37 protein-coding genes and 1 tRNA gene (1 of these 38 running past the window's edge) are annotated in these 40,863 nt (G+C 53.5%); 17 read left to right on the top strand and 21 right to left on the bottom strand.

Features of this window, described 5'->3' with window-relative positions; all coding sequences use genetic code 11:
- The first annotated feature begins 911 nt into the window (after positions 1–911).
- On the top strand, positions 912–1,751 hold the full coding sequence (locus I9187_RS17445; RefSeq protein WP_171181970.1) for an SDR family oxidoreductase: 840 nt from the start codon (positions 912–914) through the stop codon (positions 1,749–1,751).
- Positions 1,752–2,137: 386 nt separating this feature from the next.
- On the opposite strand, the gene I9187_RS17440 is transcribed toward I9187_RS17445, so the two are convergent.
- From I9187_RS17440 to I9187_RS17430, 3 genes are read right to left on the bottom strand one after another with little or no spacing between them, the layout of a single operon-like run.
- Positions 2,138–3,262 (bottom strand): ABC transporter permease, encoded by a 1,125-nt coding sequence (locus I9187_RS17440; protein WP_171181972.1) that lies wholly within the window; start codon positions 3,260–3,262, stop codon positions 2,138–2,140.
- A complete protein-coding gene (gene rbbA, locus I9187_RS17435) occupies positions 3,263–5,962 on the bottom strand; it encodes a ribosome-associated ATPase/putative transporter RbbA (protein ID WP_171181974.1) in 2,700 nt (899 codons plus the stop codon).
- The gene (locus I9187_RS17430) at positions 5,959–6,954 is read right to left on the bottom strand and encodes an HlyD family efflux transporter periplasmic adaptor subunit (RefSeq protein WP_171181977.1); all 996 of its coding nucleotides are present in this window, start codon (positions 6,952–6,954) and stop codon (positions 5,959–5,961) included. Before I9187_RS17430 ends, rbbA begins: the two co-directional genes overlap by 4 nt.
- A gap of 270 nt (positions 6,955–7,224) precedes the next feature.
- On the opposite strand from I9187_RS17430, the gene I9187_RS17425 reads away from it, so the two are divergent.
- Entirely contained in the window at positions 7,225–8,871 is a 1,647-nt protein-coding gene (locus tag I9187_RS17425; RefSeq protein ID WP_209940278.1) for an alkaline phosphatase family protein, read from the top strand.
- 210 nt (positions 8,872–9,081) lie between these two features.
- On the opposite strand, the gene I9187_RS17420 is transcribed toward I9187_RS17425, so the two are convergent.
- From I9187_RS17420 to I9187_RS17390, 7 genes are all read right to left on the bottom strand, one after another.
- Positions 9,082–9,498 carry a cytochrome c gene (locus I9187_RS17420; protein ID WP_171181979.1) on the bottom strand — a complete coding sequence of 139 codons (417 nt, stop codon included), beginning with the start codon at positions 9,496–9,498 and terminating at the stop codon, positions 9,082–9,084.
- 418 nt (positions 9,499–9,916) lie between these two features.
- Complete coding sequence (locus I9187_RS17415; protein WP_171239062.1) at positions 9,917–10,255, bottom strand: cytochrome c; 339 nt, start codon at positions 10,253–10,255, stop codon at positions 9,917–9,919.
- An 860-nt stretch (positions 10,256–11,115) separates the two neighbouring features.
- Entirely contained in the window at positions 11,116–11,535 is a 420-nt protein-coding gene (locus tag I9187_RS17410; protein ID WP_209940277.1) for a hypothetical protein, read from the bottom strand.
- Positions 11,536–12,029: 494 nt separating this feature from the next.
- Positions 12,030–12,935: a sterol desaturase family protein gene (locus I9187_RS17405; protein WP_209940276.1), complete on the bottom strand. Its 906-nt coding sequence runs from the start codon at positions 12,933–12,935 to the stop codon at positions 12,030–12,032.
- A 228-nt stretch (positions 12,936–13,163) separates the two neighbouring features.
- Positions 13,164–13,934 (bottom strand): VOC family protein, encoded by a 771-nt coding sequence (locus I9187_RS17400; RefSeq protein WP_237217125.1) that lies wholly within the window; start codon positions 13,932–13,934, stop codon positions 13,164–13,166.
- Positions 13,935–13,938: 4 nt separating this feature from the next.
- Entirely contained in the window at positions 13,939–15,021 is a 1,083-nt protein-coding gene (gene rsgA / locus I9187_RS17395) for a ribosome small subunit-dependent GTPase A (RefSeq protein WP_171181864.1), read from the bottom strand.
- Between the two features lie 390 nt (positions 15,022–15,411).
- Positions 15,412–16,047 (bottom strand): cation diffusion facilitator family transporter, encoded by a 636-nt coding sequence (locus I9187_RS17390; RefSeq protein ID WP_170459099.1) that lies wholly within the window; start codon positions 16,045–16,047, stop codon positions 15,412–15,414.
- Positions 16,048–16,119: 72 nt separating this feature from the next.
- Here I9187_RS17390 and I9187_RS17385 point away from each other — a divergent pair, with 72 nt between their 5' ends.
- From I9187_RS17385 to I9187_RS17375, 3 genes are all read left to right on the top strand, one after another.
- A complete protein-coding gene (locus I9187_RS17385; RefSeq protein ID WP_170459097.1) occupies positions 16,120–16,536 on the top strand; it encodes a helix-turn-helix domain-containing protein in 417 nt (138 codons plus the stop codon).
- A gap of 226 nt (positions 16,537–16,762) precedes the next feature.
- Positions 16,763–17,539, top strand: coding sequence for a fumarylacetoacetate hydrolase family protein (locus I9187_RS17380; RefSeq protein ID WP_170791928.1), 777 nt, complete (start codon positions 16,763–16,765; stop codon positions 17,537–17,539).
- Positions 17,540–17,647: 108 nt separating this feature from the next.
- The gene (locus I9187_RS17375) at positions 17,648–19,120 is read left to right on the top strand and encodes a DUF2779 domain-containing protein (protein ID WP_170585298.1); all 1,473 of its coding nucleotides are present in this window, start codon (positions 17,648–17,650) and stop codon (positions 19,118–19,120) included.
- An 85-nt stretch (positions 19,121–19,205) separates the two neighbouring features.
- On the opposite strand, the gene I9187_RS17370 is transcribed toward I9187_RS17375, so the two are convergent.
- Positions 19,206–20,183 (bottom strand): adenylate/guanylate cyclase domain-containing protein, encoded by a 978-nt coding sequence (locus tag I9187_RS17370; RefSeq protein WP_348540132.1) that lies wholly within the window; start codon positions 20,181–20,183, stop codon positions 19,206–19,208.
- Between the two features lie 462 nt (positions 20,184–20,645).
- On the opposite strand from I9187_RS17370, the gene I9187_RS17365 reads away from it, so the two are divergent.
- The 9 genes from I9187_RS17365 to I9187_RS17320 all read left to right on the top strand — a co-directional run bounded on the left by I9187_RS17365 (position 20,646) and on the right by I9187_RS17320 (position 24,848).
- Positions 20,646–20,739: transfer RNA gene (locus I9187_RS17365), tRNA-OTHER, on the top strand.
- Positions 20,740–20,758: 19 nt separating this feature from the next.
- Positions 20,759–21,265, top strand: a complete 507-nt coding sequence (locus I9187_RS17360) for a hypothetical protein (protein ID WP_170679187.1) — start codon at positions 20,759–20,761, stop codon at positions 21,263–21,265.
- On the top strand, positions 21,265–21,444 hold the full coding sequence (locus tag I9187_RS17355; protein WP_170428335.1) for a hypothetical protein: 180 nt from the start codon (positions 21,265–21,267) through the stop codon (positions 21,442–21,444). The genes I9187_RS17360 and I9187_RS17355 overlap by 1 nt, the downstream gene beginning before the upstream one ends.
- Positions 21,445–21,447: 3 nt before the next feature.
- The gene (locus I9187_RS17350) at positions 21,448–22,506 is read left to right on the top strand and encodes a hypothetical protein (RefSeq protein WP_170679183.1); all 1,059 of its coding nucleotides are present in this window, start codon (positions 21,448–21,450) and stop codon (positions 22,504–22,506) included.
- Positions 22,499–22,663, top strand: coding sequence for a hypothetical protein (locus I9187_RS17345; protein ID WP_170334772.1), 165 nt, complete (start codon positions 22,499–22,501; stop codon positions 22,661–22,663). Before I9187_RS17350 ends, I9187_RS17345 begins: the two co-directional genes overlap by 8 nt.
- On the top strand, positions 22,656–22,808 hold the full coding sequence (locus I9187_RS17340) for a hypothetical protein (protein WP_209940275.1): 153 nt from the start codon (positions 22,656–22,658) through the stop codon (positions 22,806–22,808). The genes I9187_RS17345 and I9187_RS17340 overlap by 8 nt, the downstream gene beginning before the upstream one ends.
- The gene (locus I9187_RS17335) at positions 22,808–23,122 is read left to right on the top strand and encodes a hypothetical protein (RefSeq protein ID WP_170679181.1); all 315 of its coding nucleotides are present in this window, start codon (positions 22,808–22,810) and stop codon (positions 23,120–23,122) included. Before I9187_RS17340 ends, I9187_RS17335 begins: the two co-directional genes overlap by 1 nt.
- Positions 23,061–23,816: a hypothetical protein gene (locus I9187_RS17330; protein WP_209940274.1), complete on the top strand. Its 756-nt coding sequence runs from the start codon at positions 23,061–23,063 to the stop codon at positions 23,814–23,816. Before I9187_RS17335 ends, I9187_RS17330 begins: the two co-directional genes overlap by 62 nt.
- A 327-nt stretch (positions 23,817–24,143) precedes the next feature.
- On the top strand, positions 24,144–24,848 hold the full coding sequence (locus tag I9187_RS17320) for an SDR family NAD(P)-dependent oxidoreductase (RefSeq protein WP_171239060.1): 705 nt from the start codon (positions 24,144–24,146) through the stop codon (positions 24,846–24,848).
- Between the two features lie 474 nt (positions 24,849–25,322).
- Here the strand turns inward: I9187_RS17320 and I9187_RS17315 are convergent, their stop codons facing one another.
- Both I9187_RS17315 and I9187_RS17310 read right to left on the bottom strand, forming a co-directional pair.
- Positions 25,323–26,135, bottom strand: a complete 813-nt coding sequence (locus tag I9187_RS17315) for a hypothetical protein (protein ID WP_170486092.1) — start codon at positions 26,133–26,135, stop codon at positions 25,323–25,325.
- A gap of 164 nt (positions 26,136–26,299) precedes the next feature.
- Positions 26,300–28,141 carry an adenylate/guanylate cyclase domain-containing protein gene (locus I9187_RS17310; protein WP_170486093.1) on the bottom strand — a complete coding sequence of 614 codons (1,842 nt, stop codon included), beginning with the start codon at positions 28,139–28,141 and terminating at the stop codon, positions 26,300–26,302.
- A gap of 212 nt (positions 28,142–28,353) precedes the next feature.
- Here I9187_RS17310 and I9187_RS17305 point away from each other — a divergent pair, with 212 nt between their 5' ends.
- Both I9187_RS17305 and I9187_RS17300 read left to right on the top strand, forming a co-directional pair.
- Positions 28,354–29,208 carry a polyhydroxybutyrate depolymerase gene (locus I9187_RS17305; RefSeq protein ID WP_170486094.1) on the top strand — a complete coding sequence of 285 codons (855 nt, stop codon included), beginning with the start codon at positions 28,354–28,356 and terminating at the stop codon, positions 29,206–29,208.
- 86 nt (positions 29,209–29,294) lie between these two features.
- Positions 29,295–30,116, top strand: coding sequence for a methyltransferase domain-containing protein (locus I9187_RS17300; protein WP_170486095.1), 822 nt, complete (start codon positions 29,295–29,297; stop codon positions 30,114–30,116).
- A gap of 351 nt (positions 30,117–30,467) precedes the next feature.
- On the opposite strand, the gene I9187_RS17295 is transcribed toward I9187_RS17300, so the two are convergent.
- The 3 genes from I9187_RS17295 to I9187_RS17285 all read right to left on the bottom strand — a co-directional run bounded on the left by I9187_RS17295 (position 30,468) and on the right by I9187_RS17285 (position 35,214).
- Positions 30,468–31,358, bottom strand: a complete 891-nt coding sequence (locus I9187_RS17295; protein WP_280923328.1) for a LysR family transcriptional regulator — start codon at positions 31,356–31,358, stop codon at positions 30,468–30,470.
- A 751-nt stretch (positions 31,359–32,109) separates the two neighbouring features.
- On the bottom strand, positions 32,110–34,527 hold the full coding sequence (gene gyrB / locus I9187_RS17290) for a DNA topoisomerase (ATP-hydrolyzing) subunit B (RefSeq protein ID WP_171181218.1): 2,418 nt from the start codon (positions 34,525–34,527) through the stop codon (positions 32,110–32,112).
- 114 nt (positions 34,528–34,641) lie between these two features.
- Positions 34,642–35,214, bottom strand: coding sequence for a TetR/AcrR family transcriptional regulator (locus I9187_RS17285; protein ID WP_171181215.1), 573 nt, complete (start codon positions 35,212–35,214; stop codon positions 34,642–34,644).
- Between the two features lie 100 nt (positions 35,215–35,314).
- Here I9187_RS17285 and I9187_RS17280 point away from each other — a divergent pair, with 100 nt between their 5' ends.
- Complete coding sequence (locus I9187_RS17280) at positions 35,315–35,881, top strand: carboxymuconolactone decarboxylase family protein (protein ID WP_171181213.1); 567 nt, start codon at positions 35,315–35,317, stop codon at positions 35,879–35,881.
- Here I9187_RS17280 and recF read toward each other — a convergent pair.
- The 5 genes from recF to I9187_RS17255 form a co-directional block, all read right to left on the bottom strand.
- Positions 35,878–36,975, bottom strand: a complete 1,098-nt coding sequence (gene recF / locus I9187_RS17275) for a DNA replication/repair protein RecF (RefSeq protein WP_171181210.1) — start codon at positions 36,973–36,975, stop codon at positions 35,878–35,880. The genes I9187_RS17280 and recF overlap by 4 nt on opposite strands.
- 59 nt (positions 36,976–37,034) lie before the next feature.
- A complete protein-coding gene (gene dnaN / locus I9187_RS17270) occupies positions 37,035–38,156 on the bottom strand; it encodes a DNA polymerase III subunit beta (RefSeq protein WP_171181209.1) in 1,122 nt (373 codons plus the stop codon).
- A gap of 225 nt (positions 38,157–38,381) precedes the next feature.
- Positions 38,382–39,767 (bottom strand): chromosomal replication initiator protein DnaA, encoded by a 1,386-nt coding sequence (gene dnaA / locus I9187_RS17265; protein WP_171181206.1) that lies wholly within the window; start codon positions 39,765–39,767, stop codon positions 38,382–38,384.
- A 556-nt stretch (positions 39,768–40,323) separates the two neighbouring features.
- Complete coding sequence (rpsT, locus tag I9187_RS17260) at positions 40,324–40,587, bottom strand: 30S ribosomal protein S20 (protein ID WP_039541017.1); 264 nt, start codon at positions 40,585–40,587, stop codon at positions 40,324–40,326.
- Positions 40,588–40,815: 228 nt separating this feature from the next.
- Positions 40,816–40,863, bottom strand: partial view of an enoyl-CoA hydratase gene (locus I9187_RS17255; protein WP_171181203.1) — the 3' portion only. It continues 729 nt past the right edge of the window; 48 of the gene's 777 nt are visible here — the last part of the coding sequence; its start codon lies off the right edge, out of view; the stop codon is at positions 40,816–40,818.

Here is a 40,863-nt window from a genome sequence, read left to right as displayed (position 1 = left end):
TGGCGCTCGTCTGCTGGTGATTGGGAGTAAACTGTAATTGGGCACCGCAGATAAGTCATTGGAGCTGTTTTGTTCGATGGGCTTTCTTTAGCACGCAATCTTATGGGCAAATCATGCACTCCGACTCGAAAGCACTCTGGCTTCTGTCGTTAGGTGCTCTCAAAACTGAGCCAAAGCCAGTGCCTTACAGCTATAAGTATATATAAGCTCGCATGTCTCAATACTTGATTGCAGAAATTTTCCAAAGGTTGTCCGCAATGAACCTGAAACGACGTCCTTCTTAAGACACCAGGGAACTAAAAAGGCGGTATGGTTTTGATGAAACTCCATACACACAGCCTCAACCCGCAATGTTAGGTTCTAGTCGTCCCAATAATCCTCTTCTTGCCGCCGCCGTTCTTCCGCGCAAGAGGAACAAAATCCAGTAGCATCCAGATAATCTGTTTTTCTGTCATCATCCACAAACGATGTAGGGACGCGCGTAACGCTGCATTCCTATCATTGATTTTATTCAGAAAATCTGGGTGTCGTCGCCCATAAGTTTGCACGATTCGCCCAAAAGTTTGCACGGTTCACTATACGCGCTCAATTGTCGATTGACTTAGCGTAGCTCGATCAACTTGAACGCACCAAAACTCAATCAAAAGTGCATTCTAGTTGGCAAAACTCAACCCAAACCACGCTTGGGCAGCAAAAACTCCAAAATGAAGTGGACAAGAGTGGCATGGCAGACCCCGTCATTCCGATAAGCTTACAAGCAGAAAAGGCGACCTAGGCGCTATTCACCGCCTACGGTTTGGAAGGTATTATCAAGCTGAAGACTAACGTTGCCGACGCCGCCTAATATCACCAGGCCGGTCTGGATTTTCCGGACCTTTCGATCCAACACGGGCTTAGGAGGAGCTTAGCCGATGACACACCCCGCATTTACCTCAGACTCTGTGGCCGTGATTACCGGGGGTGCTTCCGGCATTGGCCTCGCCACCGCAGTGAAGTTCGCGCAAATGGGAATGCGCATTGTTATTGTTGATCGAGACACCGAGAAACTGGCGGCCGCGGCAAACATAGTGTCTGCCGCTGGCGCGGCCGATGTAATGACGTCTGAGACAGATGTCCGTGATCGTGCGCAGTTAGAGGCGTTGGAGCGGATGGTGGCAGACCGCTACGGAGGGACAGATATTCTGATGAACAATGCCGGTGTCGGAGGCAATTCATCGACAGTTGGCGACGCCGCTGCTTGGGACAATATGCTGGGTGTAAACCTATGGGGTCCGATCCACGGCACCCAGGTCTTCGCGCCAAACATGATCGCTCGTGGCAGACCAGGCGCAATCATCAATACAGGGTCCAAACAAGGCATCACGACACCGCCAGGTAACCCGGCTTACAATGTCTCCAAGGCGGCTCTCAAAGCCTTTACCGAGGCACTGTCCCACGAGCTCAGAACGGGCCCAGGTCATCAGATTACCGCGCATCTTCTGGTCCCAGGATTCGTCTATACCGGCATGATCTCCGCGCCCGAGAAGCCTGCCTCCGCCTGGACCGCTGAGCAGGCGGTCGACTTCTTTGTTGAAAGCGTGAACCGAGGGGATTTCTACATCCTTTGCCCCGACAATGACGTTTCACGCGATATCGATGAGAAACGCATTGCTTGGAGCGTGGGAGACATCATCGAAAATCGCCCACCTCTCAGCCGATGGCATCCAGACTATAAGAAAGCGTTCGCGGACTTCATGGCGAAGCCTGGCTGATCATCGCCATAGCCCAACAATCACGACAAGTTAGCGATTGAAGAATGCCGCCAGCTTTACAGTTGCCGACAGCCTGTCGCCTGTCACCATAATTGAACCTCATTAACAGTCTCATCTGGCCTGTCCAATTCTATTGTGTGTACCCGTTGTGGCGTAAAAAAACTTCGGTTCAGAAACGGGCGGAGAATTTTGTCGCTTGAACGCCTTGGACTTGCCCATTTGATTCAGAAGGTTTCGACACTTTCAGTGCAAACCTTTGAGTTTGCGACTATGGCCTTTCAAAACCTCGATTGCATCGCAATCCAGCCGTCGGCCCACATAATGCCGATATGACTAGAGACATTGAAGCTAGCGCTCCAATCTGTCACAGCCAACAAGTTGGATTGCTAGCTGATCTGCGCAAGAGAACGCCGAAAAAGCCGTAGGCTCATTAGTAACAAAGCAATTCCCAACAACGTCATCCAAACGAATTCCGGCCAGACAGTCTCAATACCAGCGCCTTTGAAAACAATAGCCTGACTTGCTGACATGTAATGGCGTGACGGCAGAACCAAAGTACCTGCCTGCAACCACGCCGGCTGACCTTCAATTGGGGTTTCGCCACCTGACAGCATTAGCATTGGCAGCACAATCAACATGACCAGAAGCGCGAACTGCGCCATAGAGCGTGCAATGGTTGCCAGAAACACCCCAAGCGCCGTCGCAGTAAAAAGAAACAACGCCGTGCCAACCAAAAACAACATCTTGGATCCAGCGATACTAATACCCAAAGAACCCTGCATCACAAATGTTAGTGAAAGACCAGCCGCTACCAAAACCACTGCTGCATTCGCCCAAATTTTAGCAATAGCTATGTCAAATGGGGCAAGCGGCATGGCAAGGAGATGTTCAATAGTCCCGTGCTCTCGCTCTCTAATCATTGCCGCTCCGGTCAATATAGTTGTGAGCCACATGATCTGGCCGATCAAAGCAACGATACCAGCAAAACGTACAGTATCTCTATTTGGGTTGAAGGCGCTTCTAAGGATGACACTGATTGAGGGAGCATCCACTAGATCGATACCAATTGCATAGCGATGTATTTCAGCGCTCAAGATACTGGTGATGTAGTTTGCACCAATACCGGCCTGTTCCATAGCGGTTGCGTCAATAAGAACTTGAATCTCCGGACTGCGCCCTGCGCGCAGATCCTTTTCGAATCCGGGGGGCACAGCCACAACGAAAATAAAGCGCCCAGCATCCATGTACGCTGGTCCTTTTCCGGGTTCGATTAGGACGACCGGTTGGAACTCTGGTGGGAAAAACGCTGTGGCAAGTGATCGAGAAAGAGGCGAGTCGTCTTCATCCGCAAACGCTATCGAGGCGTTGTTTACAGAACTTGCCACTCCCGTTGCTTCCATGATCGGGGCCAGCGTGAACGACCAGACCAACAATGCCATCATCACCCAATCACGGCGCAGGCTCATCACTTCTTTCAAGCCTAGCCAGAATATGCAGTAGAAGCGCTGCATTCACTTCTCCTGCGCCCGAAGACATAGGGCTGCGATCAGTGTCAGAACTGGTCCGAAGCAGGCGAGGGCCAGAATGTCTGGCGCAAGGGCCTCCCACCCCAAACCTTTAGTGAAGGCTCCAACGTTTAGGTGTAGGAAATATGAGGAAGGCCAAAGAGAGCCAACCACTTGTGCGCCTCCTTCAAGCGTTGAAACAGGTTGCAACAGACCTGAGAACTGGATTGTTGGGACAACTGAGGCGATGGCAGTTGCAAACGTGGCGGCCACCTGACTGGATGTCATTGTGGCGATCAACAACCCGTAGGATGTTGTTGCCCAAACGTAAAGAAGGGCGCCAACAGCCAAAGGGAAAGGGTTTCCTTTTAACGGTACCCCGAAAAGAAAAACTGTCATTCCGGCCAAAAGCAGAAAATTTGCGTAGGCGATCAAAATGTATGGAATTTGTTTGCCGACTAGAAATTCAAGCCGCGTGGTTGGTGTCACGTAGAAATTGACAACTGACCCCAGCTCTCGTTCCCTTGCTACGCTTACAGCAGTCAAAACAGCTGGCAACATAATCAGTAAGATAGCAGGCATTGCCGGAGCCATCGCGGCGATGCTTTCAAAGCTCTGATTGTAGCGAAACCGGGGTTCGATCCGGGCAATATCTATCTGGGTTTTGCCATTGCTATGGGCATATTCCGAGAGAAATGATTGGTGCAATCCGGAAACATAACCTTCAACCGTCTCACCTTTAAATGGGATAGCGCCGTCTACAGTTGCAAGTATCTGGGTCGGTTCACCCGTACTCATCTTTCGGTCAAAGTCAGGTGGCAACTCAACAACCAGAGAGACCTCACCTGCCACTAGACGGTCGCGCCCTTCGCTGGCGCTTTGCAGCGGCGATGTGGCTTTAAAGTAGGACGATCCGGCGAATTCAGCCGAATAAGCACGACTCTCCGGCCCCTGAGAAAGGTCAAGTACCGCGAATTCAAGTTCATCTATATCCAGCGTAATTCCAAAGCAAAAAACTAACATTAGAATAGCAGAACCCAGAAACGCGAAAGCCAGACGCACCGGGTCACGAGCTACTTCAACGGTTTCGCGCCGCGCATATGCCAATACACGAGAGAAATCCCTTCGACTGGCTTGGGATTTAGTCCCAAATTCTACTTCTGGCGCGACAACAGAGACTGGTTTTTCTGCTGCTTCCAATATCGAAATGAAAGCGTCTTCAAGGCTTTCCACCCCTTCAATAGCGATCAGTTCAGCCGGAGTACCTTCCGCTAGAACTCTACCAGCATGCATAAAAGAAACGCGATCACAGCGTTCCGCCTCGCCCATGAAATGAGTGGACACAAAGATTGTAACCGACTCATTTCGAGAGAGCTCAATCAGCAAATCCCAGAAGGAATCGCGCGCCTCTGGATCCACACCGGATGTTGGTTCGTCGAGAATTAGCACCCGCGGGCGGTGGATCACTGCTACGGCTAGCGACAGTCGCTGTTTGATCCCAAGGGGCAGTGCCGTCGCCAACGTATGCCGGTGTTCCTCGAGCCCAAAGCGCTCAGTGAGTTCCGAAACACGTTGTTCTCGGTCGGCAATTGCAAATATCCGCGCATGCAATTGTAGGTTCTGATGGACCGACAACTCGCCATACAAGGAAAAGGCCTGGCTCATGTAGCCGATTTCACGCCTCATTTTTCGATCATATGCATCGACAGGGTTGCCAAACAGCAGTGCTTCACCTGAGCTGGAAGGTAACAAGCCAGTCAACATCTTCATTGTCGTGGACTTGCCGCAACCGTTTGATCCTAGAAACCCGAATATCTCTCCTTGATTGATTGTGAAGTCGACGTTGTCTACGGCCGTGAAATCACCAAAGCGTCGTGTCAGTCCACGCGCAACTATCACTGGGCTTGCTTCGATCTGCACATTCGTTTTGTTTTTCCCCTCCGATTCGACGGGCAACTCCTGTGATCTCAGACGCCGATATGCAATTTCGAGGTCGACATCACTCCCTTTCAATTCGGCGGGCTTCCCCTGAAAGATGACTTGACCCGCGTCCATCGCGACAATCCGGTCAAAACCGTCGGCTTCTTCCATGTACGCCGTTGAAACCAATACCGACAGTTCAGGGCTTTTTGCTCGGATTGCATCAATCAAAGCCCAGAACTGCCGACGCGACAACGGGTCGACCCCGGTCGTTGGCTCATCCAAAACCAAAAGTTTGGGGTCATGGATTAAAGCACAGCAAAGGCCTAGTTTTTGCTTCATCCCACCCGAGAGCTTGCCCATCAGACGGTCTTCAAACTGCGCAAGCCCTGTCGCAGCCAATAGCGCTGCGATACGGTCATCCCGCTCTGAATGCCCTTGAGCAAAGAGACCTGAGAAGAACTCGAGGTTCTCGCGTACAGACAGCTCCGGATACAGGTTTCGACCCAGCCCTTGCGGCATGAAAGCGATGGCTGGGCAAATCCTGTGTCGATGGCCAGAATTGCCAATCGGGCCGCCTAGAACGTCGATATTGCCGGATTGCAGTTTCTTTGCGCCGGTGATCAAACCAAGCAGTGTAGACTTTCCCACCCCATCCGGCCCGATAAAGCCCACAAGCTGGCCGCCTGGCAGTTCCAACGAAATAGAATCCAGTGCAACATGCTTCCGATAGCGGTGCGTAACACCTGAAATTCGAATATCGCTGGTTTCACCCTCTACTCTCATTCGAAAAGCTCTGCTGGGATGCGTTGTTCCAGCGTCTCAGGCCAAGCAACGGCTGGGTTAAGCCGGATCACCGCGACACCGCGCAGACCGGTTTTGACGTGCTCGATCCGACTTTCAACCAAGTCTATTGGGATACGGACGCGAACGCGAAAAACCAGTTGCTCCCGTTCATCCAGGGTCTCGACCTGTTTGGGAGTGAATTGTGCCTCGGGAGAAACAAAGCTCACGAATGCAGGTATCGCATATTCCGGCAAAGCGTCGAGCACGATGCGAGCCTCAGCTCCAATGGGCAAAAGTCCGGCTTCACGCGCCGGAAGAAAAACTTCCATGTAAACATTCTCAAGGCCAAGAATAGTCAGGATTGGTTCGCCCGCGCCAACGACCTCTCCGGGTTCTGCAAGCCGGTAAAGCACGCGTCCGGGCAAAGGTGCCACTAGAGCGCTGTCTTCAATCTGTGCTTCGATCCTGCGCACTTCTGCCTCAGCGGCTGCAATACGGCTTTCTGCGGTTGCAACTCGGGCTTTGGCGGCGCCCAATACTGCTGTAGCAACTTTATGAGTGGTATCGCGATCTTCAAAAATAGTTTTGGAGATATTTTGTCCTGCCAGCAACGCCGTGGCACGATCAAGCTCTTGCTCAGCCCTGCGCTGTTCGCTTTCGCGTTGCACAACGAGCGCTTCTGCTTCGGCCTTTGTTTGATTTGCCAATGCTACTTCGGCTCTAGCCCGATCCAGGGCCGCAGATAGCTCGTCTATGTCCATTTCGGCCAGGATTTGACCGGCTGCAACCATACTGCCCTCTGTTGCCGTTACCTTCGCAACCCGACCTGCATTAGTTGGTGCTATTTCGACTTGTTCCGCTTCAACCCGCCCGTTTCCTTGAACAAACCCAACCGGCAATTCATCGCCATCCTCGGCAACAACGACATACAGCAACGCACCAGCAATTACTAAACCAGCCAAAATAAGAAAAACCGATAGGCTTTTGGTCATAGCGTTTCACCTGAAACAGGGTTTCTGGCGCAGAGTTTAGTGTCTTAAAAGACTCAAAGCCTTGTTTTGGATCAAAACCGACCCGGACACCTCAGTGCCAAGCAATTGTTTGTATGAACACCGGTTTGGGTGTTGCAGGCTCTTTCGCGATAGGTGGGAAGAAGTAGACTTGAAGCGTTTTTGTTATCAGTTTGGTATTGAAACGGGTTGTTCTAACGCGCAATTGCGGTCGCCGCTAACCAGCTGCGCAATACAGCGAAAGGAAACACTATGACCAAAACACTAAGAGCTTGTTTGTCTTTGTGGTTGGTTGCAGTCGCTCCTGCGTATGCACAAGAACCTCCTCGTCTCGTTTTGCAGCTGACCGTTGACGCGTTTCGGGGCGATCTACCGACACGCTACTTTGAGAATCTTGGGGAGGGTGGCCTTAAGTATTTACTTGAAAACGGTGTACACTATGTGGACGCCCATCATTGCCATGCCAATACAGAGACTGTTGTCGGGCACGCCACATTGGCCACCGGGGCAACACCGGCAGTGCACGGGATGATCGGAAACATTTGGTTCGACACAACCCTAGACCGCCTTGTTTACAACGTTGAAGACAGCACCGCTCCGCTCCTTGGAGATGGCGCTGGCGTCAATGACGACATTGAAATTGACCCAACACAGGCGGCAGCTGGCACAGATGGGCGGTCACCACGCGCTATGCTTGTTACAACTCTTTCGGACGAATTAAGCGCTTCCACTGCTGGTGCGGCCAAGGTCTTTGGAGTTTCAATCAAAGACCGTGGGGCTATTACAATGGCGGGACAAAGCGGCAAAGCCTTCTGGTTCTCAAAAGCCGCAAACCGTTTTGTCACAAGCTCGTATTATTACGACAAATACCCGGATTGGGTTTCCGCCTGGAATGACGCATCGCCAAGCGCCTCCTTTGAAGGAACCTCTTGGGAATTGATGCACCCAAAGGAAGCCTATCTCTTTGGCGACCGTGACAACCAACCATGGGAGACGGATGTCGCCGGGTTCGGCACAACCTTTCCTCATCGCTATTCTTCGGCGCAAAATGGGTTTGACCCGCTGGAAGATCCCTACTTTACGACCTTTTTAACGCTTAGTCCCGCTGGTGACGATCTGACGGCGCAATTTGCCAAACGATTGATTGATGCCGAGGATATCGGGCAAGACGCGGTAGCGGATTATCTGGCGATTAGCTTCTCGTCCGTGGATTACGTCAACCATGTGTTTGGCCCCTCCAGTCTTGAAGCCGAGGACACGATATACCGCCTCGATCAGACTCTCATGAATCTCTTCGCGTTTATTGACGAACGGATTGGGCTGGAAAACGTTTTGATCGTTCTATCGGCGGACCACGGCACCACCGATGCGCCGGGCTATTTAGAGAGTGTTGGCATCCGAACTGGCCTTGTTGCTCCGGACACATGGGACCCGACGGAACAGATAGCCAGGCTTAAGGAGCGGTTTGGGATCACCGGGAAATTGCTTGAGGGTTATAATCACCCCTATCTCAATATCGCCCCCGAAGTATTGGCTCGCAGTGATATTGACTTACCCACGCTGGAGTCAGCCATTGCAGAAGAGCTTCTATCCTTTCCCGATGTGGCATTCGCCGTCCCCAGTACGGCTATCGAAGCAAACCTCCTGCCCGATACCGACATCATGCGCTTGGTCCGCAACAACTACCACCCCACCCGATCCGGGAACATGTACGTAATCTTCAAACCCGGCTGGTTCATCGCGGACTTCGATGGTCTGTCTGTCACATCCACCCACGGGTCACCGTGGCGCGGTGACACACATGTGCCGATTATCTTTGCTGGACCGAACTTAAAACCGCAACGGGTCGCACGCCGTGTTTGCAAGACTGCTCTCGCATCCACACTGTCAGCATATTGAGCACGGCACGTCCTAATGGTGCGAGCGGTGAGGTACTACAAGAAGTCTTGGATTAGACCGCTGTGAAGCGCGAGACCTGATACTGAAGCACGCTAGGCCAGACCGCGACGACATCGTCCACAAAGCGATCCTCATATTCGTTGCTTCTTGGCGACTACGGAAACCGCCCAACGTAGCATTCTTTAGCATACATAAATGCGGAGCAGAACTTCACGGAACATATCGTTCCGGCTTCGGAGACTGAATACTCTCCAAATACTCAGCAACTTCGATTAGTCTGGAAGGAATACGCGTAACCAAACCATTCCCCGTATCGAATTCGACAGTAGGGCCGTCGTTCAACTCGTTGATTATTGGCATGTCATCGCGAGGTTCTTGAACTTTCAAATAACCGTCCAAGATCGACATGACCTCCAACATGGGCCACACGCCTCCCCTACGGTCGGAAATCTTTGTTAAATCAGCAGGATCAGTTTTCAAACCAGCTGCGTCAGGCCCTTTTCCAGATGCATCGATTCCGTGACATCTGGCGCAATGCTCAACAAAGAAGTCTTTGCCAAGGTCCGAAAACTCATCGGCCGCAGACGTCGTTGCAACCGAACTAATGCCCATGCTTGCAACGATCATAAAGTGCCTCATAAGCCGGAGGTCCTTTGCAACACGAGAGTTTACTACAACAGAAATGGACCGACATCTTCCCCCGGTCAACGTCGGTCCTCTACCATATAACATTTGCTATCCTGTGGCCCAAAACCGATTGATGGGGACAGGCAGCAACGAGCTCAGAACAGCTTCACTATTTAACATTCGAAATTTAGCATGTGAAGGCGCTCGACTCTTTGACATAAATCATATTTCAACTCGCAGTCTGCCAGAATTGGACTCGACACGCCAATTCGGCCAAATGATTTTGAGTGACTGCTTACGCCTAGCAGAACACGGCGCTTCACAATGCTGGGCCTGCAATTGTCACCGGGTCAAAAAAGGTGCAAGTCCAGAACACCGGCAAACGATCAATTACTGACCTAACGCCAAGAACACCAATCTACTGTTGGATGCCTTCTAAGAAAAACAATAACCCTGCTAACTCGCGCGGGGTGGGCGTCAAGACACCCTCGATTTCAACCGGAACCAGGTCTTCCGCCATTTCCCCACCAAATTCCGGCATAACCCGAGCAAGATGGCTGTTTCCTGGGTCGCCATAGATGTAGCTTAGGGCCCGTGCTTGAGGGAAAGTGCCTGCGTTCTTCGCGCTCAATGTTGTCAAATCTGTTGGCTCAACGGAAAGACCGCTGCTTGCCGGGCCACCGCCTCTACCATCCACACCATGACAAGAAGTACAGTTTTCTGAGAAAAAGGCTGCCCCATCAGCGCGAGTGGGCATGACATCGGCGTCAGGATACAAATCTGTACACGACGCTGTGGCTAGAGCGATAAATCCAGCCGATAAAATAACCCACCTTATAGCGTGCATGCTCTACCCCGTTTATTATTCAGCCTACGGTCCAATGTAGAACATGGCAATGAAAGCAACTGCCGTTTTAGGATCGGTGAGGGCCAACTTTACAAAACTCTCACAAAACGATGTAGGGACGCGCATGACGCTGCGTTCCAGTCACTGATTTTATTCATGAAATTCAAGTGTACTCGCCCATAACTTTGCGCGACGTTTGCGCATAATTCTGCACGATTTGCCCAAAAGCCTGCACTCCGAGTCGAAAGCACTCTGACTTCTGTAGTTAGGTGCTCGCAAAACTGACCCAAAGCCAGCGCCTTACAGCTATAAGTACATCTAAGCTAGCAAGCTTCAACACTTGGTTGCGGAAAGTTTGCCACAGGTTATTGGCAATGAACCTGAAACGACGTCCGTCTAAAGACACCAGTGGACTAAAAAGGCGGTATAGTTTTGATGAAACTCCATACACATAGCCTCAACCTGTGATGTCAGGTTCTAGTCGTCCCAATAGTCCTCTTCCTGCCGCCGCCGTTCTTCCGCGCAAGAGGAACAAAGTCCAGTAGCATCTGGGTAGTCTGTTTCTCTATCATCATCCATATAGACTGTCCGAAGACAGTCGGAACACTGTTGGTGTGCCATGCTTACCCTCTAGGTTTAGTTTTGATGAAACCGCCTGATCGGGCCGGCGATTTCATTACCGTTCAATTGTGGTGGATTCTGACTTCTTGCCGCTATGAAACAACAAGGAAGTGGCGGAGCGCCGAGTGCGAAGCGTCCAATCCGCCAAACTATGTTACGGGCAGTTTGCGACGCTCGACTCTCTTCCAATCCCGTCCGGAAACGATGCCCCAGTTTCCCGCTCCGTTAGGGCGACGCCAACGCGGAGTGGCCATCTTCTGAAGTTCGGAAAGCGCTTCGTCATAGGAGTCATACTGAACCTCCTCCCCCTTGGCTCCAATTGTGAATTTACCGCCTCGAGCCAGACGAGGATGGAAATAAGCGTTATCGGTAGCCACCGGAACGAAAACCACTTCATCTTCGAAATCTATGCTGGGCAAGATTGGTGTAACGTTATCCGGCTTTTCCCAAATTGAAGGGTAATATTCCTTCCGACCTTTAAGCCATTGAACAGCACTCGATGCAGTTACACCCTGCTCAGCCTTTACAAGACAGCTTTCGCCGCTCGACAACGATGTAGGTGCGCTCATAACGCTGCATTGTTTACATTGATTTCGTTAAAGAAAATCTTGGAGCTTTGCCCAAAACTCTGCGCGGTACTTGCGCATAACTTTGCACGATTTGCCCATAAGTTTGCGCGTTCCAAAGTACGCGCTCAATTTAAGATAGTTCCTGTACGGGTCCTACAACTTTAGAGCACTGCCCTTCAATCATAAGTGCGCTTTGATTGGCAGTCTTCAACTTTTGACCGATCAAAGTACTTCACTCGCACGCAGGCGATAAACCGCAAACGCGTCAGTTATGAGATGCCTGGACAACAACAGCAAACAAACGCGCATCAGCGCAAATTTATTCGCGCAGGAGAAATGCCACATGGATCTCAAAGACTTCTCCGGCCTGTGGGTCTGCTTTGGGCTGGATGCGGACTCCGCGACAATGAATGCGAACGGCCGCTCTGAGCCCAGAGTGACGGATGCTGCGCAAAGTCTGACTGACTTCCAAGCGCGGCATAGCGGTCACTGGTTCAGCGCCGTTGGTCCCCTTGGTCTTTGCCAAGTTTGTTTTGCTCAGATGAGACGGGCGAAGATTGCTCCTGATGGCTTAGGGCGTCGAGCGAACCTCCGCTTGCCGGACCCCGCAGCGGTTGTATCAGCATCCGGTCGAGCCAGAGGTCGCGGCTTGTGCGAAACTGCTCGATGCCGATCACCATCTCCTTATGTCCCTGCGCAGGCTGCGCAACATAGGTTCCCAGGAGCCGATCCCACCACGGTAGGTTGAAACCGAAGTTCGAGTTGGTTTCGCGTGGATCAATGGAATGGTGCACGCGGTGCATGTCCGGGGTGACGACGATCAATCTTAGGATGCGGTCCACTGGACGGGGAAAATTGATGTTGGCGTGATTGAAAAGCGACGTCGCGTTCAGGATCACCTCGAACAAGAGCACGGCGATTGCAGGCGGACCTAGAGCGGCAACGACGGCCAGTTTTATCCCCATCGAAATGAGGATTTCCACCGGATGGAAGCGCAGTCCCGTGGTCGCGTCGAAGTCGAGATCGGCGTGGTGCATCCGGTGCAGGCGCCAGAGCCCCGGCACTGCGTGGAACATTACGTGCTGGAGGTAGATCGCTAGATCGAGCAGTAGCATCGAGACGACGATGGCAAGCCAGACCGGGGCGTCGATGTTGTTGAAGAGGCCCCACCCGCGCTCCTCGGCCAAAACCGCGAGACCCACTGCGAGGATCGGAAAGGTCAACCTCAGGATCGCGGTGTCGAGCACCACGAGTGCTAGGTTATTTGTCCACCGGACAACGCGCGGAATTTCCCTCCTTCTGCGCGGTGCTCCAATCTCCCACAGCGCCATGACCGCAAGAACGCCCAGAAAGGCGACAAGGCGGATGGTCGGCTCGGCGGCAAGGATTGCGTCGGACATGGTACGTGTGCTCCTAGGTTGGTCGTCGCAATTGGCCAGCAAACACTTATAAGCAACAACCCCACTTTTATCTAAGCAGACATTCAAGCAACACCAACTGAGGTCGGCTTTGTCCGCAGAGCTGCCTTTGTAGAAGCCTGCAGCCAATTACTACTTCGAGCCCTGAGTCACGGATGCTGCAGAGCGGGCAAATGTCCGCTCTGCAATTCCTGTGAAGAATTTGGCAAGCTAATAGAGATTCGTTGTCTGCTTAACGCCGAGAGCAAACGGCGCACCGTTTGGATCACACAGGATGGGGCTATCGGCTTGAACGGTTTCATTATCATTCACAGAAGCCAGACGCGCCCCTTTGGTTTCGGCAGCACGGGAGGCATCGGAGACTGAAGCAACCTTGATGCAAGGAACCCAAGATGCGTTTGAGGCAGTTGACCAAGTCGCGGCATGCTGGATTGCAACAAGTTGGCCCTGAGGCTCGAGGAGGGTGACGCAATCCTTGCCCCGCTGGGGAGAAACCTGCCATCCGAAGAGTTCGATGTAGAACGCTTGCGGAAAGTCATTCCCGTTGCTGACATACACTTCAGGGCCGAACTGCCTTTGCGGTACGGGGAAAGTGTGCCGAGACAAAGAAATCCCCACTAGAGCACCGAGCGGATCGCGGACGAGCGCATTGCGACCGACACCCGGCACCTCGAATGGCTCCCGAACGATCTTACCTCCGAGTGTACCGACGCGGTTGATCGCTATGTCCACATCGGGAACTTCGATGTAAGAGATCCAGCCATTTTCCTGCTCCAGGGGCGTCTCAATCAATCCCGCACCCGCTTCGTCACCGGAAAGGGCAAGGACGAAATCCTGCTCGCCGCCACCCCATGCAAAATCCGATGCCCGCTCGACTTCATACGTCCAGTTGGCGACGTGCTGGTAGAATGCCATCGAACACGCCCTGTCCGATGTGAAAAGGTCATGCCATACGAATTGACCTGCTTTCGACTGTGTCATCGTCTTACTTCCTGACATCTTTGAGCTTTTTGACACCGCGGACCATCTTCCCGAACGCCTTGTCGCGCGACCTTCGTTCCGCAAGACTCGCGGAATTGAAGGCGTCTTCGGCCATGAGCTTGCGCCATCTGCTAAGACGACCGCCATCAAGAGCACCCTCATCGATAGCCTTCAGAACAGCGCATCCCGGCTCGGATTCGTGCTGGCAGTCCCTGAATCGACACCGCACGGCCAACTCCTGAATGTCGGCAAAGAGATCATCAATGCCGTCAGCTGCATCGGTGAGCTGCAATTCCCGCATACCCGGGGTGTCCAGTATCAGACATCCATTGGGCATTGCATGGAGCTCGCGCCGCGTTGTCGTATGCCGCCCCTTGGCGTCGTCCTCGCGAATAGATTGGGTCTCGATGGATTGGCTCTGGAGCAATGCATTGGCTAACGTCGATTTCCCAACGCCAGATGAGCCGAGAAACGCCACCGTCTTGCCGGGCCTGCACCAAGAAGTCAGTTTTGTCCGGGGCGCGTCTCCGCGGGCGTCAAGTGCGACCACATCGATCATGTCCGACACCGTGCGGGCCGTGTCGATGTAGCTTTGCGAGTCCGTCAGGAGGTCGGTCTTTGTGACGACGATGACAGGCGTGATCCCTGCCTCAAAAGTGAGAGCTGCATAGCGTTCCAGCCGGGCCACTTTGAAATCCTGATTGCAGGACGTGACGATAAAGGCGGTATCAATGTTCGCCGCGATCAGTTGTTCCTGCCGGTCGGTTCCGGGCGCACGCCGTTTGATGAGGCTCGTGCGCTCTAGAACCCGACTGGATCGCGGGCGCAAAGGATCCAGCATCAGCCAGTCCCCTACAGTTACATCGGCTCTGGGAGGAAGTATCGTATCGATGCCGTCACCGAGGGCGTGCAGGCCATTGCGATGCACTTCGACAATTCGAACGGGCGGTGTCACCGACAAATCTTCTACGCTGATCTGCTGGGCGAAAAACGGTTGCCATCCCAATGCCTGAAGAGGGTTGAAGTCGGAGTGTCTTCCGGCGTTGCGTGCGCGAAGCGGAAGGAAGTCTGAGTAATCCCTTATCATAGGGTGTCACTTTCATGTCTCTGGCCCAAGTCTGATCTGGGCGCTGTTGGTGAGAAAAAAGTTTGCACATCAAGACTCACCGTCGGCCATAATGTGACGGTGTTTCTTCAGATGTTGAATGTGCTCCGGGAGGCGCGCTGCCTCCCTTCCTTACCGGGACATGAAATCTCCATTTCAGATTATTTGCACATAGGATGAACGCGTGCACAACACAACAGTTGACGGCTGATTTGGAACTCTTCTTCAGTTACCGTAGCAGCAATTCAACAGGAAAAAGACTATGTCAGCTTTGTCCGCTGAGCAGTCATTTCACGAATAACTACTTCGAGCCTATACCCCCCAAGAAGCCGCGCTATGGCGAAGGTCTGTTTTTGCGCTTGGTCGGCAGCATCATGCTTCCGCGTGCTTATGGTCGGTCATTTCCCGGCGCTCAGCCAAGGCTTGGCGCACAATTTGGAAGGCAGACGACAGAAAGAGCCCGGCCATGACGGTTGCCACGACAAGATCAGGCCAACCTGTTGACGTGCCCCAGACACCAAGTGCTGCAAACATCACTGCCACGTTCCCAATCGCGTCATTGCGCGAACACAGCCAAACCGACCGAACATTGGCATCACCATCTTTGTAGCGGACCAAAAGCAAGACGCTTGCTAGATTGGTAAGCAACGCGAGAAAGCCGACGCCCCCCATTATCTCTGCAGTTGGAACGCCCACAAAGAAGACGCGATAGACAGTCGATCCGAACACCCAAAGGCCCATCATCAGAAGGCTGATGCCTTTGAACAGTGCTGCATTCGTTCTTGCGCGGAGAGAGGCCCCGATAACAGCAAGCGAAATGCCGTAGGTGAGCGCATCGCCTGCGAAGTCGAGTGCGTCTGCCTGCAGCGCTTGGGATTTGGCCAAATGACCCGCTGTCATCTCGACAAAGAACATCGTCGCGTTGAGCGCGATCACGATCCAAAGCCGTCTTTTGTAGTCATCTGAAACACCGTCAAACTTGGCGTCATGTCCGCAGCAACCAGCCATGGGAATCCTCTTTCATCTTTGGTTGTTCATGATGTAATGTCTCTAGCGACTAGAGGTTCAAGAGGTTTCTTCATGTTTTCCATTGGCGAGCTTTCTAAGCGCACAAAGGTCAAAGTTCCGACCATCCGGTATTACGAGGAAATGGGACTACTGCCCGAGGCAGAGCGCACGTCAGGCAACCAAAGACGATACGACCAAGCTGGGTTAGAGCGGCTGAGCTTCATCCGCCATGCGCGTGATCTTGGGTTTTCAATTGAAGCAATTTCTTCGCTGATCGAATTGCAGGAGCACCCCGACCGGTCGTGCGAGGCTGCGACGGATATCGCAACATCTCAACTTGAAGAGGTCCGCACCAAGATCAAACGCCTCCGAACACTTGAAAAGGAACTCAACCGGATATCGAAGGGCTGCAATGGTAAAGGCGTTTCCGAAGACTGCTACGTATTAGCATCGTTGGCCGACCACGGCTTGTGCGACAGAGACCACTAGAACACCGAGGGAAGCGGACATTTGACCGCTAAAAGTTAACGGCAGCTAAGTCCGCAACTCAGTCGTTGCCCCGACTATGTCGAACATCTGCCGTTGGTACGAAACTGCCGTATAAGTTAAAGACACTTTGTAGGTCTTGGAGCTAGACTTGGGCGAAAATCATTACTCTGGTCCTTCAGAACCTTGCTTGTATCGCAATCCAGCCGTCGGCGAGTATAGTACGAATATGACAAGAGATCTTGAAGCTAACGCTCAGAAAATCGCTCATGCCCTGACCTCTGGCCAGCAGATACCCAAACTGTCTTCAGAGGCAGGAAAGCTAACACTGGATGACGCTTATTCGCTTGCAAGTCGCGTCCGAGAGCTTCAGGGCAAAAAGAGAGTCGGCCGAAAAGTCGGCTTCACGAACCGCACGATTTGGCCTGTTTACGGTGTGGATCAACCCATTTGGGGAGAGGTCCACGCAGATGGGCTGTTTTCGACTGATCAGCCGGTAAACTTGGCAAGTTATTCAGAACCGAGAATCGAACCAGAAATCGTACTAGGCCTTGGCTATGCCCCGACGGCTGAAATGAACAATGAACAGTTGGCAGGTTGCGTGGAGTGGGTCGCTCCAGGGTTTGAAATCGTGCAATCGATTTATCCCGACTGGAAATTCTCAGTCGAAGATTCAATCGCAGCACAAGGATTGCACGGCTGCCTTGTTCTTGGCGACAAAGTCGCGGCGACGCATGATGTTTTGATCGGCTTGGCCGAAGTGCCACTAGCATTGTTCAAGGGCACCAAGGCCATCGGGTCCGGCAAAGGTGAAAACGCGCTTGGAGGCCCAATTGAAGTCCTGGCTCATCTTGTGTCTCTGCTCTCCGAAGCCGACCAGCTTCAGGGAGGCGAGCTGGTTACAACCGGTACTTTGACAGACGCATGGCCAGTGTCTCCGGGTGAAGAATGGTCAGCTGGTTTTGGTGGCGTGATGGACACCGAGCTCTCGGTACGATTTACATGAGGCTTTGGTAGAGTGGTGACGCCGACTGCACCAAAGAAATGTTGCTCTCAATAGCTGACCATGATGGTCTTCCACTGGTTTCATCAATTCTGGGATGCAAATTAAACGATGCTATCCAAATCAGATTACATGATGTTTCTTAGGCACCCAGCCTGGCTATGGATCAAGAAACACGCCAGGCATCTGTTGCCGCCGATTGACCCCTCATTGCAAGCGCGCTTTGACGAGGGGCACGCGTTTGAGCCTTTTGCTGAGGAGCTATTTGGTGATCTCGTTCACCTCGGTTTTTCAGATTTTTCAGAATACCAGGCTCTGCCCGCGCGTACTTTGGAGGCTTGGAGAAACGGTGCAAACGCAGTGGCGCAGGGACGTTATGAAGATGGAACCATAACTTGCATCTCCGACATCGTGAGCCGCAGTGACGATGGGTACGTTCTGACAGAGATCAAGAGCGGGACTTCTGCAAAGCCCGAGCACACTTTTGATCTCGCATTCCAGCGTGTCGTGCTTGAGGCAGCCGGGTTCCCCATTGCGCGCTGCGAAGTGGCACATGTGAACCGTGACTACGTCAGAAACGGCGAAATCAATCCGCGAGAGCTTGTCAGCATCACTGACATCACGGATGCGGTGACTGAGCAGCTCGAAAAAACACGCACGCGTATCGATCAGGCATTGAGCGTCGTTGCCAGCGGTACGATGCCTGATCCGTCCCCCGAACGTGCGCGCCTTAAATCCTACGGTGAATGGCTGGAGATCCGCGAGAAGCTCGACCCTCCAATCGCGCAAGACAGCATCCACCGCCTTCCGTTCATGAACGCGGAAAAAGCCTCCGCACTCATCGCAGACGGGATCACAAAGATTGACGAGATCAGTGATCCATCTGTGTTGGGCAAGTCAACACAGCGCTACTTGAGAGCAGTGGCAAACGGTGCACGCACAATCGACCATCAGGAGTTGAGCAGGTTTCTGAGCGAGATTGTCTATCCGGTTTATTTTTTTGACTACGAGACGTCTCAGAGTTTGCTGCCACCTTGGGACGGAACGCGTCCCTATCAGCAAGTGGCTTTCCAGTATTCCTTGCATATCCAGCGTGAGCCTGGCGGAGAAATTGAGCACAGGGAGTATCTCCACCGAGACGCCAGTAACCCGATGCCAGCCTTGCTGAAAAGGCTTCGTGAGGACATAGGAGACGTTGGCTCTTTAGTGGTTTGGTATGCGCCGTTCGAGAAATCGCGCAATACGGAAATGGCGGAAACCTATCCAGAGCACGCTGGGTTTCTGGAAGACTTAAACGCCCGCGTAGTTGATCTGATGAAGCCGTTTGCGGATGAAGTGATCAACGATCCCGCGTTCAAGGGAAGCGCCTCCATCAAGGCCGTTCTTCCAGCGCTTTTGCCAGAACTTTCATACGATGATCTGGACATCAAAGAGGGAGCGAGCGCGTCTCGCCTTTGGAAGGACGTAACACTGACCGAACCGGATGATCCAGAGCGCGAGAAGGTCTATTCTGATCTTGTGGCGTATTGCACGCGCGACACCTGGGCGATGGTCGCAATTCACCGGGAACTGCTGGCGATGTGAGGTGTGCTGCGAACCTCAAAACAACTTGCGGTGCTGCTCCCCAAGGAGACTAGGCGAATTACCGGAGTTACGGCGCCCCCAAGACTTAATCTTGCCACTCCAACCGATACAAGACGTGGTGACCGCGTAGACCTTTAAGGAGTCTGGGTTCTATTTCAGAAAAAGAGAAATCGGTTCGTCCTCCGACCATGGCACGAGTCGCATCTGAAACGAGTATCTCGCCCGCCGCACCAACGGTCGTTATGCGTGACGCTTTGTTGACCACAGTGCCAAAAAAATCTCCACGAGATTGCACGACATCACCAGTATGAATCCCAATCCGGACACCGAAAGATGGCTCCTCGGAAGCCGATGCAATGGCCCCCTGAATCTTGATAGCGGCCGTTAGTGCTTCTTTCGCGGACGGAAAGACGGACAACGTTCCGTCTCCAAGGGATTTCACGAACTGGCCATGATACTTTTCGATGATCGCCGCCAAGACTTGGAAGTGGTTTTCGATCAGCACCGACCAACGCTGATCGCCCAACGCCTCCGCCAACGTTGTGCTGCCCTCCACATCAGTGAAAAGTACCGAAGCCAAACCTTCGGTTTGGACCAGCTCGGGTCCATCTTCACGCGCAGCATCCACCAGTTTTTGGATGGCCAGCTGTTCTTTACCCACGAGTTCAATATTTGGAGTGGGTACTGAAGCGTGGCGATTGATGATCTTCCAGGCCGCACCCTCCAAGACAAAAATCAGAACGGTGCGGTAAAAGACGGCTTCATCAAAGCCGACAAACTGAATCTTATGGACGAAGGATGACCATCCCGTTTCTCCGTTTTCGAAGGCCTCAGCTTCAACTTCTTCGAAAACGACGGGTGCCGGGATCTCCGCAAAAAATCCGCTAACCCCATCGCGAACTGCTTGCCCGCTCCAAAACTCACCTTCGCCTGTGCCAACGAACCTTAGTTCATCTGCTTGCGACAGAAAATCCTGCAACTCGTCAGTATTCTTTTTGGTTCTGAGTATTTCATACCAACGCCTCGAAACCGCCAGCAGCTCAGGTGAGGAACGTATCGTCACAAATGACTCGAGACGCTAAATGGAATGAGGCTTACAAGGTCTTGCAACCGGGATCTCCATTTTTCGAAAGATGCAGGTCAATGCTGCCGCTGACGTTTGGTCAGATCAAGACTTTTGTATTTCTCCAGAACACAGCGCGTCAGACGCAGATCAAAAGACGCGCGTCGGTTCAGAGCGAACTATCGACGGAGTTTCTGAGCTCGAGTCTGGATCACAGGGCATCGAATCGCTTCGCTGTCTGAGAACTACTCGACGCTGTACTGGCCCGCAAAATAGGATGCTTCATTCTTTTTGGCACACGCTAAGCTAGAAGGTTCCCAGAACTACGCGGTGAATTTCGAAGTGCAGCACGCTCCGTCTTGACATGGTTATGCGAACTGGTTCAGCTTGCGGTCATGACGTTCACACGCATCCACTGCCATCGAATATCGGCCTGAAGTCGATAACCCACGCGAAATCCGCGGGAGGCAGCATTGGTATGCGGGCGAGGCTTATATCCTTGTAATTGCTCCAGATTAGAGTGCACGAGTCGGTTCGATTCCGACGCCTCCTACCATCCTTAGGAGGTGTCCGACATGGCGGACGACGTCACGAACACAATTGATTTCAACGATATCAAGCAATCGGTCGAGGAGAGCCTCGGACGCACACCCGAAGGCTGGTCCGGCTTGGTCACCGCGCTCTTCACAGAGGTTAAGGAATACTGCGATCTGAAGGGTGCCACCTACCCCTTTGTCCTCCAGATCAAGGGGAAGCTGGGAGAGCTCCGCATCTACCACAGGTGTGATGATCGACACATCCAGTCGATGATCATCGCCACGATTGCACGAGCAAATCGTACCTGTGAGCGCTGCTCAAACGCTGCCGAGACCCAGCTGTTGGACGGCTGGTACACGACATTGTGTTGTTGGTGCGCGCATGATGTCGCGACCAAGCGCCATCCGAAACGGCACCGGCTATTTGGCGTTCGAAAAAAGCGTGTTCGAGATCGAATGACCTGCGGTGTCTGCGGATATTACGGCCAGATTGACCGAACGGATGACCGTAATCGGTGCCCCGCGTGCGTGAAGAAGGACTGGTGATGACCGCCGAACAACAAGTGATCTTCAATAAGATTATGGAAGACTACGATGATGAGGACTACGCCCGGAAGCTCATGAATACGAGCTCGCTGGCCACCGGTCATGTCCCGCCGATTGCCCTTTGCCAGATCTCGAGAGGGGTCTTCCATCTCAACAAGACCAAGTTCTGGAGAGTGTAACTGATGGGTGATGTCGAAAAGAGCTGGAAGGAATTCCGGGAAAAGGTCCGAGGTGTGATCGAGGACCATGGAGCGCCGGCTGATCTCCGCTCATTTGACGCCTGGTACGCCGAAGAGATGCGTTTGGTGATGGCGCACAACTACCCAGCTCCGCACGTCCCTGACGTCACATGGTCGACCGAGGGTCTGCATGTCGAGTGTGATGACCGCGAAGTGGTCGACCATATGATGACTGCTATGGCGCAGGTTTCACACGATCTCAAAGAGGCGCGCGCCCGGAGGTCAGTGATGAGCAGTGTTGTCGACTGGAATGATATTCATGGAAGCGTCTTCAAGCAGCTTGGTGAGTATCGTGCCGGGTGGGCGGAGCAGCTTACGCTTGCACTTGAGAAAGTGAAGAGGTTGATCGACGAGCAGCCCGACCTGTTTGGTGATGAACACCCGTCCATCGTTCAGATCAAACAGAAATGGGGAGGCTTGCGCGTCTATGAGGGCCCGGGCTGCAACCAGGCTACGAGTGAAGAGATTCAATGGCGTGTCGATCAGATTGAGCAAACCTGTGAAGGTTGTTCTAATTCTGCTCAACGCCAGAACATCGTTGGGTTTGTGACGACGCTTTGCAGCTGGTGCTACAATGATGCTCTGAGGCGGCGTTTTGAGGGCGCCGAAGAATCCTGGCCCGACAGCCTGAGGCTGGACGTTGTGGAAAACTATCCGGACCTCGTTTCCCCGGATTGCGCATCTCTTGTTCCTGCTGTCGGAAAGGGCTGGCTCGTCATGATTTCGCAAGCACTCCACAAGCTTTCCTTCAGTCAGGAATTCAGGGCACTGGACCCTGGAACTATTCAGATCTCGGATATTAAGAAAGGCCAGGATGGCCAGATTTCCATCGGTTTCAGTCGATACCACGATCTCATTCAGGAGTACGCTGACTGGATGGAGTTTCGATGCGGTGTGACGTGTGAAGAGTGTGGCCACGTTGGTGACATCGTTCGGACAGCCGACAGGTCTCAAGTGCTCTGTTCTCACTGTTACTGTACTCGGGAGAAGTCTGATGGGTGATGATGACGACGTTGAGCTGGATGAACAAACCTTGCGTTTGCTTAGGCTTCGGGAGGCTGAAATTGCGGCCGGTCGAGCAAAACTTACCAAGCCGATTACCTCGGATGAGATCCGGTCGCGAAAGGTGCCTGATCCGAAGGGTAAGCCAGATGAGTGACGAGACTTCAGGAGAGGAAATCCCAATTTTCGTAATCTGCGAGACTTTGGTGAACGGCCAACTCCGAGCGATTGAAGGAAAAGAAACCACTGTAAAACCAAACAAGATCTTAGTCTTGGCGATCAGTGTCGAGGATGTTGAGTGATGACAGATGATTTTTCAGAAGAAGAGATCTTCGGGCGCCCGTTGCAGGATGTTCCTCTGGATGCCTTGATCGCAGAGTTGCAAGCTCGTCGCAGAGAGGGTCCGGAGGTCTGGCTTGCATTGCGCAAAATGATTTTCGAGCAAATCGCCGATTTTGCACAGCGTCCGGCCGATGCGCCCAAATGGCGGGATGAATGGGTCAAAGAGAACACCTGGGATCTAGTGACTGACGACCATGATGTCGAGATCACTGATGGTAGCGGCAACGTGTTCGACGACCTCGGGATCGAAGACCCAAGGAAGAAGACTTGGTGATGGGGGCCGAGCATTTCAGCTTGATCTTACCCTGAGAAACCCGCTCGAAGCATACAAGTGGTTAAAAAAGAGATTTCCTGACGTAGAAAAAGATAGACCAGCTTGGTTGGGTATGACCCTGGTCATGTTTTTGATGAAAATAGAAGAACTGGATCCGACCACTGCTGAAAGACTAGCGCCCCAGGTCTTCGGCGGACAAATGAGACAAGTCGAGCTAAAGGCCGAGTTCGACCGACTCCGACAGGAGCGAGCAGAAAAGCACTCGGATACAAATCTTTCAAAACTATCCTCTCCTCAACGCGCGCAAATTTTTGATCAAACTGTTTTCTCTTTTCTAAGGGTATATGGCCCCAAGATGTTCGGATCCGACAACGCGGTGCTCAAAGACGGAAGGAGCCTAGGTTCATTGTATCCTGACTACGTCATCGAAGTTGATGGGAAGCCCAAAGTAGCGGTCGAAATAAACGCGCACAGGACAAGAGTAGAAAGACAGTTCGCAATAAATACACTTGGCTATCTTTGGCTCCTTAGGAGACTTGTACCAGAGGCGCTCTTAGTCGTACCTCAAGACTCTGGTTATGACCTGAAACATCTGGCAAAGCTCCGAGATGAGATTGGTCTTGATGGAATTCGTTTCGCAACATTACCAGAAGCTGGAGCCAGGCGTTTTGAAGACTTGGTGGTTCAGGAGTAAGCAACGGGTTAAGGATAGTCGATCCAGATTTGAGGTCGCTGGGCTGCTTATTTAACAACCATATCTTTGCCAGTTGCAAAGTCGTAAGCCTCCGGACTTGGCCCATCTGTTCTCAACCGAAGAAGTCTTTCCTTTCCTTCTGTCAGGCTCGGGATATGGCCAGCCCAGATTGGCCAGATACTCGTCTGTCGAGCAGCAGCCCAAACCCGACATTAAAAACAAGACTTTGCAATTCCAGCTTTGCGAACTTTGCCGCCCCTCACCGAACGAAACAAGAGGTTTCGTGCTACGATTGCAAAGAGACTAAAGCTGTAAGGAGAAGAAGTCATGGATGGCAAGGTATGTCTCATCATCGGTTTTGGCCCGGGCTTGGGTGCCGCATATGCTGAGGTTTTCAAGCAGGCCGGTTACTCTCTCGCACTGCTGAGTCGTTCGGGCGCCACACTCGGTGACGACGGTTCAACTGATACGTCAGTTCGATCCTACAGATGCGACGCCGGAGACCCTGAAAACTTGAAGAAAGCGCTTGCCACAGTCCAGAGCGAACTAGGCGAAATTGATGTCGTTATCTACAACGCAGACCTCGCACAGTTTGGAACGCTTGAAGACGTTTCGGAGCTCCAGTTCGAGCAGAGTTGGCGCGTCGGGGCTCTTGGTCTTTTTACTACCGCAAAGCTTCTAGGGCCTCAGATGGTCGAACGTGGTTCCGGAGTGATCATTGTGTCGGGCGCGACCGCTGCGCTTCGTGGGAACGTTTGGACTACTGTTTTTGCGCCTTCAAAGTCTGCCCAACGTACGCTGGCAAATGCACTGGCAAAGCAACTCGGTCCTAGGGGTGTACATGTGGCGTATCTCGTTATCGACGGTGTGATCGACACCGAGGACACTCGAACGAACTTTGCACCAGATGAACCCGATGACTTCTTTATCAAGCCAGAGCGGATTGCGGAGACAGCTCTGATGTTGGTGCGACAAGACAAGTCGGCCTGGACATTCGAACTCGACATTCGCCCCTTCGGAGAAAAGTGGTAGCTCTCTGACAGCCCGAAGCAGCCATTCACAAGAGGACTTTGAATTTCCTGAAAAGCAGACAAAGCTGTCGTTTTCTTTTAGCGCCCTATGGTTGTCTTTTTGACCTTTTAGGCACGCCGAGAACTTGAGCACTTCTCTATAAGTTGGGGGATGGCCCACTCACTAACCATCCCCCAGCCGAACTGGACTACAAAGGTCCAGGACGGTTGACTAAAACCCTTCAATTGCGGTTTCGACCTGGCCACAAAACTTATCAATATCGCGCTCAAGCATATCGCTTTCTCGGGTCTCATCTCTGACCGCAGATAGTTCATCTACAACAGCCCGCAAATCTTCTTATGGAGCTGCCTCCGCGATGCGCCCCAAAGCTCGAATAACCTGCTGGGTGAAGCAGCCGGTACATCCCATTCGCGGACCTTCGCAACCAAGCTTTGCAAATTCCGAAATGCCAACCGAACAGACTTTTGTCCGAGATTACACCCGATACCAGTTTTCAACTTCTCGGGCGGCTGCTTCGGCTGAAAAAGTAGTCTCTACCTCTGCGATTGCGTACTTTACTTCGTCTGAGCTAGCACCGAGTTCTAAGACGTTCGCATTCAGGTCATGGGCTGACCCGGCATCTGAATAAATCGTATCGACCGCAATTCTGACAACGTTTCGGTGTTGCAGCAGGTGCTCAAAAAACCGCACATAGATCAGCTCCTCGTACGGAGAATGAATATCCGCTTCAGAGATTAAGCCCAATTCTGCGGCCTTGGCACACGTTAAACGCCAAGCCAGTTCCATTGTGGATGGTGGCGCGTCCCTAGCCTCATCAGGATGTCTGGGGTTCGCAAACGTAGATCTTCGAATAGCTTCGAGATTGGCACGCAAGCCCTTTGTGGGAACCGGATAAATGAATTTGGTTTCCTCTGAAGCTAAGGCAGGCTCAAGCTGATCCGGCTGCGCCTGGATGAACTCTGAAAACCTGTTTCCGATGATAGGGACTTCACCGACAATCATGCCTGTGGGGTCGGTATTCTCCGCCAGCCATCGCGCCAGTGCTCTCCGCCCCCACAGCCCGGCTGCCTTTCGGATCAACGGATGAGTTCCATCCGAAACATCCGGATACCTCGCGAGTATATCTTCGGTTTGAAACGCCGCGAGCCCCGTATCCCAACGCATGATATGCACACGACGTCCCAAGGAGATCGCAATGGATATCTGCTGACGCAACAGGAATGACTTTCCAGATGCCGGTAATCCAGTGAAGAAAACCATGCGGCAACGACGTGCAGCGTCCGCCAAGTGTCTTCCAATCTCTGTGTCCGCAAAACTGTCCTTTGAAATAACGAATCTCCTAATTCGGTGTCGGCAACAGCGTTAGGTAGCAAGCGCAACTTGGTTCCAAAACCGCTACAAACATTCTATGCCCGCCCTTCTGAAGGCGATGTTTGCAAGCAATCTCGGCGTTAGTTCTCTGAAACTTCAATACCGGCAATGCGAAGCCCATCCATTATCTTTTCGATCAGCTCCGTTGGCATTCCACGTGCTCGATACGGTGCGCGTGGATCGTCAAGAAACTCCGGGTGTTCGTTTTGCAAGCGTCGCGCCATCTCTTGCGCCTTTTGTTGCTCGCCGTCCAAAGCATAGCTTGCAGTCAGGCTTGCCATCGACATGGTGGATTTCGGCGTACCCCAGCTCAAGATGACTTTTTGTGCTTCATCATAATTGTCTTGCAAGATCGCGTGCAGCACCCAAGCGTTGTTGTAGCCAGGATGAAGTTTGGGGTTGAGGTCTTTTGCGCGGGAAATCCACTCTTTACCTTTTTCAAACTCGCCGGAGTAAGCAAGAAAGATACCCAGATCCGCGAGGATCCAGGAATCATTGGGACTAAGCTCCGTGGCGTTCTTTGCGTGTTCAAAGAAGACCGCCTTGTCTTCTCCCGTCATTCTGCTGAGGATTGCCAGGGCGTAGTGCGCATCCGCATTGTCCGGGTCTTCCTCAAGTGCACGTGTGGCGGCGTCTCGGGCCTTATTTGCCCAATCCGGATCGGTGTCGAATGATCGTTTCTTAGACTCGAGATAGTTAAAGGCCAATCGCGACCAAGCAAGAGAGTAACCAGGTTCTTCCTTCACGGTTCGCAGTAGACAGTCCCGAGCCTTGCGATGCGCTTCAATGCTGAAACTTTGATAAAACCAGAATCCCAACAGATAGCATTCATAGGCTTCCAGGTTTTCCGGTGCCTTGTCGCGGATAGCCTGCTGTACAGAAGCGTTGAACAACGGGGCATCGCTTGAGCCGATTTGCGAGGCGACCTTTCTTGCAATCTCAACCTGGATATCCAGGACATTTGAGATGCTTAGGTCCATATCAAAGGGGCCCGGCGGCGTGAGTTGACGGCAAGTCCTTGCATTGATGAACGTAGTTGTCACCCGCAGTTTCGAGTCAGACCGTTGGGCCGTGCCGCCAAGTATGTAATCGGCCCCTAACGCATCCTTGATCGCTTCGCAATCTATCTGACTGCTGAAGTCGGCGCCAGCTTCGGGAGCTATAACAAACAGGTTTGAGAACTTCGCCAACAAGGCATTAAGATCACGCGTCAAACCTTCAGCGAAATACTCGTCTTCCTTGTTTTCCCCGATTGTTTCAAAAGGTATAATGACAATCCGCGCACCTGACGGAAGGTCGCGCGGATCATCTCTTCCAAAGACAAAAAAAGCTGAAATCGCGGTAACTGTGGCGACAACAGCCGTCGCGGCAGTCCATCGGATCGCTGCGCTGCGCTTGGGTTTGACCGCAAGTTCCGGAGGCCAGGTCCAAACCTCGACCTTATTAGCGATATTCTTCAATTCATGGGCGCCAGCATGCGCAAATTCCGCGTCCACCTTTCCCGAAAGTTGATCGGCAACTGCTTTGGAAACACAAATGCCTCCGGGCGGTGCGATTGCTTCCAACCGAGAGGCAATGTTGACGCCGTCTCCCAGCAGATTATCGCCATCTGCCACGACGTCACCGAGATGTATTCCGATACGAAGGTTCATGCGCCCTTTTTCCGGCAGATCGAGGTTGCGAGCTTTCAGTTCTCTTTGAATTTCCAATGCACAGCGGGACGCGTCCGTTGCACTTGTGAATTCAGCGATGACGCTGTCACCCGCGCTGCCGAACACGCGACCACCATAGTTTGAGATGAGGTCATCAATGAGTTTTCGGTAGCTCTTTAGGGTGGTAATCGTGCCCTCTTCATCACGCCCGATCAGGCGTGAGAATCCCACAAAATCCGCAGCCAGAATGGCGGTTAGACGGCGTTCCATAAGTCCCCCCGTACCACTTTAATGAAAGTTACCTGGGTTCTCGAACAAAATCTAAGTTCTTACCCAAGCTCATAACTACTCATTTGGAAAGAGATCGACCGGCCAACTTTGCCTAAACTTCAGATAGTTCACAAACGCTTGGCCGCTGCCTTCGGAGATGCGCAACGCTGTGCTATGATTTTCTGTGACCTAACCACAAAGGTACACTTTTGATGCGACCCGAAACGCGCAATCGCATTTTGACGCTCAGTATTGTCATTGCTGTTATTGCTGCAAGTCCGAAAGAGGCCTTTGCCTCGGACGGAGAGTGTGGCGCGCCAGATGTACCTTGCACACTGGAAGGCGGTGAGTACTACGTGGCCCTACCAGATGTTCCGGATGAACCGCCTGCCGTCATTTGGTTGCACGGTTATGGACGGTCTGGGAAAGGGATGATCCAGAACTCCGCCTATGTCGATCCTTTCATCCGGCGCGGCTACGCTGTGATTATGCCGAGCGGGCAGCCCAGTATTAATAACAAAGACCTCGATTGGGGCGTGGCTGACGGGTATGACCTGGCACGGGATGATGTCGCCTTTATCGACGCCGTGCGCGCCGACGCGGTGGAGCGCTTCGGTATAGACCCGTCGAGAATACTGATCGCAGGTTTCTCCCGCGGCGGTTCGATGGTCTGGGACATTGCGTGCCAAGCGCCAGAGATGGCAAGAGGCTTTGCCGCTGTGGCTGGAGCATTCTGGGAGCCCATGACCACTGAGTGCGATGCGCCAGTTCACCTATTTCACGTACATGGCTTCAAGGATCGAATGGTGCCGTTCGAAGGCCGACAGCTGACATGGGAGGGTGTTGATTTTCACCAGGGTAACGTCATGAAGGGCTTGGATGTCTGGCGCCGCGAGAACGCCTGCTTGGGTAGCGCGGAAAACAGCTTTGGCGATGACGACTCGATGCAGAAGGACTGGATGGATTGTGAGGCAGGCTCGATCCGGCTGAAAGTCACCAAAGGTGGACACGGCGTGCCGGAGGGATGGCGGGACGCGGTGCTCGATTGGTTCGAAGCTATACCTTGAACACTTGAGTGCCCTTATACCCTTCGGTTGCTTTGGTCGTAGATGAATTCAGTAGCACCCGACTTGTTTGATGAAAGGGTGGGAAAATGAAAGAACAGGTTTCCGATCACTATGGTCGCAGCCGTAGCCTGATCGACCAAATAGCTGATCGCCTGAAGGCCGCGGGCGTTGACCCGAAGAAACTGTGCGCCGCTGATTTTGAGCCTATCGATGAGTTCCATTTTCGAGGCAGACAGGCGACTTTACAGCTACTGGAGAAACTGGAGCTAGCGCCAGGTTCGAATGTGCTTGATATTGGTAGTGGCCTGGGTGGGGTCACCAGAACAATTGCTGAAGAAGTACAGGGCAAGGTTACTGGCATAGATCTGACGCAAGAGTTTTGCGACGCAGCCAAGACCATTTCAGATTGGGTCGCTCTCAATGAACAAACCACGTTTATTCAGGGAGATGCAACAAAGCTGCCATTTTCGGACAGCAGTTTTGATGGCGCGGTAACTGTCCATGTTGCAATGAACATCCCGGACAAGCTTTCGGTGTACAAAGAGGCCCGTCGTGTCCTGAAGCCGGGAGCACGATTTGGCATTTATGACATTCTACAGGGTGAAGGTGGTGACGTTGTATATCCGACACCATGGGCCATGGATGCCTTAATCAGCTATCTCGCGACCCCGAAAGAAATGGTCAGTTTGCTGCAAGATGCAGGTTTTGGGATTTTGGACGAAGAAGATTCAACGGCTGAAAGCTACGAATGGCTAAAGGCGAGAGTTTCGAAGCCCAAGTCTAAGAGCACCGTGCCGGTTACGACTCAGATACTATTTGGGGAAATCGCCAGCGATATGGTTCAGAACCAACTTCTGGCTTTGGACGAACGTCGTTTGTTAACGTACCGCTTCATTTGCGTGGCCTGACGATGGGGTTGCGCCGACGCTCGGCCCGGTTTTTGCTGGACCTTTAAGCTCGGGCATGACCGAGGCTAACTTGCTTGAATAGTGTCGGCAGGCATCGGGCCCACGAAACGAAATTGCCGCGTTTCCCTGTTGAACAACCACCTTTGTTCAATTCAGGGCGTTCATTTTCTCCGAGTTCTCAGCCACCTTGGCAAAACTCTTTTTGACGACGCGGCCAATTCTTCCTTCGCTGGCCGGTCGGAGTATATATCGAGTTCTTCCGCTACGTTGATGAAAAGCCTTCACTGCCGTTTTGTGCAAAAGAGTTTGCCCTCGTGTCAAAAAGCAGAGTCTCAGCCTATTTTCACTGGATCACGACTTGTAGATCGCAGCGTAACGAGGTGCGAAGAACTTAACGAACGCTCTAACCTCTGGCCGACGATAGGCTTCAGGCGAAATGAGCATTATGTGCGGCACCGCAAGTTCGGGGATTTCGTCGAAGCATCGGATAAAGGACACGTCTGTTTCAACCAACTTCACATTGCTGATCCCAAGACCTTGTCCTGATCTAATCGCCGCGTGCATTAGCTCCAGTTCGGTAAAAGACATGACGATCTGTTCCGGTGCCACGTGATCGGTCAGCCATTCGTGGAATACATTCGGTACATCGTCCCGCTGAAAGGTAACAAACTGATGCCCGGTCAGATCATCGGGTGACCCCGGCAAGCCAAATTTGTCCGCGTAATTCCTGCTGCCGAACAAAGACCAGCGCGCCGTGCTGATCTTCCGGCAGATCAGGTCAGGATCAGGATCGGTTCTTGCGAGGCGCAAAGCAATGTCGGCCTCCCCAGCCATCAGGTCCAGTGCCCGAACGCTGGATAAAAACTCGAATGCGACATCCTGATTGTCGGCGGAAAACTCGTTTACGATTTCAATCATGCGTGCAGAGAAGTTTGCTGAATAAGCGGTGATACGGATGGGTTGTGTCGACGTCAATTCCTTCGCGCAATCGGCAAATTCGAGGACTGAAGCCTCGATTGCTTCGGCGAGGGGAATGAGGCGAAGGGCTTCTGGGGTCGGTTTGAACCCGTGCGTACCGCGCTCAAAAAGCGTCAAGCCTGTTTCTCTTTCGAGAACATCAATGCGTCGGGCAACCGTTGGTTGGGAGACCTTTAGCTTTCTGGAGGCCGCAAGCGTAGACCCTTCTCTGAAGACAGAGAGGAACACACGAATATCCGACCAGTTTCGGAACCCGTTCTTCATTTTTGTAGAACAGCACAATTTTGTGCCGGATACTAGAAGAACGGGTGAACAGTTACCGTTGTTGCGACAGCACAAGTAACTCGGAAAGGACCATGAGATGGCTTCCCATACAATGTCACCCAGCATCTGGACCGTATTTGGTGGACTGTTCGGTCGGACCAAGAGAGGCTTTCCTGAAAACCAGAAATCGCGGCCTACGGACAATGATCTTCACTCGGAACGCGCCTATATTAACGAGGTGATATGGAGTAATCCCGATGCGTTTTCGAGTGAACTGGACGTGCAGAACATGATGAATTTGTATCCGGGAAGGTTCTGACGACATTTGGTGACAATCGGCCGAACGAACCGTTTAATGCGACCCACGCGGGCGACGGTTCTTTTAGAAGCTCACTGATTTCGAAGAAGAAAACTCTTGGGACAACTTCACAAGCTCTGTTTTCGGCACCACCAAGCGTTTGCCTGGCCATAACGCGACATGTTTGTCGATTGGTGAAAGCTATTTCTTTGGTGCCTTTCTTGAAAATTTGCAAAGTCAGCTTTCTGCGCATCGCAGACCTTCGCGAGAATCCAAGTTTCCTTAGGGAGGCCCTTTGCGGGGTTGAGCAATGCAAAGGGCCATAACCGCGACGACTAAGCCATAAACTGATTGAATTCGTCGCTAATGCAGACAAACGCGCAGCGCAAAACTATGGGCGAACTACGTAAACTTATGGGGTGCGCGAAGTGTTATGCGCAAACCTACAAACGATCAAAAATCCAGGTTTTCAACACTCAACGCGTTTTTCTGGATGAATTCGCGGCGTGGTTCGACCACGTCACCCATCAGCTTGGTGAACAGATCGTCGGCCTCGACCATATCGTCCACGCGCACCTGCAGCAGCGTGCGGGCGTCCGGGTCCAGTGTTGTCTCCCACAGCTGATCCGGGTTCATTTCACCCAAACCTTTGTAGCGTTGCAGCGACAGACCCTTCTCGCCCTCTTCCAGGATAGCGCGCAGCAGGTCTAGCGGTCCGTGGATCACTTGGGAACGGTCGCGACGCACCAGCGTTGCCGGGGTGTTGTAGACCTCTTGCAGGCTCTGAGTGAAGCTGCCGGTTTTTCGCGCTTCGCCCGAACGCAGCATGGGGCCGTCCAGCGTGCGCACCTCTTCCACACCGCGCAGGATACGGGCCAGTCGGATGCCGTGATCCTGAGTGATCCGGCCTTGCCAGCCGCGTTCATATTCCAGCGCGATCAAGTCGAGACGGGCAGCAACTTTGTCAGCCACGCCTTGCAGGTCGGCATCAACGGCACCTGGCACGAAGGCCCCGGCTACGGCAGCCTGTTCCAGAATGTGACGCGGGTAATGCGTCGGGAAGGCGTCCAGAACACGTTTCAACTGGCGCGCTTCGTCCACGACACGCGTGAGGTCTTGGCCGATGATTTCTTCACCCGAGCCAAGCTTCAACACGGCCCCTTCGACGCCCTGATTGATCAGATAGTCGTCCAGCGCGGCCTGATCCTTCAGGTAAACCTCTGATTTACCTCGTGAAACCTTATAAAGCGGTGGCTGAGCGATATAAAGGTACCCGCCCTCGATCAGTTCCGGCATCTGCCGGTAGAAGAAGGTCAGCAGCAGCGTCCGGATATGTGCACCGTCCACGTCGGCGTCGGTCATGATGACGATCTTGTGGTAGCGCAGCTTTTCGATGTTGAACTCATCGCGGCCAATACCAGTGCCCAGCGCCATCACTAGGTTGCCGATTTCCTGCGACGACAGCATTCGATCAAACCGCGCGCGTTCCACGTTCAGGATTTTCCCGCGCAAGGGCAAAACAGCCTGAGTCAGACGATCCCGACCTGTTTGCGCGGAACCACCTGCCGAGTCCCCCTCGACCAGGAAAACTTCGGTTTTGGACGGGTCTTTCTCGGAACAATCCTTCAGCTTACCGGCCAGATAGTTCACATCCATCGCCGTCTTGCGGCGAGTCAGTTCACGGGCCTTTCGGGCAGCCTCACGGGCCAGAGCAGCCTCGATGATCTTGCCGACGATACCCTTGGCTTCATTGGGGTTTTCTTCAAACCACTCGGCCAGTTTTTCATTCATCAAACCTTCGACCGCCGGGCGAACCTCGGACGAGACAAGCTTGTCCTTGGTTTGGGATGAGAATTTCGGGTCTGGCACCTTTACCGACAGCACGCAGGTCAGACCCTCACGCGCATCGTCCCCTGTGAAGCTGACCTTTTCCTTCTTTGCGATCCCGCTGGACTGCGCATAATTGTTGATTGTCCGAGTCAAAGCGCCCCGGAAACCGGCGACATGCGTACCGCCATCCCGCTGCGGAATGTTGTTGGTGAAGGGCAGAACCGTCTCATGGTAGCTGTCATTCCACCACATCGCGATTTCCACGCCGATGTCGTCACGCTCACCCTTGATATAGATCGGCTCGGGCATGGCCGGGGTCTTGGACCGATCGAGATACTTGACGAACTCCTTGACACCGCCCTCATAGAACAGCTCGGTCTCCAACCGCTCGGCAGGGCGTTCATCAATCAGGATGATCCGCACGCCTGAGTTCAGGAAGGCCAACTCGCGCAGACGCTTTTCCAGCGTGTCGAATGAGTATTCGAGGTTCGAAAACGTGTTGGTCGAGGCCAGAAACCGCACTTCGGTTCCTGTTCGATCGCCGCAATCACCCACGACCTTCAGATGTTCCGCTGTCTCGCCACCCTCAAAGCGTGCGACATGTTCCTTGCCCGCACGCCAGATGCGCAATTCCAGCCAATCGGACAGGGCGTTCACAACCGAAACGCCCACGCCGTGCAGACCGCCCGACACCTTGTAGGAATTGCTGTCGAACTTACCGCCCGCGTGCAGTTGGGTCATAATGACTTCAGCCGCTGAAACGCCCTCTTCCGGGTGAATATCGACCGGAATTCCGCGCCCGTTATCACTGACAGAAACGCTGGAATCCGCGTGGATTTTTACCGTGACATGGTCAGCATGCCCCGCCAAGGCTTCGTCGATCCCGTTGTCGACCACCTCATACACCATGTGGTGCAGGCCCGAGCCATCATCCGTGTCCCCGATATACATGCCGGGGCGCTTGCGAACGGCCTCTAACCCTTTGAGAACTTTAATGGAATCTGCGCCGTATTCTTGAGGAGCCTGTGCGTCTTCGGACATTCAGTCAGTACCTATATTATTTTGGTAACTTATACGTTTTCTGGTGGGGAATGTCACGCGATCCCCCAAGATTTTGTGTTTGCGAGGGTCGTTTTTTGCCTGCTGGTTACAGGCTCACAAGCGATCAATGTCAGCGGCAATATCCGCAGCGATTTCCTCTGCGTCGACATCCTCGCGCTCAGCCGACAATCGCAACCCAAGAATGTCAGACTGATACCGCGCCGCCAGTCGATCCGGGTCATGTTCAGACCGAATTTCACCAGCATTCTGAGCGCTTCGGAACAGCTCGGCAAAACACGCTTTCATCTCAGTCATGTGCCGCGCAGCTTGATCTGCAAGATCGTGATCTTTCGCTTGCAACTCCGCATATGTCTTTGCCAACATGCAGGCTTTCGTCGGGCTCTCGACCGCTTCGATCACCAAACGGGGCTGCGCTTTCAACGCCCCTTTGGGCCCCAACTTTTCAGCCAAGGCCTTTAGGCGTGCCACGCCTTCCCGGGTGTAGCTTTCCATCGTCAGCGCATAGAGCGCATCCTTCGAGCCGAATGCCGCATAAAAACTGCCGGGCTTTAGCTTCAATTCCCGCTCCAAATCCTTCAACGACGTCCCGGCCCAGCCCTGACGCCAGAAGATGTCCTTTGCTTTAGCAATCAGAGCATCACGATCATATGCGGGTTTCCGGGGCATCAGCATCACCAATTCTTGAACGTTCACTCAAGTATATACTTGAGCGATCGTTCAATAAACTCTAAATACGATTCATCGCGCCAAAAACAGGAGTTCCGACATGGCCAATTTTCCGTCGCACGACCTCGAAACCGCTCCCGAAGGGTCCAAACCTCTTCTCGAAAAATCGCAGGCCGCGTTTGGTCGCTTGCCCGGTTTGCACAAGGTGATGGCCGAAAGCCCGCAGCACCTGGAAGGTTATCAGGTTCTGCACGGCCTCTTCTTGCAAACCGATTTCGGCAACGATGAGAAAACCGTTGTTTGGCAGACCATCAACGTGGAAAACGAGTGCCACTATTGCGTGCCCGCGCACACCGGTATCGCCAAGATGATGAAAGTCTCGGACGAAATCACCGAGGCGCTGCGCAATGAAACTCCGCTGCCTTCGGCCAAGCTCGAGGCACTGCGCACCTTCACTCTGCAAGTTATGGAAACACGTGGCAACCCGACCGAGGAACAGCTGCAGGCGTTCTTCGATGCGGGCTATTCACACCGCGCTGTTCTGGATGTGGTGCTGGGCCTGGCACAGAAAACCATGTCGAACTACGTCAACCACATGGCCAAAACCCCGGTCGACGAAGTTATGCGCGGCTTCCTGTGGGAACGTAAAGTCAGCGAACCGGCCTAAGCGGTCACGACCGAGCCCTCATCCCCTTCGGTGACAACCACCGTTTGGGCCCGGTCCCCCAATTCAGTAAACAACTCAGGCCCGGTGCCCGTCATCCAGGCCTGAGCCCCCAGAGCGCAAATCTCATCATAAAGCGCCGCGCGCCGACCTGCGTCCAGATGGGCAGCCACTTCGTCCAACAGTACAATCGGAGGCGCCCCAACCATCTCTGCCAGCGCACGCGCGTTCGACAAAATCAAAGACACAAGCAACGCTTTCTGCTCGCCTGTCGAGCAATCCTTGGCCGGAACGCCCTTTGCAGCAAAAACCCCATACACGTCTGACCGATGCGGCCCTACCAAAGTCCGGCCCGCAGCCAGATCCCGGAAGCGACTCTCACTTAAGGCGTCACGCAGATCCTCTGCTGTCTCAGGCATCGCGCCTTCAGTCTGGATCAATTCCAGCTCAGCCGACGGAAAAGCCGTCTCCGCCCGATCCTGCGCGGCACGCAGATAATCCAACGCCGAAAGGCGCGCAGCATGGATGCGATGTCCGGACTCAGCCATCTGACCCTCCAAGGCCGCATACCAATGGGCATCCCTCACCTGCTCTTTCAACAGACGGTTCCGTTCCCGCATTGCTTTTTCATATGACAAAGACGCTTCGGCATGGGTCGGATCAAAACTCAGCGCGATACGGTCCAGAAACCGCCGCCGCCCCTCGGCTCCTTCGATCCAAAGCCGGTCCATCGATGGGATCAGCCAAACAACCCGCGCCAGTTTACCAAGCTCGATCTGGCTCGAGGCTTTTTCGTCAATCCGAACCTGCCGCGCCGCACCGCCCTCGGACCAGGTTTCGATCTCATATCGCTGCCCCTGCGCACCCAACACCCCTGACACCTTCCAGCCCAACGCCTCGGGCCGCCGCGTCATCTCTGCCGCGCTCGCGCGCCTCATTCCGCGCCCAGGCGAAAACAAAGATACCGCTTCAAGGATGTTGGTCTTGCCGGCTCCGTTCGGCCCATGAATCGCGACGGGCCGCCCATCCAAAGACAACCGCGCCAGTTTGTGAGATCGAAAATGCGAGACCGTAAGCTCGGTCAGGGCCAATCCCATGACCCCTCCCTTCTTCTTGTCAAAAATACGGTCGCCGAAGGCATCGCGCGCCAGCGCGATCAGACGCGCATCGGCATGACAACGTAAACCGCGCTCTGGTCATTGCCTTCGCGCATCAGGGTCGGATCACCCGCAGAGTTAAACAGGAACACTGCATTCTCACGATCGACCTGAGACGCAATCTCTAGCAAATACTTGGCGTTAAACCCGATCTCCAACCGTTCATCCCCATAGGCGACGGCCAGTTCTTCTTCAGCAGCGCCACTGTCTGGTGCATTAACCGAAAGGACCAGCTTGTCGCCGTCCAGTTGCAGCTTTACCGCACGCGACCGTTCGGACGACACTGTCGCCACCCGGTCTACAGCCTGCGCAAACTCGGCCGCATCGACCTCAAGCTTGCGCGTGTTCCCTTGCGGGATGACGCGTGTGTAATCGGGGAATGTGCCATCGATGACCTTCGAGGTCAGAGTTATATCCGGCGTGGCAAAACGTACTTTGGTTTCGCTGACCGAAACGGCGATATCCATTTCATCATCGTCCAGCAGCTTGCGCAGCTCGCCCACGGTTTTGCGTGGCACGATCACTCCCGCCATGTCTGCGGCCCCATCCGGCAGATCTGCATCGATACGCGCCAGACGGTGACCGTCGGTGGCCACACAACGCAGAACTTTGCCGCCGTCAGAGCCATCAGCCACATGCATGTAGACACCGTTCAGGTAGTACCGGGTCTCTTCCGTCGAGATGGCGAATTTCGATTTGTCGAACAGCCGACGCAGCAGCGCCGCTGACGCGGTGAAATTCGATTGATATTCCGAGGACGCCATGACCGGAAAATCTTCTTTCGGCAGCGTCGCCAACGAGAAATTTGACCGGCCTGCCTCGACGGTCAACCGACCTGCAGCACTGTCTGCGGTCAGAGTCACCAGCGCCCCATCCGGCAGTTTCCGCACGATCTCATGCAGGGTGGTCGCCGCAACAGTGGTCGCACCGGCTTTCTCGACCTGCGCGGGCGCTTTATCGAGCACTTCGATATCCAGATCGGTGGCGCGGAACTGGGCCTGATCGCCCTCCGCCTCAATCAGCACGTTGGCAAGTATGGGAATGGTATTGCGCCGTTCCACAACGGATTGAGCCTGCGAAACGGCCTTGAGAAGGGTGCCGCGTTCAATGCTGATCTTCATACCCTCAGTTCCTCTGACTTGCGTACCGACATGGGCGGGACTGGCACGTTAGCGGTTCCACCCTGAGGCACAAGGATTTTTTACGGATTTCTGGGTTGGAAAGCCCTTAGCGTCAAGGGCATCGTGCCAAACTAGCCTCAGTTCTGGTCCAACCGTGGATTAATGCGCACAAGAAAACGCCCCGGACGCAAAGCACCGGGGCGTTTTCTTCATGAAATGCTCAGATCAGGCTTCCAGCGACCGCCGCAGCATTTCTACATCTTCGGCGATCTGACCGTCGGTCAGTTTCAGCTCTTCAATACGTTTCACGCCGTGCATGACCGTTGTGTGGTCTCGCCCGCCAAAACGGCGGCCAATCTCGGGCAACGAGCGGCTGGTGAGCTGCTTGCACAGATACATCGCCACCTGGCGCGGACGCGCATAAGACCGCAGGCGCTTGGGCCCGATTATGTCGGAAAGGCGAATATTGTAATATTCGGACACTTTCCGCTGGATCTCCTCAACGCTGATCTTTCGTTCTGAGGCACGCAGCACGTCAGCCAGACAGTCCTGTGTCAGCTCCATATCGATTTCGCGGCCCACCAGCGATGCGAAGGCGAACAGACGGGTCAGAGCACCTTCCAGAACGCGGACATTGGTCGAGATGCGATGCGCCAGAAACTCCAGAACACCATCGGCAATCGATAGATCGGGATAGGTGCTGCTGTACTGCTGCACCTTGTTCTGCAGGATGCCCAGGCGCAGTTCGTAGTCAGTTGGATGCAGGTCGACGACCAGACCGCATTGCAGGCGCGATTTCACACGGTCTTCCAGATCCTTGATCTCACCCGGGGCGCGGTCGGCCGAAATGATGATCTGCTTGTTCTGATCCACAAGCGCATTGAAGGTGTGAAAGAACTCTTCCTGCGTCGAATCCTTGCCCGCGATGAATTGCACGTCATCCACCATCAACACATCGACCGAGCGGAACAAGTGTTTGAAATCCATCATCCGGCGTTCACGCAGCGCCTGAACAAAGCGATACATGAATTGCTCGGCCGAAAGGTAAAGCACGTTAAGCTCAGGATGTTTTGTCTTCAGCTCCCACGCGATGGCGTGCATCAGGTGGGTTTTACCTAAACCCACACCACCATACAAAACCAGCGGGTTGAAGGTGACAGGTCCGCCTTCCGAGACACGGCGGGCGGCGGCATGCGCCAGTTCGTTGGGCTTGCCCACAACAAAGCTGTCAAAGGTAAAGCGGGAATCCAAAGGCGCGGCCTGCAAGGACTCGAGCGCATCCGAGGCAACCTCAGCCACGGGCGCGACAACAGGATCTGCAGGCGCGTCCGGGGCCGCTTGCAAGTTTGGTTTCGGACGTGCGGGCGAATTGGCGGCAACCCGGAAATCCAGCCGCTGCACGGTTTCACCTGCCGTGTTCAGTTCATACAAAATGAGGTCTGCAAAATTTTGACTGACATAGTTGCCCATAAAATTGGTCGGCACGGAAAAAACCGCCACACCATTCTGCAGCTCCTTAAATTCCAAAGGCTCGATCCAGGTGGTGTAGTTGTTCCGACCGACGGCCTTCAGCAATTTGTTACGCAGTAGTCCCCATTTCTCTTGTGTCATTCAGCGCCTCACGCATCCCATTCTTATTGGCCTGTCGGCCTTATTCATACAAACCCGGTCGCCCGGTTAAGCGTTCACTCGCACACAGGTATCCAAGCGCCAAAACCAACCCGGTTTGGCGGGATGTCTTTCAAATGCACACATGTCCCCGCTAAACGCCCGGCAATAGTTGAGCGTCCGGAAAACCGGGTTGCACGTCGCACTCTCAATTTTTTAGACAGGGCCGAGCACACCGGGCTTGTCCCGGATTTCTCGACAAATCGGCAGCCTGACATCAGCCAGTCGTCGACAACTTCTCCGGATCGTCCTGATGCCCGTCAGTTCGACCGAAGAAACAGCCTGTCCCCCCAAGCGAGTGAATCGCTGATTACAGTGGTAACAACTCCTTGCGGGGCGCGGCAACGAAACTCTGTTATTGACTCGGTTCTTTGGCCGAAAGAATCTCTCAGTTTTGTGAAGGCGCGGTTTTCCGGCAACACGAAAAAAGGCGCCGCTTCACGCGACGCCTTGTATTTAGATCAGCCTTGCTGACATGACCATTGGTCAATCAGTGGACTTAGCCCAGTGCTTTGACGCGGGCCGACAGGCGCGACATCTTGCGGGCTGCGGTGTTTTTGTGGAACACACCTTTGGTAACACCGCGCATCAGTTCAGGCTGAGCGGCACGCAGAGCAGCGGTTGCCGCGTCCTTGTCGCCAGAAGCAATCGCTTCTTCGACTTTGCGCAGGTAAGTACGGATGCGCGAACGACGCGCTTTGTTGACTGCGAAACGCTTTTCGTTCTGACGTGCGCGTTTCTTTGCCTGGGGCGAATTTGCCATGTGTTTCTGACCTTCGTTCGGTACGGTTATCTTGGGTTGCGCGCCACGGACATATCCGCACCGGATCAGAAATCACGAGTGTGAGTCGGGCCAAGCGGGCCGCACGCGCATGTATGGCGGCGGTATGTATCCAAGTTTTTCGGGTTTGCCAAGCCGATTCTCTGCGCTTGCGAACCGGACAAAAAAAGGCGGGCAAAAGCCCGCCCCCGAACCTTGGCTAGCTACGCCTTACTTGTCGCGGAATTGCGCCGCGCGCTTTTCCAGAAACGCCGCCAT

It is taken from the genome of Ruegeria sp. HKCCE4148, assembly GCF_017872495.1.
In the GTDB taxonomy this organism is placed as follows: Bacteria; Pseudomonadota; Alphaproteobacteria; order Rhodobacterales; family Rhodobacteraceae; genus Ruegeria.
This window is presented reverse-complemented; position numbering and strand designations above follow the sequence as displayed.

Bases quoted from the DNA above. Each gene is read 5' to 3' on its own strand.
- I9187_RS17410 (WP_209940277.1), bottom strand. From the start codon at position 11,535: ATGAGCGCACCTACATCGTTGTCGAGCGGCGAAAGCTGTCTTGTAAAG.
- I9187_RS17310 (WP_170486093.1), bottom strand. From the start codon at position 28,141: ATGGAACGCCGTCTAACCGCCATTCTGGCTGCGGATTTTGTGGGATTC.
- I9187_RS17345 (WP_170334772.1), top strand. From the start codon at position 22,499: ATGGGTGATGATGACGACGTTGAGCTGGATGAACAAACCTTGCGTTTG.
- I9187_RS17415 (WP_171239062.1), bottom strand. From the start codon at position 10,255: ATGCCCACTCGCGCTGATGGGGCAGCCTTTTTCTCAGAAAACTGTACT.
- I9187_RS17350 (WP_170679183.1), top strand. From the start codon at position 21,448: ATGGGTGATGTCGAAAAGAGCTGGAAGGAATTCCGGGAAAAGGTCCGA.
- I9187_RS17420 (WP_171181979.1), bottom strand. From the start codon at position 9,498: ATGATCGTTGCAAGCATGGGCATTAGTTCGGTTGCAACGACGTCTGCG.
- I9187_RS17300 (WP_170486095.1), top strand. From the start codon at position 29,295: ATGAAAGAACAGGTTTCCGATCACTATGGTCGCAGCCGTAGCCTGATC.
- I9187_RS17400 (WP_237217125.1), bottom strand. From the start codon at position 13,934: ATGACACAGTCGAAAGCAGGTCAATTCGTATGGCATGACCTTTTCACA.
- I9187_RS17305 (WP_170486094.1), top strand. From the start codon at position 28,354: ATGCGACCCGAAACGCGCAATCGCATTTTGACGCTCAGTATTGTCATT.
- I9187_RS17330 (WP_209940274.1), top strand. From the start codon at position 23,061: ATGGTAGCGGCAACGTGTTCGACGACCTCGGGATCGAAGACCCAAGGA.
- I9187_RS17405 (WP_209940276.1), bottom strand. From the start codon at position 12,935: ATGTCCGACGCAATCCTTGCCGCCGAGCCGACCATCCGCCTTGTCGCC.
- I9187_RS17335 (WP_170679181.1), top strand. From the start codon at position 22,808: ATGACAGATGATTTTTCAGAAGAAGAGATCTTCGGGCGCCCGTTGCAG.
- I9187_RS17430 (WP_171181977.1), bottom strand. From the start codon at position 6,954: ATGACCAAAAGCCTATCGGTTTTTCTTATTTTGGCTGGTTTAGTAATT.
- I9187_RS17320 (WP_171239060.1), top strand. From the start codon at position 24,144: ATGGATGGCAAGGTATGTCTCATCATCGGTTTTGGCCCGGGCTTGGGT.
- I9187_RS17390 (WP_170459099.1), bottom strand. From the start codon at position 16,047: ATGGCTGGTTGCTGCGGACATGACGCCAAGTTTGACGGTGTTTCAGAT.
- I9187_RS17280 (WP_171181213.1), top strand. From the start codon at position 35,315: ATGGCCAATTTTCCGTCGCACGACCTCGAAACCGCTCCCGAAGGGTCC.
- dnaN (WP_171181209.1), bottom strand. From the start codon at position 38,156: ATGAAGATCAGCATTGAACGCGGCACCCTTCTCAAGGCCGTTTCGCAG.
- I9187_RS17385 (WP_170459097.1), top strand. From the start codon at position 16,120: ATGTTTTCCATTGGCGAGCTTTCTAAGCGCACAAAGGTCAAAGTTCCG.
- dnaA (WP_171181206.1), bottom strand. From the start codon at position 39,767: ATGACACAAGAGAAATGGGGACTACTGCGTAACAAATTGCTGAAGGCC.
- I9187_RS17295 (WP_280923328.1), bottom strand. From the start codon at position 31,358: ATGAAGAACGGGTTCCGAAACTGGTCGGATATTCGTGTGTTCCTCTCT.
- I9187_RS17355 (WP_170428335.1), top strand. From the start codon at position 21,265: ATGACCGCCGAACAACAAGTGATCTTCAATAAGATTATGGAAGACTAC.
- I9187_RS17375 (WP_170585298.1), top strand. From the start codon at position 17,648: ATGCTATCCAAATCAGATTACATGATGTTTCTTAGGCACCCAGCCTGG.
- rpsT (WP_039541017.1), bottom strand. From the start codon at position 40,587: ATGGCAAATTCGCCCCAGGCAAAGAAACGCGCACGTCAGAACGAAAAG.
- I9187_RS17360 (WP_170679187.1), top strand. From the start codon at position 20,759: ATGGCGGACGACGTCACGAACACAATTGATTTCAACGATATCAAGCAA.
- I9187_RS17445 (WP_171181970.1), top strand. From the start codon at position 912: ATGACACACCCCGCATTTACCTCAGACTCTGTGGCCGTGATTACCGGG.
- rsgA (WP_171181864.1), bottom strand. From the start codon at position 15,021: ATGATAAGGGATTACTCAGACTTCCTTCCGCTTCGCGCACGCAACGCC.
- I9187_RS17440 (WP_171181972.1), bottom strand. From the start codon at position 3,262: ATGCAGCGCTTCTACTGCATATTCTGGCTAGGCTTGAAAGAAGTGATG.
- gyrB (WP_171181218.1), bottom strand. From the start codon at position 34,527: ATGTCCGAAGACGCACAGGCTCCTCAAGAATACGGCGCAGATTCCATT.
- I9187_RS17285 (WP_171181215.1), bottom strand. From the start codon at position 35,214: ATGCCCCGGAAACCCGCATATGATCGTGATGCTCTGATTGCTAAAGCA.
- recF (WP_171181210.1), bottom strand. From the start codon at position 36,975: ATGGGATTGGCCCTGACCGAGCTTACGGTCTCGCATTTTCGATCTCAC.
- I9187_RS17380 (WP_170791928.1), top strand. From the start codon at position 16,763: ATGACAAGAGATCTTGAAGCTAACGCTCAGAAAATCGCTCATGCCCTG.
- I9187_RS17340 (WP_209940275.1), top strand. From the start codon at position 22,656: ATGAGTGACGAGACTTCAGGAGAGGAAATCCCAATTTTCGTAATCTGC.
- I9187_RS17425 (WP_209940278.1), top strand. From the start codon at position 7,225: ATGACCAAAACACTAAGAGCTTGTTTGTCTTTGTGGTTGGTTGCAGTC.
- rbbA (WP_171181974.1), bottom strand. From the start codon at position 5,962: ATGAGAGTAGAGGGTGAAACCAGCGATATTCGAATTTCAGGTGTTACG.